Below are 57671 nucleotides of genomic sequence, written 5' to 3' on the forward strand. Positions count from 1 at the left end.
CATGAGCGATTCGGATGCGGCGTGTGCGGTGGCGCAGCAGGGCTTGGGGATTGCCCTGGTCAGCTTGCCATTCGCTGTGCCTTATCTGGAGGCGGGGCAGCTGCAGCGGGTGCTGCCGGACTGGTATGTGGATGATGGGCATATCAGCTTGTATTACGCCGAGCACAAGCTGTTGCCGGGCAAGACCCGGGCGTTCATCGATTTTGTGGTGGAGCAGTTTTCCGAACGGGGGTTGGCGGAGCGCTTTGATGCCTTGGCCTAGAAATTTGTCGCCTGGCCCGGCCTCTTCGCGGGTAAACCAGCTCCTACAGGTACGGCGCTGTGCTCAGGGGCGGTGATGAACCTGTGGGAGCGGGCTTGCCCGCGAAAGGGCCCTGTCAGGCAACATCAATGATGTAGAACAGTTGCGAGCCCAGGTTCACCTCGTCATCGACCTTCTTGCCCGCCAGTTGCTGCCCTAACGGCGAACGAGGGGTGATCACGGTCACCAACTCATCCCCCTCGCCAATCTTCAACCCCGCCGCCTCAGGCCCGAGGAACAGCAGGCGCTGCCCGCCGTGTTCATCTTCCAGGGTAACCAGGTTGCTCACCTGCACTCCTCGCGCCGGGTCGTAATCGCGCAACAGCAATTGCTGGTAAGTCAGCAGCGCCTGGCGAATTTCGGCGGTGCGCCGTGCCTGCCCGGTGGCCAGGTACGATGCCTCCAGCCCCAGTGTGTCGTACTTGTTCTCGGCGATGTTCTCTTCGGCGGTGGCTGCCTCGTAGGCGGTTTGCGCCGCACGGCGCAGCACTTCCACGTCGGTTTCGAGGGCCGCGACGATGCGCGCGAGCAAAGTGGCCTTGTCCATGGTCAGTAACAGAACTCCAGTACGTTGGCCTGGCTCTTGTCGGTAGGCGCGGTACGGTTCTGCGAAAGCCAGAACTGGCACTTGGGGCTGTTGAGGTTGCGCGGGTTGCCTTGGGCGGCTTCGGCGGCCTGCTGGGCTTCCTGTTTGCGCAGGATATCCTTGTAGCGCTCGAACATCTCGTCCTGCGCGTGCGCCGGTTGCGCGGGCGCCGTTGCAGGTGCCGGCTCGTGGAAGACAGCTGGCGGCAGTTCGGGCTCAAGCCGTTCGGGCCACAGGCCCAGGGCCAGCCACAGGCTCAGGCCAATTGCCAGGGCGCCGAGCCATAGGCCTAAGGCTATGCATAAAACCAGTTGCAGCGGTTGCAGGGTGATCTTTAGTTCACGGGGGCGGGGCATGGTGGCCTCCTGGCAGGGCGGGCGAGGGGGCCATTGTCGCATGGCGCTGGCGCTTTTTTCCGAGCGGTGCTTTTGTCGGCGACAATTTATCCGCAGAATTCGCGGTTTTGCGCAGGGCGAGGCAGGGCACATGAAAACCACCTGGGACATTTTCTGCAGCGTCGTCGACAACTATGGCGATATCGGCGTGACCTGGCGCCTGGCCCGGCAACTGGTGGCCGAGTACGACCTGGCGGTGCGCCTGTGGGTGGATGACTTGAATGCCTTCGTGCCGCTGTGCCCGGGTGCCGATGCCGCTGCCGCGCAGCAATGGCAGCAGGGTGTCGATGTGCGCGCCTGGCCTGCCGAATGGCAACCCGCGGTGCCTGCGGATGTGGTGATCGGTGCCTTTGCCTGTCAGTTGCCGGCGGCCTACGTCGAAGCAATGCGCGCACGCGCGGTGCCGGTGCTGTGGCTGAACCTTGAGTACCTCAGTGCCGAGGACTGGGTGGAAGGTTGCCATGGCTTGCCATCGCCCCAGCCCAATGGCCTGCGCAAGGTGTTTTTCTTCCCGGGGTTCACGGCCAGGACCGGCGGGCTGCTGCGCGAGGCCAGCTTGCTGCCGCGCCGGCAGGCGTTCGAGCAATCGGCCGAGGCGCGCGCGGCGTTCCTGCAGAGCCTGGGTGTGCATCCGCAGCCCGGTGCGCTGCTGATGTCGCTGTTCGCCTACGAAAACGGGCAACTGGGCCGGTGGCTCGATGCGCTGGTCGAAGATGCCGACCCGGTCCACCTGCTGGTCCCGCAAGGGCGCATTCTCGGCGACCTGGGTGCCTGGCTGGGTGAGCTGCACCTGCAAGCCGGTGATGTGCACCAGCGCGGCACGTTGACCGTGCAGATCCTACCGTTCGTCAGCCAGGACGATTATGATCGCCTGCTGTGGAGCTGCGATTTCAACGCAGTGCGGGGGGAAGATTCGTTCGTGCGCGCCCAATGGGCCGGCCGGCCGATGCTGTGGCACATCTATGTGCAGGACGAGAATGCCCACTGGGAAAAGCTCGAAGCGTTCCTCGGCCATTATCGACAGGGCCTGTCGGACCCCGCCTGCGAGGCGTTGATGGCCTTGTGGCGTGCCTGGAACATGGACCGCGACATGCACGCGGCCTGGCAAGGTGCCCGCAAACACTGGGCAGAACTGCAGCAGCACGCCGCTGATTGGGCCGCGACTCAGGCCGCTCGGCCGGACCTTGCCGCAGCGCTAGTACACTTTTACCGAAATTCGCTATGATACGCGGCCTCGATTTTTATAAATCCATCCAGATTCGGATATTTTGCAATGAAAACTGGTAAAGAAATCAAACCCGGTACCGTTCTGCGCATCGATAACGATCCGTGGTTGGTTCAGAAGGCTGAGTTCACCAAGTCGGGCCGTAACAGCGCGATCATGAAGACCAAGCTGAAGAACCTGCTGACCGGCTACAAGACCGAAACCGTCTACGGTGCAGACGACAAGCTGGACGACGTGATCCTGGATCGCAAAGAAGCGACCCTGTCGTTCATCAATGGTGACGAATACACCTTCATGGACACCACCGACTACACCATGTACGAACTGAACGCCGAGGACATCGAAGCCGTTCTGCCGTACATCGAAGAAGGCATGGAAGACGTCTGCGAAGCCGTATTCTTCGAAGGCCGTCTGGTATCGGTTGAACTGCCGACCACCATCAGCCGTAAGGTTGTCTACACCGAGAACGCTGCTCGTGGCGACACTTCCGGTAAGGTCATGAAGCCTGCCAAGCTGGCAAACGGTACCGAGATCCAGGTTGCCGACTTCATCGCTATCGACGAGTGGATCGACATCGACACTCGCGACAACAGCTTCAAAGGCCGCTCCAAGAAGTAATCCTTCTTGCGAAACGCAAAAAACCCGGCCTTGGCCGGGTTTTTTTATGCCTGTGATTGCTGCAGCTATCGGCATGCTCTTGTGGGAGCGGCCTTGTGTCGCGAAAGGACCGCAACGCGGTCCCAGCGATATTGCGACCTATGCGAGATCTTGGGGCTGCTTCGCACCCCTTTCGCGACGCAAGGCCGCTCCCACATTCAGACAGTCACGTGCAACCGGACGTCTACATTGCCGCGGGTGGCGTTGGAGTACGGGCAAACCTTGTGGGCCTTTTCCACCAGCCCTTCGGCGTCGGCCTGGGCCAGGCCCGGCAGGTTGATGTGCAGGTCGATATCCAGGCCGAAGCCACCGGGGATCTGGCCGATACCGACCTTGGCGGTGATCGAGGCATCCGCAGGTAGGGCTTTCTTTTCCTGGCCGGCGACGAATTTCAGCGCGCCGATGAAGCAGGCCGAGTAGCCGGCGGCGAACATCTGCTCAGGGTTGGTGCCGTCACCACCTGCGCCACCAAGTTCCTTGGGGGTGCTCAGCTTGACTTCCAGCTTGCCGTCGCTGGAGCGGGATTTGCCGTCGCGACCGCCGGTGGAGGTGGCTTCTGCGATGTACAGCGGAGTGACCTTTTGCATCTTGAGCCTCGCTAGTGTGCTGTGCGCCCCTGGTGATCAGGTGGCGTCGTGTGGGTGCGGGATTTAAATTAGCGCGCAATTAGTTGGTGCGCAAGATAAATCTTCGCCGCTCATCCGAACGGGCATCACACAGCGTAGCCGTCAGAGGTTTTTTTGCAGGCTGTCGCGCAGCTCCAGGAGGTCGGCCTGCAGCTGTTGCAGGCGTTCGAGGCTGCGGCCGCTGGCCTTGAGGATGCACTGCGGCACTTCCCGGGCTTGCTGCTGCAAGGCGCGGCCCTTGTCGGTCAGTTGCACCAGTACCACCCGCTCATCTTCGCGGCTGCGGTTGCGCTGTAGCAGGCCTTCGCTTTCCAGGCGCTTGAGCAGGGGCGTGAGCGAGCCAGGGTCGGTCAGCAGGTGCTGGCTGATTTCACCGACAGTAAGGCCGTCCTGCTCCCACAGTACGAGCATTGCCAGGTACTGCGGGTAAGTCAGGCCCAGCGCTTGCAGCAGCGGCTTGTAGACCTTGGTCATCAGCAACGAGGTGGAGTGCAGGGCGAAGCAGACCTGGTTGTCCAGCAGCAGCTCGTCACAGGAAGCTTGGGTGTTGGCGTTCATGCAGGTCCTTGAATGTCATCAATGGAGAAATCTAGCACGCTGAAGGTTGGTGCGCTTACTACCAGCGCAGCTCACTGCGCGGCGCCAGGCCCCAGGGTGGAACCGGGCGCAAGCGGCTCTTGAGAAATTCGAGCAGCAAACGGCTGCGAGAGTTCGTTTCATGTTCAAGGCGCAGTGCATAAATGCCACTGGTTTCAGCTTCGGGCGGGCTGTTGTCGCAGAACAGCGGTATTCGTTCGCCGCGCAGCATAGAAACTGCCAGTCTCCTGTACATCGAGGATCAGGCCTGGCGGGGCGGTCAGGGTATCGGGGCTCATGACCATTTTGCTTATGCGAAGCGCGGGTAGCCATTGTGCGTCGCGGTGAGTTTCCCTGCCAGCGCGCAATCGTTAGCATGCTCGCATTCCAAACAGGCGGGTGAGACCCTGATGATCGAGTGGTTGTTGTATATCGTGCTGGGCGCTGCCCTGGGCACCATGGGTGGGTTGTTCGGCATCGGTGGCGGGCTTATCGCCATCCCGGCATTAGGGGTGTTGTTCGGCCTCGATCAGCAACTGGCCCAGGGCACGGCGCTGGTGATGGTGGTGCCGAACGTGCTGCTGGCGCTGTGGCGCTATCACCAGCGCAACCGTATCGAGTTGCGCCACGCCTTGCCGCTGTCACTGTGCAGCTTCCTGTTCGCCTGGCTCGGGTCGATCTGGGCGGTGGGCATCGATGCGCATGCCATGCGTCTGGGTTTTGTCGGTTTTCTGGTGGCGCTGGCGGTGTGGAACGTGGCGCGGATGTTTCTCAAGGGGGCGCCGCCCACTTCCCAGCTGCGCCATGCCTGGCCGTGGCTGGGTGTGCTGGGCAGCTTTGCCGGGACCATGGGCGGCCTGTTTGGCGTGGGTGGGGCGGTGGTGGCCACGCCGATTCTGACCAGTGTGTTCGGCGCTACCCAGGTGGTGGCGCAGGGGCTGTCGCTGGCGCTGGCGGCACCGAGTACCTTGGTGACGCTGGTGACTTACGGGGTGCATCACAGTGTCGACTGGAGCGTGGGTATTCCGTTGGCGGTCGGTGGGCTGCTGAGTATCAGCTGGGGCGTGAAACTGGCCCATGCGCTGCCCGAGAAGGTACTGCGGGCGATGTTCTGTGTATTTCTGGTTGTGTGTGCCGTGATGTTGACGTTTGAACTATAAGATCGCCGGGGCCGCTTTGCGGCCCATCGCAGGCAAGCCAGCTCCCACAGGGATAGTGCAGGCTTCGAGGCCTGTGCAGTACCTCTGGGAGCTGGCTTGCCTGCGATGGGCTGCGCAGCAGCCCCAAATTATTGGAATCCTTCGACAATGTAATCGGCCATGCAGTCGGTAATCGGCGACTGGCTCTGGCTGTTGCGCAGCAGCATCACGTTGGCCACCGGCAACTGCGGTAACCCTTCGCTCTCGCCCAGAATGCGGATGTTGCCACCCACAAGGCTCTGCAACTGCGCCGTCACCGCCAGCCCCGCGGTGACGATGGCAAAGATCGCCGCCAGGCTGGGGCTGGTGTAGGCAATGCGGTAGTCGATGCCTTGGGCCTCCAGGGCATTGCAGGTCCAGGCGCGGCAGAAGCAGTCGGTGTTGAACAGCGCCAACGGCATGGGCCGTTGCTCCTGCGGGCAGAAGCCTTCGGCGGCAGCCCACACCAGGCGCTCCTGGCGCAACAGTTGGCCAACCTCGTTGCCCGGCTCGCGGGTGACGATGGTCAGGTCCAGGTCCTGGCGCAGCATCAGTTGCTTGGACGAGTCGCAATGCACCTCCACCTGTACCAGCGGGTAGGCCTGGGCGAAGCTCGAAAGGATGGTCGGCAGAAAGCGCATGGCGTAGTCATCCGGCGTGCCGATGCGCACCAGCCCGACCATGTGCGGCATGCGCAGGGTGTTGAACACTTCCCCATGCAGTTTGAGGATGCGCCGGGCATACCCAAGCAGCACCTGGCCCTCGGCGGTGAGCCTGACCTGGCGGCCTTCGCGCTCGAACAGCTGGCGCTGCAGGATGTCTTCCTCCAGGCGCTTCATCTGCATGCTTACCGCCGACTGGGTGCGGTTGACCACTTCGCCGGCGCGGGTGAAGCCGCCTTGCTCGGCGATGGCGACGAAGGTGCGCAGCACGTCGGCATCGAGGCTCTGGTACTGGGACATTGCATCAATCTCCGAGATGCATGGCATCAGAAACATTCGTTGGATTGATCTTAAGCCCGGGCAGAGACTGGAGCCATCAACACGGAGGGCTTCACGATGAAAGGTCATGTCAGCAGCATCCAGCAACCTGCCTTTTCCCTGAACCACCTGTGGCATGTGGCCCTGGACCGTCCGGCCCGGTGGCTGCAGCTGTACCGCCAGCGCCAGGAACTGGCCAGCCTGAGTGATGCGACCCTGCATGACCTGGGCTTGAGCCGGGCGGACATACAGCAAGAGGCCGAGCGGCATTTCTGGGATGACCCGTTGCGTAAATGAGCTAAGTTTGTCGGTGGGTCTACCGGCCTCTTCGCGGCTAAAGCCGCTCCTACAGGCGAAACGGTAGCCTGTGCAGGAGCGGCTTTAGCCGCGAAGAGGCCGGTAGCCCCACCACAAGGAGCCCAGGCTTGGCGCTCAAGATGTCCATCAACCAGGCCCGCCGTCTGGCCTTGTCAGCTCAGGGCTTTGGCAAGCCACCCGAAGCTACTCCGGCGCTGCCCGCACTCAAACGCATGCTGCAGCGCCTGGGCGTCGTGCAGATCGACTCGGTCAACGCCGTGGTGCGCTCCCATTACCTGCCGCTGTTCTCCCGCCTGGGCGACTACCCGCCGGCCATGCTCGACCAACTCGCCTGGGGCCGTGGCCGCCAGCGCCAGCTGTTCGAATATTGGGGCCACGAAGCCTCGCTGTTACCTCTCAGCCTCTACCCGCTGCTGCGCTGGCGCATGGCCCATGCCGCCGATGGCCGCGGCATCTACCGCCAGCTTGCGCAATTTGGCCGCGAACGCCAGGACGTGATCGCCCGCGTGCTGGCTGCAGTGCGCGAACAGGGTGCGCTGGGCGCGGGCAGCCTGTCCACCCGCCAGGAGCGGGCCGGCCCCTGGTGGGACTGGAGCGAAGAAAAACATGCGCTGGAATGGCTGTTCGCCGCCGGTGAAGTGACGGTGGCGGGGCGCCGCGGCTTCGAAAGGCTTTACGACGTACCGGAAAAGGTGCTGCCCAAGGCGATCCTCGATCAGGCGCTGCCGTGCGAAACCGAAGCCCATCAAGGCCTGATGCTGCACGCCGCCACGGCCCTGGGCGTGGCCACCGAACGCGACCTGCGCGACTACTTCCGCCTTGAGCCCGGCCAGGGCAGGGCGGCGCTGGATGAGCTGGTCGCCGATGGCCGTTTGCAGCCGGTCGAGGTGCAGGGCTGGAAGCAGTTGGCCTACTGCGCCGGCTCACCACGCATCCCCCGGCGCATCGAAGCCAGCGCACTGCTGTCGCCATTCGATTCATTGGTCTGGGAGCGCAGCCGCACCGAGCGGCTGTTCGATTTCCACTATCGCCTGGAGATCTACACCCCGGCGCACAAGCGGGTATATGGCTACTACGTGCTGCCGTTCCTCTACCGCGAGCGCATTGCCGCGCGCCTGGACCTGCGCGCCGAGCGCGCCCTGGGGCAACTGGCGGTACACGCCGTGCATACAGAGTCGATAGCGTTGGACGATGAGGGGTATCAAGCCCTGGCGGGTCATCTGTTGCGCATGGCCCGCTGGCTGGGCCTGGAGCGGGTGCAACTGAACTGCCCTCGGGCAGAGGGCAGCCGGTTGCGTCAGGCTTTGCTCAGCGCCGCACCTGCTTGAGGGTTTCGGCGATCAGGAAGGCCAGCTCCAGCGACTGATCGGCGTTCATCCGCGGGTCGCAATGGGTGTGATAGCGGTCGGACAAGGCATCCTCGGTGATCGGCCGGGCGCCGCCGATGCACTCGGTGACGTTCTGCCCGGTCATCTCGATATGGATGCCGCCGGCATGGCTGCCCTCGGCCTGGTGCACCTGGAAGAACTGCTTCACCTCGTCGAGGATCTGCGCGAAGTCGCGGGTCTTGTAGCCGCTGCTGGCCTTGATGGTGTTGCCGTGCATCGGGTCGGAGCTCCACAGCACCTTGCGCCCCTCGCGCTCGACGGTACGGATCAGGCCCGGCAGGTGCGCGCCGACCTTGCCGGCGCCCATGCGCACGATCAAGTTGAGGCGGCCGGGGTCGTTGGCCGGGTTGAGCGTGTCGATCAGACGGATCAGCTCTTCGGGGTTCATGCTGGGGCCGACCTTGACCCCGATCGGGTTGTGCACGCCGCGCAGGAACTCGACATGGGCACCATCGAGCTGGCGGGTGCGGTCGCCGATCCACAGCATGTGCGCTGAGCAGTCGTAGTAGTCGCCGGTCAGGCTGTCCTGGCGCACGAAGGCTTCTTCATAGTTGAGCAGCAGCGCTTCGTGGGCCGTGAAGAAGCTGGTCTCGCGCAGTTGTGGCGCGCTGTCCAGGCCGCAGGCGCGCATGAAGGCCAAGGTTTCGTCGATACGGTTGGCCAGTTGGTGGTACTTGTCAGCCAGCGCCGAGTTGGCGATGAAATCGAGGTTCCACTTGTGCACCTGATGCAGGTCGGCAAAGCCGCCTTGGGCGAAGGCGCGCAGCAGGTTGAGGCTGGCGGTGGCCTGGTGGTAGGCCTGCAGCAGGCGCTCCGGGTCCGGTACGCGGCTCTTTTCGTCGAAGCCGATACCGTTGACGATGTCGCCGCGGTACGCCGGCAGGGTGACGTTGCCGATGGTTTCGTCACCCGAGGAGCGCGGCTTGGCGAACTGCCCGGCCATGCGCCCGACCTTCACCACCGGGCAGCCGGCGGCGAAGGTCATGACGATGGCCATCTGCAGCAGCACCTTGAAGGTGTCGCGGATCTTCGCCGCCGAGAACTCGGCGAAGCTCTCGGCGCAGTCGCCGCCTTGCAACAGAAAGGCGCGGCCCTCGGTGACCTCGGCGAACTGCCGGCGCAGCTCACGCGCCTCGCCGGCGAACACCAGCGGCGGGTAGCTGGCCAGGGTCTGCTCGACCTTGAGCAGGTGCGCGGCGTCGGGATAGGTCGGTTGCTGCTGGATCGGCAGGGCTCGCCAGCTGTCAGGGCTCCACGGTCGGTTCATCACAGGCTCGGTATTGTCTGTTTGGGCTGCCTGCCATGGTAACAGTTGGCGCCGCGCTTGTTGCATCCGGGGCGTTGGCGGACAATGCGCGTTTTTGCGCGGGTGGGTGGCAGGTAGATGGCGACGGAGCGGGAAGAGAAGCTGTTGGCCCGGGTCGAGGATGCCTTTGGCGTGATCAGCGTGTACGAGGTGGAAGATTACCGCTTCCTCGAATTCGGCGATGCCATCGAGCAGAGCTGCGTGTTCACCGCCGACCCGAGTTGGCTGGAATATGACTACACCCGCGCCATGCTGGTTGGCGCGCTGTGCCATGAGCAGCCGGAGAGCGCGCTGTTTCTCGGCCTGGGCGCCGGCACCCTGACCCAGGCGTGCATGAAGTTCCTGCCGCTGGAAGACATCGAGGCTATCGAGCTGCGCGCGGACGTACCTCGCCTGGCCATGGAACACCTGGGGCTGGACGATGACCCGCGCCTGTACGTGCGCATAGGCGACGCCCTGGAGTTGCTGCCCACGGCCGAGCAGACCGACCTTTTGTTCGTCGACCTTTACACCGACCACGGCCCGGGTGTCGGGCACCTGGCGTGGAATTTCCTCGAGAACTGCCAGAAGAAGCTGAACCCGGGCGGTTGGCTGGTGATCAACCAGTGGGCCAACGATGATGGCAAGCCGCTGGGCGCGGCGCTGCTGCGCGGGTTGTACCACCGGCATTACTGGGAGTTGCCGGTGAAGGAGGGCAATGTGATCCTGCTGGTGCCGGCGGATCTGGAGCAGGAACTGGACCTCGACGGTCTGCGGGCGCGGGCCGAGGCCATGGCGCCGCGGTTGGGGTATAGCCTGGAAGGGCTGATTCGCGAGATCCGGCCAGCTACCTGAAGGCCCGCACGTTCACTGTGGGAGCGGCCTTGTGTCGCGAAAGGGCCGCGCAGCGGCCCCGGCAATCCGTGCGGCGAAGCTGTATCCTGGGGCGCTGCGCACCCCTTTCGCGACACAAGGCCGCTCCCACAATGAGCGCGTCAGCCATCTGAGAATTATCGATTCAGCGGATAGCAGCTGATGGCTCGGTACTGGCCGTAGGGCCAGAAAAATTTACTCACTCCCTGGCATTAATTCGGGTATAGTACGCGCCGGTCTTTTAGCGGACCTCAAAATCAGGTGGTGCAAATCCTCCGAGTCCAGCTTCGGCTGCACGTCCGCTAGGCGGACCTTCCCAAGTTTTTCTTTTTCAATCGTTTTCGCAAATCCCCGCCGACAAAGCTGCCTGGGTGACCGTCCGGTCTTTCAAGGCATGTGCAGCTTTGCAGCATGGGTCTTTGCGGATGCACTTAGAGGCAGACCCATGACCCAGGAAACCGGCGGCTTCGCCGCTCTCGATCTTAATCCGAACATTGTTGCTGCCGTTCTGGCTACCGGCTATGAAGAGCCGTCCGCCATTCAGCAACAATCGATCCCGATCATCCTCGCCGGTCACGACATGATCGGCCAGGCGCAGACTGGCACCGGCAAGACCGCTGCCTTCGCCCTGCCGATCCTCAACAAGATCGATGTGAGCAAGCGCGAACCGCAAGCCCTGATCCTGGCGCCAACCCGTGAGTTGGCGCTGCAAGTAGCCACCGCTTTCGAAACCTACGCCAAGCAGATGCCGGGCGTTAACGTGGTGGCCGTATACGGTGGTGCCCCGATGGGCCCACAGCTGCGTGCCATTCGCAACGGTGCGCAAATCGTTGTTGCCACCCCGGGCCGTCTGTGCGACCACCTGCGTCGTGACGAGAAAGTCCTGTCGACCGTGCAGTACCTGGTACTGGACGAAGCCGACGAAATGCTGAAACTGGGCTTCATGGACGACCTCGAAGTGATCTTCGATGCCATCCCGGCCAGCCGTCAGACCGTACTGTTCTCCGCAACCCTGCCGTCGTCGATCCGCTCGATCGCCGAACGCCACCTGCGCGAGCCCAAGCACGTCAAGATCCAGAGCAAGACCCAGACCGTCACCGCGATCGACCAGGCCCACCTGATGGTCCATGCCGACCAGAAGATCCCGGCTGTTCTGCGTCTGCTGGAAGTCGAAGAGTTCGACGCGCTGATCGCCTTCGTGCGTACCAAGCAAGCCACCCTGGACCTGGCCGCCGCGCTGGAAGCCAAGGGCTACAAGGCTGCCGCGCTGAACGGCGACATCGCCCAGAACCAGCGTGAGCGCGTGATCGACTCGCTGAAGGATGGCCGCCTGGACATCGTCGTCGCCACCGACGTCGCTGCCCGTGGTCTGGACGTACCGCGCATCACTCACGTGTTCAACGTCGACATGCCGTACGACCCGGAATCCTACGTGCACCGTATCGGCCGTACCGGCCGTGCCGGTCGCGATGGCCGTGCACTGCTGCTGGTCACCCCGCGTGAGCGCCGCATGCTGCAGGTGATCGAACGCGTGACCGGGCAGAAGGTTGCCGAAGCCCGTCTGCCGAACGCCCAGGCTGTACTGGACGCCCGCATCAAGAAGCTGACCTCGAGCCTGGCGCCGCTGGTTGCCGAAGCAGAAGCCACCCATGGTGAACTGTTCGACCGCCTGACCGCCGACCTCGGTTGCAGCGCACGTGCCCTGGCTTCGGCCCTGCTGCGCAAGGCCACCAATGGCCAGGCGCTGGACCTGGCCGCGGTAGAGCGCGAGCAGCCGCTGGTGCCGAGCTTCGCCCCGCGTGGTGAGCGTGCCGAGCGTGGTGAGCGCACTGAGCGCAGCGACCGTGGTGATCGTGGTGACCGCGAGCGTCGTGCTCCACTGCCGCTGGCCGAAGGCCGTGTGCGTTGCCGTACCGCCCTGGGTGCCCGTGACGGTATCGCCGCCAAGAACCTGCTGGGCGCGATCCTCAACGAAGGTGGCCTGGCCCGTGACGCCATCGGTCGCATCCAGGTGCGCGATAGCTTCAGCCTGATCGAGCTGCCGGAAGATGGCCTCGAGAAGCTGCTGACCAAGCTGAAGGACACTCGTGTAGCCGGTAAGCAACTGAAGCTGCGCCGCTACCGCGAAGATTGATCCTGAAGCAATGAAAAATCCCCGGCCTAGGTCGGGGATTTTTTTTGCCAGTACTATTTTGGGGCTGCTGCGCAGCCATTTCGCGACACAAGGCCGCTCCTACAGGGATCGCGTATCGCTTGTAGGAGCGGCCTTGTGTCGCGAAAGGGGCGCAAAGCGCCCCCGGTAATCTTCAGTCGAACCCGTAGATGTCCATTCCCAAGGCGCCCAGGGTGAAGCCCTGGTGCACAATCCCGAACCTGTCCCCAGCCCCAAGGGCAAAGAACAACGGCAGCAAATGCTCATCACTGGGATGGTTGCGCGCCGCAAATGGCGCCTGCTTCCGGTAGTCCAGCAGCGCAGCCTGGTCATCCGCCTTCAACCGCTCCACCACCCAATCCCTGAATGCCAGTGCCCACGGCTCGATCACATCCGGCCCGGCGTGCCAGTCCAGTTCGCCCAGGTTATGAGTGATGCTGCCGGAGCCGATCAGCAGGATACCTTCGCGCCGCAGCCCAGCCAGCGCCTGGCCGACCTTGATCTGCAGTGCAGGCCCCATCTGGCTTGGCAGGGAAACCTGAATCACCGGCAGGCCGGCATCCGGATACATCAGCGACAAGGGTACCCAGGCGCCATGGTCGAATGGCCGCTGTGCATCCAGGCGCGCCGGCAGGCCCGCAGCGTTCAACAACTCACTGACTTGGCTGGCAAGGGCGGGCTCACCTGGCGCCGGGTACTGCACCGCGTACAAGGCAGGCGGGAATCCGTAGAAGTCATGCCAGGTTTCTGGCTGTGCGCCACTGGTCACCAGTAGCTCGCGGCTTTCCCAGTGTGCCGACACCACCACGATCGCTTTCGGCCGTGGCAGGGCATTGGCCAGCCCGGCCAATGCCGGCCCGCTGGCGCCGGGTTGCAGGGCGAGCATGGGGGAACCGTGGGAAATGAACAGGCTGGGCAGCATGACGGGGTCCTGAGGGTTAAGATGCAATCATCTTCGATCAAGTACAGATCGAAATCCAAACCAAGTTTTACCCGCAATCCATCTAAAAATCGGGAGTGATCATGGAACCTGCGTTTTGGCAAAAGCGATGGGACGATAACCAGATCGGTTTTCACCGCACGGACGTCAACCCCTTCCTCCAGGCGCACTGGCTCAAGCTGGCACTGCCCGCGGGCAGTCGCGTACTGGTGCCTTTGTGTGGCAAGAGCCTGGACATGGCTTGGTTGAAGGAGCAAGGGCACCGGGTGCTGGGCGTGGAACTGTCCCGGCGGGCGGTGGAGGACTTTTTCCGCGAGCAGGCGTTGCCGGTGCAGGTGTCGGAGCAGGGGGCATTCGAGGTCTGGCGCAGTAACGACATAGAGGTCTGGTGTGGCGATTTCTTTGCCTTGCAGGCGCAGGACGTTGCCGATTGCATGGGGCTATACGACCGCGCTGCGGCCATCGCCCTGCCGCCCGAGATGCGGGCGCGCTACATGGCACACCTGGAGCAGGTGCTGCCGATGGGGTGCAAAGGGCTGCTGCTGACCATGGATTACGATCAGCAACTGCTGGCCGGCCCGCCTTTTTCGGTGCCGGATGATGAGGTGCGCCGAGGGTATGCGCGTGGCAAGGTCCAGGCGCTGGAAGAGCGAGAGGTCATCGAGGAAAGCCCGAAATTCCTCCAGGCCGGCGTCGAGAGCGTGGTGGAGCGGGTGTATCGAGTACAGTTCTGAGTAATGTGTTTGCTGTGCTGGCCTCTTCGCGGGTGAACCCGCTCCCATAAGTACTGTGGGAGCGGGTTCACCCGCGAAGAGGCTGGCGCAGAAAAACGAAAAAGGGCGACCGAAGTCGCCCTTTTCTTTTGCCAGGTGGATCAACCGCGGCGGCGCAGGGCCTCGATGCGGTCTTCCAGTGGCGGGTGGCTCATCAGCAGGCCGGCCAGGCCGTGCTTGAGGCCGCCGTTGATGCCGAAGGCCTTCATGGTGTCGGGCATATGCACTGGCAGGCCTTGCTCTACACGCAGGCGCTGCAAGGCGCCGATCATTGCAGCGGTGCCGGCCAGTTGTGCACCGGCTTCGTCGGCGCGGTACTCGCGGCGGCGCGAGAACCACATGACGATCATGCTGGCAAGGATGCCCAGGATCAGTTCGGCGACGATGGTCGCCACGTAGTAGGCGATACCCTGGCCTTCTTCGTTCTTGAAGATCACCTTGTCGACGAAGTTGCCGATGATGCGGGCGAAGAACATCACGAAGGTGTTCACCACGCCCTGCACCAGTGCCAGGGTGACCATGTCACCGTTGGCCACGTGGCCGATCTCGTGGGCCAGCACGGCACGCACTTCATCGGGCGAGAAGCGCTCCAGCAAGCCCTGGGAAACAGCGACCAGGGCGTCGTTGCGGTTCCAGCCGGTAGCAAAGGCATTCGCCTCGTAGGCCGGGAAGATACCCACTTCGGGCATCTTGATGCCGGCTTCGCGGGACAGCTCCTCGACCGTTTGCAGCAGCCACTGCTCGTGGCGAGTGCGCGGCTGGCTGATGATCTGGGTGCCAGTGGTCATCTTCGCCATCCACTTGGAGATGAACAGCGAGACCAGGGAGCCGGCAAAGCCGAACACGGCGCAGAACACCAGCAGGCTGCTGAGGTTGAGGTCAACCCCGTTGGCGGCCATGAACCCGTTGAAGCCGAACAGGCTCAGGGTAATGCTTGCAACCAGCACCACCGCGAGGTTGGTGGCTACAAACAACAGAATGCGCATCATGGTTGTTACGTTCTCCTGACGGATAAGTCGTTGCTTACTGCGGGGTATATAAGGTGCCGGCCGCGGCGATTCAATCGGGCGACTATTTCAAACTGTGTACGGCGCAGTATGGCAGAGGATGGCGTGGAGGCTGTGAGACAGAGCGTTGCAGGATGTAAGAAAGGTGCATGCCTTGAGATTTGCGGGGTCTTTGAGATCGAGCGCCGCCCGCGCGGCGCATCGCGGATAAATCCGCTCCTACATTTGTTGCAACGTGCCGAACCTGTAACGCCATGGTTGCCAGCCCTGGCGCATGACTTGAGCCGTGCAGGCCGGCTGCCAACCAAGGCCTGACAGACATGGCCGCGTTGCAACAAATGTAGGAGCGGATTTATCCGCGATGCGCCGCGCGGGCGGCGCTCGATCCCACAGACATCACAAATATCCCGTCAAACCTTACTGCGAATAAGTCCGCAGGAAATTGCCAATCCGCCCAATCGCCGCTTCCAGGTCATCCACCCGCGGCAAGGTCACCACACGGAAGTGGTCCGGCCACGGCCAGTTGAACGCAGTGCCCTGAACGATCAGGAGCTTTTCCGACAGCAGCAGGTCGAGGGCGAATTTCTCGTCGTTGAGGATCGGGCAGACTTTCGGGTCGATCCGCGGGAAGGCATACAGCGCGCCCATCGGTTTGACGCAGCTGACGCCCGGGATATCGTTGAGCAGTTCGTAGGTGCGGTTGCGCTGCTCCAGCAGGCGGCCCGGTGGCAGCACCAGGTCGTTGATGCTCTGGTAGCCGCCCAACGCAGTCTGGATGGCGTGCTGGGCCGGCACGTTGGCGCACAGGCGCATGTTGGCCAGCATGTCGATGCCTTCGATGTAGCTCTGGGCGTGGTGCTTGGGCCCGGAAATGATCAGCCAGCCGGAGCGGAAACCGGCCACCCGGTACGACTTGGACAGGCCGTTGAAGGTCAGGCACAGCAAGTCAGGGGCCAGCGAGGCGGTGCTGATGTGCACGGCTTCGTCGTACAGGATCTTGTCGTAGATCTCGTCGGAGAACACCACCAGGTTGTGCTGGCGCGCCAGCTCCAGCATGCCCAGCAGCAGCTCTTTCGAGTACACCGCGCCGGTCGGGTTGTTCGGGTTGATGATCACCAGGGCCTTGGTGTTCGGGGTGATCTTGGCCTTGATGTCTTCCAGGTCCGGGAACCAGTCAGCCTGCTCGTCGCACAGGTAGTGCACCGGCTTGCCGCCGGCCAGGCTCACGGCCGCAGTCCACAGCGGGTAGTCAGGCGCCGGAATCAGCACTTCGTCGCCGTTGTTGAGCAGCGCCTGCATCGACATCACGATCAGCTCGGACACACCGTTGCCCAGGTAGATGTCCTCGATGGTGACGCCTTCGATTTCCTTCTGCTGGCAGTACTGCATCACCGCCTTGCGCGCGCTGAACAGGCCCTTTGAGTCGCTGTAGCCCTGGGCGGTAGGCAGGTTGCGGATCACATCCTGGAGGATTTCGTCTGGCGCCTCGAAGCCAAACGGCGCCGGGTTGCCGATGTTCAGCTTGAGGATGCGGTGGCCTTCCTCTTCCAGGCGTTTGGCGTGCTTGAGCACTGGGCCGCGAATGTCGTAGCAGACATTGGCGAGCTTGTTCGATTTGCTGAACTGCATGATGTGATCCCGATTGAGAATACGCGGTGCGCCGCCGTCGAAAGGTTTGAAAGGGCGGGGCGCGGGTGCCAGACTTGGAGCCCGTGCACACGAAGCCAACTAATATACGTGCCACCCGCGCTACGGAAAAGACGGCGCGAGGTGAAATTCAGCCTGCCGAGGTCCCCACATGCAAAAGATCGACAAAACCCTTGAAGAATGGCGTGCGATGCTCGACCCGGAGCAATACCAGGTGTGCCGCCTCAAGGGCACCGAGCGGCCGTTCAGCGGCAAGTACAACAGCGAACGCCGCGCTGGCATCTACCATTGCATCTGCTGTGACCTGCCGCTGTTCGATTCGCAGACCAAGTTCGACTCCGGCTGCGGCTGGCCGAGCTTCTACGCGCCGATCAAAGAAAGCGCGATGATCGAGATCCGCGATACTTCCCACGGCATGATCCGTACCGAAGTCACCTGCGCCCAGTGCGATGCCCACCTGGGCCACGTATTCCCCGACGGCCCGCCGCCGACTGGCCTGCGCTACTGCATCAACTCGGTGTGCCTGGACTTCAAACCCCGCGACGGAGCCTGAAAATGGCCGGATCGATGCTGGACATCCCCTGCGTGACCCTGGGCGGCGAGCAGAAAAAGCTCGGCGACTTTGCTGGCAAGGCGCTGCTGGTGGTCAACACCGCCAGCCAGTGTGGCTTCACCCCGCAATACAAGGGCCTGGAGCAGCTGTGGCGGGACTACCGCGAGCGTGGCCTGGTGGTGCTGGGCTTCCCTTGCAACCAGTTCGGCAAGCAGGAACCGGGCGATGCACGGGAGATCGCGTTGTTCTGCGAAGCCAATTTCGGCGTGAGTTTCCCGCTGTTCCGCAAGGTCGAGGTCAATGGCCCTGGTGCTCACCCGTTGTTCGTCGAACTGAAGCAGCGCGCACCGGGTTTGCTGGGCTCGCAGAAGATCAAGTGGAACTTCACCAAGTTCCTGGTCGACCCGGCCAGCGGCAAGGTCGTGCGCTACGCACCGACCACCAAGCCCCAGGCCCTGGAAGCCGACATCGAGCGCCTGCTCAGCCGCTGAGCGGCACCCAGTGGTCGATCAGTGCCAGTAGCTCCTCGCGGCGGAAAGGCTTGGCCAGGTAGTCGTTCATGCCTGCCGCGCGGCAGCGTTCGCGTTCTTCGGGCATGGCGTTGGCAGTCAGGGCGACGATCGGCAGCTCTGGCCAACGCCCGCTCTGGCGGATGCGCCGGCTGGCCTCGTAGCCATCCATCACCGGCATGTTGCAGTCCATCAGCACCATGTCGAAGTCTTCCCGTTCCAGCCATTCCAGGGCCTCGGCGCCCTGGGTGGCGAGCTGCACCTGGCAGCCGAGCTTGGCCAGCATGCCCTTGGCGACCAGCTGGTTCACCGGGTTGTCCTCCACCAGCAAGATGCGCGCGCGGCCCTCGGTGGCCGTGAGCAGCGGGGTGGCCAGCGGGTGCTCCGGGGCATGCCCCTGCAAGGTCCGGCGCAAGGTCTGGTACAGCGCGTTACGCGACAGCGGCCGGGCCAACTGGTGCAGGGGTGCCAATTGCGCCGATTGCTCGCTGGGCAGGAAATTGCCGTATGCGGTCACCAGCAGGATTGGGGCCTTGAGTGCCGGGCGCAGCTGGAACAGGTGCTCCAGGTCGTCAGTGATCAGCAGGTCGATGCTGTTGTCGATGGCTGCACCACTATCGTGCCGTTGATAGTCGAGTCCCCAGCCGGGCAGCAGAGCCTGCAGCAGTTCGCTGAGGCCACTGCCGGCGTCGCTGAGGGCGACGACCTTGCCCTGCAGGGCTGGCGGCTTAACAGCCTCGGTATGCGTGGTCAGCGGCAGTTCGGCGCTGAAGCGGCTGCCAAAGCCTGGTTCGGATTGAATGCGCAGGTGGCCCTGCATGGCTTTGCACAGGTTGCGGGTCAGGGCCAGGCCCAGCCCGGTGCCACCGTACTGGCGGGTGATGCCGGCGCCAGCCTGGGTGAACGGCTGGAATATCCGCGCCTGGGCATCTTCGGGGATACCGATGCCGGTATCGCGTACCTCAAGGCGCACACCGCCGACGATACGTACCAGGCGCACATCGACGCGGCCGAAGCGGGTGAACTTGAGGGCGTTGGACAGCAGGTTGCTGACCACCTGGCGCACCCGCGTAGGGTCGCCGAGCACCGAGCTGGGGAAGCCGCCGGCGATCAGGCAGGTCAGCTCGACGCTTTGTGCGGCATTCTGCGACAGCAGGTTGGCGGTGTCCTCGACCATGGCGCCCATGTCGAAGGGAATGCGCTCCAGCTCCAGCTGCCCGGCGTCGAACTTGGACAGGTCGAGAATATCGTTGAGCAATTCCACCAGCACCTTGCCCGAGTCGTGGGCGATCGACAGCTGCTGGCGTTGTTCGCCGGCCAGCGGGCTGTCCAGGGCCAGGGCGATCATGCCGAGCATGCCGTTGAGCGGGGTGCGGATCTCGTGGCTCATGTTGGCCAGGAAGGCGGCGCGTGCCTGGGCCATGTCGAGGGCGCGCTGGCGGGCCTCTTCCAGCTCCTGGTTGGACTGGCTGAGGCGGCTGTTGCTGGCCTTGAGCTCTTCGGTGCGGGCCGAGACGATGTCTTCCAGCTCGTTCAGGTATTGCGTCAGGCGGTTTTCCGCGGTGCGCCGCTGCTGGATCTCGGTGGCCATGCTGACGAACTGCTGGTTGGCGACCTTGACCAGCACGCCGATCTCGTCGAGCTCGTGGCCAGGCGGGCAATCCACCCGGGTTAGCCCGGGCTGGCGAGGGTTGCGGCCAGTGAGGGCGCCGATCACCGTCACCAGCGGCTTGGTCAGCATCATGTAGAACAGCGCCAGGAGGATACCGGTGAGTACCAGGCTACGGGCGAAGCCGTTTAGCAGGGTGACCCCGGCGCGGTCGAGGAAGCGGCTGCCAAACGCGTAGGTGTCGACGTCCAGGTACAAGGTGCCGAGGTACTCCTCAGGCATGTGGGTCAGGAACAGGCGGTCTTTGAGCTGGCGCTTCTCGCCGAACAGAAAGTCGCTCAGTGGCCGGTAGCGGTCTTGCAGGCGCGGGCGCTCGACATCGGCCAGCACCGTTTCGTTGTTGTCGATCAGCCGCGCCCGGATGACCGCCGGTGACTGCAACAGGCCGCGGGTCAGCTCCAGCGCCAGCTCCGAATCGATGTTGTAGGCGATGCGCGAAGCCGGATCGTGGCTGATTTGCAGCAAAGCCTGCACTTCACGGTTGATGGATGCGTCTTCGCTGGCATAATCGATGCCGATCTGGATGAGACTGAGCAATGTTCCCAGGATGAAGCCGACCAGGACTGTCAACCGGGCTTGCTTGTATGACAGGCGATTGGTGAACTTGATATCCATGAGTCCCGAGCCGGTTTCACGTCCCTTGCGCTGCGCAAGCATAGCCGATCAACCTTGGCTACTGGCGGGTCTGTCGCACATTCAGCCTTGATTGCTCAATTGCCAGTGCCGGCCTCTTCGCGGCTAAAGCCGCTCCCACAGGTCAACGCAGGCCTCAAAGGCAGTGATATCCCTGTAGGAGCGGCTTCAGCCGCGAAGAGGCCGGTACAGCAGCCGTGAATCTGAATTTGTAGGAGTCGTCATGGACGCTCGCTTGAATAGTTTTCTGGAACGCGCCGAATCGGTGCTGGCGCGTCTCGAACCCTTGCTGCCGGCGCCGCGCCCGCACATCGACTGGGGCACCACCTTGGCCGCGCGCTGGCAGCGCGACGGCCGCAGCGGCTACCTGCTGCCGCTGGAAGTCAGCCTGGACATCCGCCTGACCGACCTGATCGGCGTCGACAAGCAGCGTGAGCAGCTGGGTCGCAACACCCACCAGTTCATCAATGGCATGCCGGCCAACCATGCCCTGCTGTGGGGCTCGCGTGGCACTGGCAAGTCGTCGCTGGTGCGCGCCTTGCTGGCCGAGCATGCTGGCGCCGGGCTGCGCCTGATCGAAATCGAGCGCGACCACCTGGCCGACCTGCCACGGGTGGTCGAGCAACTGCAAAAGCTGCCGCAACGCTTCATCCTGTTCTGCGACGACCTGTCGTTCGAAGCCGGGGAGGGCGACTACCGCGTGCTCAAGAGCGTGCTCGACGGCTCGTTGGAGCAGGCCCCGGACAACGTGCTGCTGTACGCCACCTCCAACCGGCGCCACCTGGTGCCAGAGAAAGAGAGCGACAACGAAAACTGGAAACGCGTGGACGGCGAGTTGCACCCTAGCGAAGCGGTGGAAGACAAGATTGCCTTGTCTGACCGCTTTGGCCTGTGGCTGTCGTTCTACCCGTTCACCCAGGACCACTTCCTGAATGTTGTCGAGCACTGGATCGGCCAGCTGGCACGCCCTGCGGGCCTGGCCTGGCAGCGTGACGAACAGCTCGACATCCTCGCCGTGCGCTGGGCCACCGGCCGCGGTAACCGTAATGGCCGTTGTGCCTATCAGTTCGCCCGCTATTGGGTCGGGCTGCAATTGCTGGAGCAAAAGTAAATGATCGACCTCAATGCCAGTGGTGCTGGCCTCGACGGCTACAACCTGCTGGCAGCGCAAGTGCAGGCGCTGTTTGCCGACGAGCGTGACTTCATCGCCAATGCGGCGCAGTTCTCGGCGTTTCTCTATAACCAGGTGGACGACCTGAACTGGGCGGGGTTCTACCTCAACCGCAACGAAGAGCTGGTGCTGGGCCCGTTCCAGGGGCAGGTGGCCTGTGTGCGCATTCCGTTCAGCAAGGGCGTGTGCGGGGCGGCGGCGGCAACGCGGCAGACCCAGCGGGTGGAGGACGTGCATGCGTTCCCCGGGCACATTGCTTGTGACAGTGCTTCCAACAGTGAGCTGGTGATTCCATTGGTGAAGGAGGGCAGGCTGATTGGAGTGCTGGACCTGGACAGCCCGAAGGTTGGGCGTTTCAGTGAGGCGGACCAAGTGGGGCTTGAGCGGTTGGCGGCGATTTTTCTGGAGTTGACCGACTGCTGACAGGCAATGGCCAACTTGGTGGGTTGTTGTAAGCCGCTGACAAACTGCTCAGCCCACAAAATGCTTCGACGCGTAGGCTACGAAGCATTTTCATAGGGATTACAGGGCCTCAACCTCTGTTTGCGAGCTTTAGGAAATCATCCACTGACATCAATGGAATCGGCACGATCAACACGGCCCAGAAAACGTGCTTCGGGTCGGGTTCGACGGCGAGTACTACGGCGAATCTGTTAAATGAGCTTGGGGTGAAAACACCATCAACGCTAATGCTTCCTCCACCTGCCAGTATGTTCCATTCGGTGGTGCGCGGGTCGATTTCACGCTCGAGCCCATTGGCGTCCAGATAGGTTAAAGCCAGCTTTAACTTGTCGCCGCTCTTGCTTAGCTTGAAGTCATGTGTCGGTGCTCTATTAAGTACAACATACGTGCTGTAGTGTGGAAATGTGAGATTGCCTGTTGGTACATAATCGATCCATACAGGTTCCTGCATGCTGGCTTCAGCAGGGGGGGTAAGCGTTTCTTTGTAGGGCTCGCTTGCGCTCACCATCTTGACCAGCGGCCGCACACCAGAGATTTGCAGCGTATCTGCTTCAACTGCCACTGCAGCGCGTGATCTATTCTCAAACAGGCCGCACACGACATCTTCTATTTGCTCTGCCCCTGTGCAACCATCAGTACTGCGTGGGTGGAGCAACATGCTCAAGCTGTAGAAGTCTGAGAGTCTGTAACCCTCCGCAGGTATGGAATAAATGCTGACATAGGTATTCATATAGGAGGCATTCGTTGCGTATGTTTGCATACGTTCAACAGCTCCATCCGCGCACGTCAGGGGGAGTGAGACGTGGCTACCATTACTATCTTCATCCCAGGCGATGTAGGAAATGGAGTGCGTTGGGCTTTCCGAAGCCCGAGGGTAGAACCGCAAAGGGCGTAGTAGCCACTCACTGCCGGTTAGCGGATCCACTTCATGCAGAGATACATATCGCTCGCTTGGCGGTAACGCATCGAAATGTAGCTCAAATTCATGATGGCGTTCGAGTGGCTCACGCCCAGGGTAGCCGATAGAGAAGTTTGATCGTCCTTTATCAATCTCGAACCTCACGCGCTTGCCCGGCTCATACAATCCTTTACATGCGTCAGTCTCAAACTCATGAAACAAACTCAAACTGCCATTTTTACCCGAGGCGGTGATCGCCTCGACATAGGCTGATGTGCTACCTGGCTTGCGACGAAGGGTGACGTTCTGGTAATCCAGAAAACGCCGGGTAATACAAATTGTCTGGTTACCCGATGACGTCGAAAAACTCAGCAGTGGTCGGCCTAGCGTGCACCTGACGAATTGCCATGCAAAACCCGATGACGTTGGGATTTCAAATTCGAGCGTGTTGCAATCATCGGGTCGGTCGTCTGGGCGTTGGGAATGGAATGCAAGCAGGGCATTGTTCAGGCTCGCCGTTTCGCAAACAAGATGAGCCCTCCATCCCTGCATATTATAAGAACGTGCAATTTTAGAGGCTTCCATGGGGCACCTGCAGTTAGGTCAGCTGCTGAGCACCGTACCCCCCCCTCACGTAAACTCACAACTGGCAAAAATGACAGGTGGCAAGCGGGTTACCCGGCATAGCCAATGCAGGCAAAGCATCAATCGTAGATGACCTTCTTCTTCCAGGTCTCTTCCTCGTCGGTCTTGAGCCCGTCGGTCAGTTCGTTCTGCTCATTCTCCGCCGGCTCCATCTTGTCCATCACCTGGGCATTGGCCCGCGCCAGCAGTTTTTCCAGATACGTCAACTGCTCTTCATATACCTTCGGCTCCGGCTGCTTGCGCAGGTACTGCACGCCGCGTTCGAAGGCCAGCCGCGCCTGGCCTGGCTGTTCCTGCTGCAGCGCCTGCTGGCCGAGGTTGTTGAAGAACTCGATATGCAGCAGCACCAGGATGTGGCGGATCTCCTTGACCCATTGCTTGCCCTCGTTGGTTGGCAGCACGTTCTCCTGGGTGGCCTTGACGATCTGGGTGTGCAGCGCCTCAAGCAGGAAGCGCACATCCTTGGCTTTGACTTCGGTCTGGATCGGGCAGGGCGGGTTGTTCACCGGGATCCTCTCGCCCTGGCCGATCAGCCCTTCGAGCTCGGCGATGCGCGCCTTGAAATCGGCGTTGTGCTTGTCCAGCGCCAGTTGCCGCTGGTTGAGGTTCAGCTCCAGGCGGGCCAGCAGCAGCTTCAGTGCCGGGGTCATGAACTGGCCGGGGAAGGTCTCGGTGATTTCGCCACAGCGGCGGACCCGGTCGGCGAGGTCGATCTTAAGTCGCGCACGTTCAAGCTTGCTGTTTTCGACCACGTTGTTGAGGTAGCCGATCACGATCAGCAACGCGATACCCGCCACGATGAGCAGAGTGATCAGAAGTGGTGTCACCGTTAACGCCTCATCCAGAAGTTTTGCTTAATAGAGTGTAGTGGTAGCCGTCGCTGCCGCGAAGGGACCGGCGTGGCCTCCTCAATGCACTTTGTCGGCTGACTGCCAGTTTCCTCAAGTGATGGCACTTTGCGACGACCGTGTCAGAAAATCAACGCCAATCCTTCGGCGTGCCCTGGCGGCGCCTTCTATATGGACCGAAGTCATTGATTTAAATAAATTTCTACAAAGGGGTTGACGGGTGTTCGAAGCATCCATAGAATGCGCGCCACTTGCAGCGTAAAGCACACAGCGAAACGCGGCAGGGAGTGAAAGCAGGCAGTAATGCCAGCAGCGTGTCCCCTTCGTCTAGTGGCCTAGGACACCGCCCTTTCACGGCGGTAACAGGGGTTCGAGTCCCCTAGGGGACGCCAAATTGCGGGAATAGCTCAGTTGGTAGAGCACGACCTTGCCAAGGTCGGGGTCGCGAGTTCGAGTCTCGTTTCCCGCTCCAGTTTCTCCGGCACTGCTTAACGGCGGGGCAGGAAAAGAAAGTCCAGGCTGAATCGTGAGGTTCAATACCTGGCACACTGAAAAGTGTTGTGTGTCCCCTTCGTCTAGTGGCCTAGGACACCGCCCTTTCACGGCGGTAACAGGGGTTCGAGTCCCCTAGGGGACGCCATTTGCGGGAATAGCTCAGTTGGTAGAGCACGACCTTGCCAAGGTCGGGGTCGCGAGTTCGAGTCTCGTTTCCCGCTCCAGTTTAAATACTGTGGCGTCTATGCGGTGCAGTGGTGGTGAAGGTCGTCAAGGCGCTTCACGCCGATAGCGGTAAAAGCTTCACAATGCGGGAATAGCTCAGTTGGTAGAGCACGACCTTGCCAAGGTCGGGGTCGCGAGTTCGAGTCTCGTTTCCCGCTCCAAATATAGAAACGAAGAAAGGGACGAAAGTCCCTTTCTTCGTTTTTGTCGTTCCTGAAATTATCATGTCCCCCTTGGGCACGCTCAGTGCCCAAGGGGGATCGCTTAGCGGTAGCTGATGGTGAAATCCAGCGCGCCCTCGGCCAGCCCCGCTGTCACCGTGGCGTTGGTCTGGTAATAGCGAGCCTTGAAGTCCAGGCGTGTGGTGCCGATGACCAGCGAGGTGATTGGCTCGTCCTGCTGGAGTGGCATCGGGCTACTGTCGCTGCGCAATATTTGAATGCCGACGCCGGTCGCGGTGGAGTTACTACTCAGGCCAAACACCCCCTGTGCTGGTAGCAGAGGCACCGAGCCGCGTGCGCCCTCAAGGCGTACATGGGCGCGGGCGATACTGCCGGTAGGGTCATCTTCGCAGTCGCTGAGTGTGATGTGGAAGTCCGTTGCAGGCGTGGTGCTGCCGATACCAGTGAAGTCTGCACGGTCATGGTTGCCCAGTTGCACCGGGTCGGCGCTGACCGGGTTGGATTTGAGTGTGCACTGGGCCTGGTGCACCCCACCGCTGACGTGGATATTCAGTGCGTCGCCAAGGTAGCTGATCTGGCTGCGGACCATCTGTTTGCTGAAATGTTGGGGGCCAGTGGGAATAGGCCCGGTCTTTATCAGGACGGGAGTGTAAAGCAGTGATGAGATTTGGAGTGGCGTGGCGCCCGAATCCTGGCTGTTTTCACCCAGGTAGGGAATAGCCTCGTCGTCCGTTGGGGTGAACACATTGCTGAAGCCTCCGGCGAAGGGGAAGCCAAGGCGGATGTGCAGGCCGACTCCGGGGATGCCGGTTTCCATGACCTTGCCATCGACGTTCCAGCCATTTACCGGAGGCAGTGGGCCAGGGTGCAAGGGGGCAGTTGGTGTTGCCTGGAAGGTTAACGTGCCGCTGCCGTCGTTCTCGCAGCGGATGCTACGCTGATTCTCCTCGGGCGCGTAGAGGGCGCGGACCGTGCCGATGATGCTGCCGATCGGGGCATCGCGTGCTATCCAGGGGGTGCCGAGGTCGATGCGATAGCTCAGTGGGCCGGGCGTGGACTGCCAGGTGCAGTTGATGCTTGCATGAGCGTTACCGGCGAAGGCAAGGAGGGCAAGGGCCGTACAGATGTTTCTGGTTACTGGCATGGGGAAATCCGCAGGTAAGGCGCCATTGCTGGCGCGCAGGGTTCAGAGTGGCGGGCAGGTGAGCGTCTGCAGCCGGTAGCCTTGGCGATGCTCCATTTGCAAAGGCTCGATGGGCAGCCGACACTGCTGGTCGCCTTGTTTTCCCCAGCGCACGTTCAACGTCTGTGGATGCGGGCCGGTGGCGATCAGCGCCTGGCCAGCCTGGCCGACAATAGCCAGTGAATTGCCCTGCTCGTCGCTGACCTGGGTGCCGAATGGCAGCGGCTGGCCGTTGCTTTCTTGCAAGGTGAGCACCAGGCGGGTGACCTGGCGGGCGGCGAAGGTGGCTTTGACAATGGCGCCGCGGCGAGGCACTACTGGTTGCGTGCCATTCTCCACTTCTACCTCTGGGCCCAATTGGTCGGTGAGCAAGTTCACCTGGTTGACCCGATAAGGGCGAAGGTGTGGCGCCAAGGCGTACCCCTTGGCGTTGGTGCGCGCGCCTGGGGCGTTCTCCAGGCCGACACCTGCGATGGCGGGCACCTCGACCAAGGCACTGGTTTCACCCAGGTAGGGTGCCAAGGTGATGCCGCCTTCGTGGGCCAGCAGTGCTCCGCTGGTGTTGACGGAAACATTGCGCAGGTCGCGGCTTTCGACAAGCCCGGCACCATAGCTGGCGTGTGCGCCATGGTAATTTGCCGAGAGCTCCAGGCTATTACGGCGCTGCTCGTCTTGGCTGACGCCTGCGCGATAGCCCAGGCGGTTGTCCAGGCCGCTGCCGCTCAGGCTGGCACGTTCACTGGTGTGCCCGGCGCGCTGTTGCACGTCGAAGGTGGCGCTGCTGCTGTTGCCAAGGCCCAGCGGGATCGAGACACTCAGGCCGACCATGCGATCGTTGAAATTGTCGCGGCTGAGCGACTGCGAGGCGAACAGGTTGTAGCTGATACTGTTGTGCTGGGTATTGAACTGGAACTGGTACTGACGGCGCTGACGGTTGCTGTTCCAGTAGTCGTCCTGGGTCAGGGTCAGGCTGAGTGAGCTGCTTGAACCCAGCGGCTGTTGCATCGAGGCTTCCACGCGGCTGCGGCGGTTACCCAGGTAAAAGCGGTCGGCATTGCGCTGGGCCACGGCTTCGTCGAAGTCGCGATAGCCCTCGGTGGAATAGCGGTAGCCGGCAAAGCGCAGGTTGGTGCGGGTCTGGAAGGTCTTGCCATAGCGGGCGGCGAAACTCTGCCCGGTGACACTGCCCAGCGCCTGGCCCAAGTCACTGCTGGCGTGGGTGGCGTCGAGCGATACCGCGCCATAGTGGCCGAAGTCGCGGCCAATGCCCAGCAGCCCGGCGCGGTAATAATCGCCCCCCAAAACCCCGCCGTAGAGCGTTGACTGCCAGCCGATGCCGCGTGCCAGGGTCGCCTGCCACAACTGTGGTTGGTCCTGCCCGTTGATTGCGTTATAGCGCCCGAAGGCGGCGGTGTAGCGCCATACGCCTTCGCGCAGCAGGCTGCCCAGGCTTGAATAGGGCTGGATGAAACGACGCACCTGGCCGTCGGCTTCGGTGAGGACGATTTCCAGTTCGCCACTGCCGCCGCCGATAGCCAGGTCGTCGATTTCATAGGGGCCGGCAGCGACGTAGGTGCTGTAGATCGGGTAGCCATTTTGCAGGACTTCGAGTTTGGCGCGGCTCTGGGCCACCCCGCGGATCACGGGGGCATAGCTTTGCAGCACGTCGGGCAGCATGCCCATGTCCGAAGCCAGCTGCACACCTTTGAGTGGCAGGCTGCGGAATACCTCGCCATTGCTGAAGGTCTCGCCGAGGGTGAGTGTGCCCCAGCTGCCGGGCAGGTCGGTCTGGGCGTAGGTGTTGCTGCGGGTCCAGCGCCGTTGGCCGTGTTCATCTTCGCGCAGGCTCTGGTTGCTGCGCAGGCGCCAGCCGCCGAGGTTGAGGCCGCTGTTCAGGTACAGGTCCTGCTGGCTGCGGCTTGGCCCGCCGCGCTGGCTGCTGTGCTGGGCCGAGGCCTGGTAGCTGACGAAGCCGGCATTGATGCCATGGTCCCAGCGCTCGGGGGCGACACTGCCTGCCGCGTCACGGCGCATTGCCGCCTGGGGGATCGAGATGTCGAGCTGCAGGCGGCTGCTGTCGAACTCGACCGCTGCGCCGGGCAAGCGGGCGGCCAGGTCAAGGCACTGCTCGTCTGCCGCCAGTGGTGTTTCCAGGCGTTCCAGGCGCAGCCCCAGCTCGGCCAGCAACGCAGCGCTCAGGCAGGGGGCGAGCCCTTGGTCTGGGCCGCGATACTGGAAGTCAAGGGTGTGCTCGCCGGCGTGGGCCAGGTTTACCCGCACCTGCACCGCGTAGCGCCCGGCGGCCAGCGGCTGGTGCGCGGCCAGCGCCTGCAGCGCCAGTTCGGCGCTGCCCTGGGGCTGGCCGGGGGCCTGGCGCATGAAACCGGTATGGAATTTCAGTTCGGGTTCGACGGCCTGGGCGGCTGGCAGCAGGCAGCTGCCGCCCAAAGCCAGCAAGGGGGCGAAACGAAGACGCGACGGCGGCTGCCGACGCCGTTTGGCGTTTAGCATGGGGATGTCTCGGCTGGCGAAGATTGATGGCCAGTGGAAAGCCACGCGATGTGGACTGGCCGCGAAACGCTGTGCTCCGCGCTCGGGTCGCAAGGGGTGAGCTAGAGGATGGTGGGGAGGTTAGTGGGATGAAGGAGGGCGGTATGTAGGAGGGATCTGAGGAAGGGGGGGATTAGTTCGTCTTGGGGAGAGATAGGCTCACCTCGGATGAGGTGGGCCTTGAGGTGAAACTTATCGTTTAGACCAATAATTATTATATGTTGTATGAACTCTATCCTGAGGCTGGAAACTCCAATTCGAGCTTCCAGCCTGTTTTGCCACTGGGGAGGAAGGGGGTAATCCGCTATCAAGGTCAATACCATACACAGGGTTTTTCGATATCACCTCGCCTGGAGGGCCTTGTATGCCTGGAGGGCCTTGTACGCCTGGAGGGCCTTGTACGCCTTGCGGTCCTTGCAGTCCTTGTGGCCCTTGAGCTCCGTCTTTTCCAGGGATTGGGGGTTTTTGTTCCAGGGCGTTTACTCTCGCTTCCAATTTGTTCAAACGATTATTTGCCTTGCCAAGGTTGCGTCCAATAGCTTTTTGTTTTTTGATAACTTTCGCCAGAGTTTCTTTTGTCGCATCTTTGAACTGCTCCCACCTGCCCACTCCTTTCATTTTCGCTACTACTGAGTTCAACTTGTACGCTGCAACCCCCGTCATCATCGCCCCCAGGAAGCTCAGCCCGCCGCCGATCGCCCAGAGTAGGTTGGCTTTTTCGGGGTCATCCTCGTTCGTGGCTACGCCCTGTATTGCAAGGCCAGCAACTTGCGTGGCCACGCCTGCCACGCCGACAGCCAGCCAGACTTTTGACCAAACGGACAACGCACTGAACCCGATGGTCGAGACGGCAACCGCCGCAGACTGTGCAAAGGGAATGATGGAAAGAAGGGCTGCACCAATCGAAAGCCCCAACGTAATCCACAGTGAGGTCTTGCTTGTTTTTTTCCTCTTCGTACCACCCGTCGCCGGCGGGGTAGTGGGCGCTCTGTAACTCACGTGCCCGCTGGGGTCGCGCCAGTTCACCGGGTCGCCCAGGCAGTACTGGTAGGGGTTGATACCGGCGACCTCCGGTGGCATCGAGTCCGGGCTGTGGAAGCGCATCAGCTGCGGGTTGTAGGCGCGGTAGCCACGCCCCAGCAGGTACCAGCCCAGCGTGCGTTCGCGAGCTTCACCGTTGAAGGCCAGCAAGCCTTGCAGCGCTTTGTCCGGGTCTTGCTGGTCAGTGTCGCCGTAGGCGCTGTAGCGGGCTTCGGTCAGCGCGTTCTGGGTGCTCTCGCCCAGCACACTGTTGCTCATGTTGGTCAGCAGCAGGCGGGTAGCGCCGTTGTCGTTGTTCGCTTGCAGGCCCAGCGGGCGTTCGCCGTCATACAGGTACTGCGTCAGCACATCGCCGTCGACGGTACTGTGCAGGCGTTCATTCTGATAGCGGCGCAGCACCTCCGCGCTGTTGCGGTGGCGCACGCCCACCAGGTGATCATGGCCGTCGTAGCGGTAGCTGTACAACGGCTGGCCAGTGGCATCCAGTACCTGTTCAAGGCGGCCATGGTCGTCGTACACAAGCTGGTTGCCGGCCTCGTCGTTGAGCATGTTGCCGTCATCGTCATAGCTGAAGTCGCAGCTGGCGAGGTAGTCCTCATGGGTGTGGGTCACCTTTTTCAACTGGAAGCCATCACAGGTGTAGGTGGCCGTATCCCTGCCGCCATCGGCGAACCAGGTTTTGCACTCGATCAGGTTGTCCAGCAGGTCGTACTTGAAACTCTGTTCCTCGATGGGGCGACCTTTGGCGTTGCTTGGCAGGGCTGAGGGCTCGCCCTCGCACAAATAGCTTTCCAGCCGTTTGCGCAAGTCGTACTCGAAGGTCTCCGTGAGTTCATCTTCGCCGTCACGCTGCAGCGTGCGGCTGTGCAGCAGGCCATCATCGCGCCAGACGTGAGTAATGCGCAGCACCATGCCCTTGGTCTGGTCGTTGTAGCGGGTCAGAGTGCGTTCGACTTCCTGGCCGTGGCTGTCGTAACGCTGTTCGCAGTCGATGCGGTGCAGGCTGGTCAGGTCCTGGGTGCGGGTCAGTTTCAATCGCCCGTCGTCATCGTAGGTAAAGTCTGCGCGCAGGTTGCCCTGGGTGGTCCAGCTCAGGCGGCCCAGGTTGTCGTAGCCGTGTTCGGTCGTCTGCTGGTCGCTGTCCTCGCGCAGCAGTGGGCGGCCCTGCAGCGAGGTGGTGTGGTCGCAGACATAGGTGCTGGCATTAACCTTGTCCTCCCAGGTTTCATTGAGCAGATAGCCCTGGTCGGTGTAGCTGTAGCGACGCTCGCCCTCAACATTGCTGGCGCTGTTGATTGCAGTGGTTTTGCGGTCGTAGTCGTACCTGGCGGGCTGATTACTGCCTACAGTGACTGTCTTGGGTTCCAGGGAGAGGCTTGGGTCGTAGCTGAATGTGAACACACGCTTGGCGGCAGTGGTGCGTTTGCTCATCAGCACCTGTTCGCTGTCGTTGCCGTTTTCGTCCTTGTACTCGTAGGTTTCCTGGCGCGGGCCGGCATTGAGCGTCAGCAGGCGCTCCTGGCCATCGAAGGTGCGCCTGCAGGCCAGTGTGCCGTCAACCCCTTGCTTCTGGTGCGCGTACAGCGCTTCGACCAGTTCATTGCGGCTGTGGGCGGCGAATGTCCGGCTCATCAGTGTTTTGTCAGGGCGTTCGGTCTGGGTCATGCGACCGTAGGCATCGTACGTGTACCTGTTGATGCTCAGCAGCTCGCGCCGCGGGTCCAGCGGGTCGCGGATGCGTTGCTCTTCGCGGGTGCTCTGGCCAACGCCATCGTAGAAGAAGTTCTGGCGCCCGGCTTCCTTGCCCTCGGCATCCAGCCGCTGCACCTGCCATGGTTTTTCATCGAGGTTGTCCTGGGTCAGCGTGAAATGCTGGCGCAGTGTCGGCTGGCCCGTGCCAGTCATCCAGCTGGCTGTCATGTCGCCTTGCTCGCCAAACGGTGAATAGGCACTGTGTTGCCGGGTGCCGTCGGCATTCAGGGTTTCGCACACTTCACCCCAGGCGCCATAGGTGTATTGGGTCTTGGTGGCCAGCGTAGTGCCCGTGAGCCGGGGGTGGTGGTCGTGGACAGTTTCATCGATCAATTGCCCCAGTTCGTCATGGTTCGCCTGGTAAACCAGTTGCGGCTGCTGCGCGCCCTCGGTTTTGCGCGTCTGGCTGATGGTACGGTTCAGGCCGTCGTAGTAGGTAGAAGTGACAACGTTGGTGGTATCGGTTTCGGTCATCCCGGCTTGTTGGCCTGCTGCGGCGACCAGCTGATAGGTATATGTGCGCACGGCCGCGTTCGCGCTGTTGGCAGCGATCGTCTGTTTCACCAGCCGTTGTAGCGCATCGTATTCATAGGCGGTGACTACGCCGTGAATATCCTGCTCGGTCAGCTTGTCGCCGGTCAGGCTCGACAGGGTAGTGACCAGGCTTTTCTGTTGCCCTTTGCAGGTTACGGTTTCTTTGATTTCCAGCGGTGCATTACGTTTTTTCGTGGTTGCGCCCGGGTAGTGCCAGCGGGTGGAAACTTTCTCCTGGCTGGCCAGCAGACCTTTGGCTTCGGCGTTGTACAGGGTTCGGTCTTCGGTGCTCTGGCGGCCATGCAGTGCGGGTTGATCCGGTGCACGGTGGTAACCCAGTTCGGTCAGTTCCAGTGTCACCTCTGCCTCATCAAGGCCGTGGGACAGTGTGGTGCTTTCCGCCACCAGGTACTGGTTCGGGATGCTGGCAATGCGGCTGGCGTCGGTCAGCGCGTCGAACAGGCGATAGCGGTAGCGCGTGGTGAGCACGGGTGCGCCATTCTCGACCGCTACAGGTTTGGGCAGGGTGGGTTCCATGTCGTCTGGCGGCGTCCAGGATGGCCGCGCCCCAGCCGGGTAAACGGTACGCTGCTTGAGGCTGCGCACAAAGCCGTGCGGGTCGGCTGGGCAGCCGTCACTGGCCTCTGCCGTGTAGTACTCGCTGACGGTCTGTATACCGTTGGGCTGAACCTCCAGGGTCTGATTACCATGCTCATCGTAGTCGGTGAAGGTGACTTCCTGGCGCAGCTTGTTGGTGTCGCTCTTCATCCGCCAGCGCTGTATGACGAACTTGACCATCTGGAAGTACCGCGGCTGCAGGGCGAAGCCCAGTGCCGGTTTTTCGTGGTAAAGGGTTTCGGTCTCGTGGATGTGCCAGTCCTTGACCGGCTCTGGCGGCTCTTCACCCTGCGGCGGCAGCACCTGGGCCACGGGGCCATACTGCTCGGTGCTTTGCTTTGTCATCAGGTGGTAGCGGTTGTAATGGCTGATGACCTTGCGAACGACTTCACCGCCTACCTGTTGTGTCTGGGTCGAGGTGTAGAAATAGCCAGCGCTGTTAGGGACTTTGTAGAGCGTATCTTCGCCCTCGGTCCAGGGCTGGCCGCTATTGCCACCCATGAAATTCTCTGCCGAAAAGGCAAAATGGGTAACCATTTTCGGTTGTTTGAAACCAGGGTCGATGCTGTGGCTTGCGACCTTGGGCAGCTTGGGTCTTGGTGCCCCTGTGGGCATCAAGTGGCCGCTGTCGTCGTAGCTGAGGGTTTCGACGCTGCCAGTAGGGGTATATACGGTCTTCAGGCAGGTCATGTCTTGGGTCGAGGCATTGTTGAGGTATTCAAAGCGCCAGTTGGCGTTGTCAGCACTGGGCAACATAACCTTGGTCACCTGGCGAGCGGTGAGCTCGACAGTGAAGGTGCTGGCCCTATCGTCTGGATGCAAGTGGATGTTGTAGCGGTTCAGGCTTGGGTATTCCACCCACAGCAGGCGCTTGCCCGTGGCATCGCGAACTTCGCTCAGGCAAAGGTGGCTGAGGTTGTCAGGCTTGATGTAGGACAATTCGATCCAGTGCGCAGATATTGCATAGATCCGGTGTGGCAGCGCCACCCGCTGGCCATTGCTGACGTGGGCGCGCAGGTGTTCGACCATGCCGGAGCGGTGAACGACGCGGTAGTTGTCCGCGTCATCCTTGTAAAACTCGAAACTCACCAGTTTTTGTTCACTGATGCGGGCCGGTTTGGGTTCGTCGCTGGTCACGCGATAGTTTTCACCGGTGATCAGTGACAAGGCTTTGCTGCCAAGGTCGTACTGTGTGAGGTTGATGCCCCACCCTATACCGTAGCCGCTGTCTGCATCGTTGAGCGGGCTGAAGTCCAGGCGCAGGGGGAGGTTAGGGCCGATCAGGTCATTGGCGACCAACTTTGGCAGTTCGATGCCGAGTGTGTACTGACCGGTACGCGGGTCGACCTGGCCTTGCATGAAACCGAGAAAGTTGAACGCATTGGAGTGTGTGGCGGATGTAGCGATCATGGCATAACTCCTTGGCGAGCAACTAGTTGGAGGCGGGGCTGCGCAGCCTGGCGCACAGATAGCGGGTCAAGTTGTTTTCGTCACCGCGATGAGCCCGGCCTACCATGACCTGATTCAAGGGGCATTCAGACTCACCGTTATGCTCTGGGTAGCCGTGATCGTTATTTTCCTTGCCGCTCTCGGTGTTGGGCGTGCTCCATTTGCCAGGCAGTACCGTAACGCGGGTGCTTTCTGAAGGCGCGCCCTGATAAAGTTCGGCACAGCGATAGTCGGTACGGCCATTATCGTCGCCCTTATCGTCGCCTGTATCATCTTCTGGCCAGTCGCTGGGGTTCGAATAGCCATGGCCGCGGCCGATCATTACTTGGTCGACAGGGCAGGTGAAGTAGTAATAGTCGGTATTGTTCCAGTTGTTGTCACGGACCAGTTCATTGCAGGTTTTGTAGCGGTTTTTGTCGTCGTCAAACTTGGCGTCTAACCTGACACCGCATTCGCGAAACATGGGTGACCACGCCGACGGTTTTGTGTTTACGTCTTTGATGCTTGTGCATTTGTACTGAGTGTCCGCATTCTCGTCCCCCTTGTGTTTGCGCCCGGTCATGACCTGGCCTTCCGGGCATTGCCACTTTCTGCTTGCACTTTCTTTGACGGCACTGCTCCACGCTGTGGCGGGGACACTATAATAGGTGCCTATTTTTGTTGTCTTGTTGGTCGATGTTGTAATGCGCACACACGACAGCGTGTAGGTCATGCGTTCAGTCGTACCGCTCACGCCAAAGTCTTCAACCTTTACTTCCTCGCTGACTTGGTCCCCGGACGGTGAACGGTTCGAAGCGAAGCCTTTGAAATTAAGCGCACTGATACTTTCTTCAACAAGCGTTGCACCGGCTGCTCCGGTTTTTAGTTTGACCCAAAAGTTTTTGTTGGTGGACGGGTCGCGTTCGCGTTCGAAACTGCTGCCCAAGGTGGTGTCACACAGGTAGTCGTCTGTGAGCAGCACCTGGGTGGCCGGTGGCATATTCTCCATGGAGATGGAAGCGACCCGCAGGCCATAACATTCGGAAGCAGGGTTGTTGAGCAGCACATCAACTGTACGGCTACTGCCGGCCGGCAGGACGTTGATCGTGCAGCTGGCATTACTGTCGTTCTCAGGGTCTGTAATATTGCCCTTCTTGCCGTACAGGGTAATGCTCCCGTTTTCATTGGCAGAGGGTATTGCCGCGTGTACGACGCTGCTGGGCAAGACGCCAGCAGCGCCAATGGTCAATACGATAAGGCTACGTCGGGCCAAGCGACCAAGGGGGCGGGTAAATAACATTTTATTTCCTCCAGATGAGGCTCGGTACTAATGGGGTGAAATAAGTGGCGCTGGAAGGGCCGTTGTGAATCTTGCAGTCTGCGGAGCGTGCATGCTGCAAAGCTGGAGGATAAAAGTGCAGGTGGTTTTTTGCACCTGATAGAAATACTAGGCCGGTGGGCGTGTTGGTTTATGCGTGAACATTTCAATTTAAATTATTGTCAGGGCAGGGTCACCTGGCAAAAATAACAGGTCGGTGCCGCAGGCTGCCGGCAGTGATTGACGGCGGCTACCTATTATTTTTGCCAGTAGGCAGCTGTTGAGCCACGGGGTAAAAAAGAGTGAACCTGTGGAGTTCAAAAATATGACCCTGACGAAACAAGTGGCGCGCTACCCGTTGCCCAGTATTCCCCTGTTGACGGATAAACTTGAAATCGACGTGGATGCCTTGCAAGGCGCTGACCTTCCGACGTTTGTGAATTATCCCGGTATCAAGACCGGCGACGTAATTACGGTGATCTGGCGAGGTGCCAGTGGGAGCGGAGTGCCGTTCGACGACCTGGAGTCGGGCACGCCTGTGATTGACCCGGACCCGACCGTAGGGATGCTTGTGCACATCCGAAACCAGACCCTTGTGAGTGCCAGGAGCGGCGCAGGGTTCTATTCCTATCGGGTCAATGGGGATGAGGCCACCGAGTCGTTCCGGTTGTTCTGCCTGGTGGGGCTGGTCGATAGGCCAGTCTGGGAGGAACGCCTGGGTGTGGTGCAAGTACTTGAATCCCACGATCAGGTCATCGACTACGGCGCTCTAGGTAGCGCGGGTGCCACTGTGTATATCCCTCATTACCAGGCCATGCAGGTGGGTGATGCAGTGACATTGGTGCTCAATGGCACTGACGAGGACGGCAAGCCGGTAGCGGAAACGACTTTCGACTGTTCCCCCCAGGCGGCTGACCTGGGTAATGCACTGAAGTGCCCGATCCGTCGTAGTGAATTGCGCGACCTGGTGAACGGGCGAGCCGAACTTCACTACCTGATCACATTGAAAGGGAAGACCGCCCCACTGCAGTCGCCTGGTCAGAAATTTGCGGTAATGGAGAAGCCTGTTCACAGGCATCCGTACTTGCCGGCTCTGAGCATCGAAGGTTTCTCCGGCGATGTGTTGAACCCGGACGCTTTCCTCGATGGGCTGATCATCCAGGCGCGATGCCCAGCGCTGGCCAGGGCGGGTGACTGGGTGCTGTGCCACTGGAGCGGTGGGAGGGTGGAGAACCGCCACATCCTGGCACTGCGTCTGGATGCGAGCAACCTGCCAGATGGGCTGCTTCAGTTCAGCCTGGGCCCCGAGGCGCTGATCGATAGTGTCGGCGATGAAATTGAACTGTTCTTCCAGATCGCGCGTGAGGGGTGGGCGCTGAGTTCGTTGCTCCTGTCGTTCAAAGTCGAGCGTGCGCGAGGGCCTCGCCTGGCACCGACCATTGAGAAGACCACCCCCGAAGCAGACGCCGCTGTTGGGTCGGCCATTGAGTTCAGAGGCGGGGCTTGGGTCAATGTGCCTCCTGATGCAGTACAGGCCTCGGACAAAGTAAAGGTGCACTGGGAGGGCGACCCCTATGCCGGCTGCGTTACGGTCGAAACACCGGATGATCCGAATGCCCCATTGCGGTTCAAGATTCCTGCCGAGTACATCGCCGCCAACATGGAGCAGAGCAATGACGCCTCTGCCAAGCGCTTCCCGGTGTCCTACACCCTTGTCACCGATACCGGCGAACTGCCCTCGGAAGCGTTGCGGCTGAGAATCCAGCCAGTGCCACGAGGCAACTACCAGCAGGTGATCTGCGACGAAGCAGATGGGCTGGGCAACCTGAGTATAGGCGCTCTCAAAGCGGACCCCTCCCTGGTGCTTCGTAGCTGGCCATTCATGGCCGTCGGCAATCGGGTGACGATCTCGGTGACCGGCGTGCTGGCCGTTGGTGGTGAGTACAAGAAGACTTTGCGCGATGCGCAAAAGGTCGATGCCGGCGAAGTTGCTAAAGGCATGGTGGTGGCGACGGTGCCCTTGCAGGACCTGAAGGGGCTGGCAATCGACTCGCGCATGAGCATGAAGGCAGAGATCAGCTTCGATGATGGTCAGTCCACTCACGCAGTACCGGACAGCAACGTTGCGATCCGGTCTTGATGCCATTAAGGCAATCACACTCATGTGAGCAATACGCTCGAGGATACTAAATGAAAAAGCAATCTTTGGCCGATTTCCTGAAGGAAATGGCAAAAAAACCGCAAACACTTGACTGGGATGTGGTGGCGGCATTTGACCGTGACAAGACCAACTATCTGCTGCTGCAGGATTACATTTCCCGTTTTGGCAAAGACTCATTGTTTGATCCTGTGGATGGTTCGGAGTCCACGGGTGGGACCACGCATACAATGGACGGCCTGCAACTGGACAAGCCGCGGCTATCGTTCGATAACGCTGTCATCACCGAGTCGCGGGCCCGCTGCGTGATGCGAACGGTGGGCGGCAAAATCTACGAGACCACGACCCCGCAAGGCACCACGCGTAAAGAAATAAAACGTTTTGGCATCTCGGACGGCCTGGTGGGGCCAATCTTGACGATGACCATTAACTTGAGAAATACGCCGGGAACTGTAACGAGTGCGGGCGCCGTGGAGCTTGATCTGGCAGGCAACGGTGCAGCGAACTTTGAGTTCACGGGGGTGGATACTGCTTACGAGTCTGTAAAATTGGGCACTTATCTGAAAAGCACGATCGAAAAATGGGGCGATGATAAGAAAAAATTCCAACTTGGTGAGCTACGAAAGAACCCTGAAGACCCTTTGCAACCGGGAGAGTTTAGAGTATTGACGCGTCCTGCGCCTGGTGCGACTGCGCGACATGCCGATAACTTTGGTGACGGTGAAGTGCTGTTGATGATCGGGCTGGATGACCGCGAAGGTAAGTTGCCGCCGTCCGACACGTCAATTCCCTACTTGTTGCCGGATGGGTATTCGAGCAATTTGGTGATCAGTTTTGAACAAATCCTCAAACGTATGATGTATGAGACGTTGATCAAGCGTCCAGAGCTGAGTGGGGCCAAGTTTGATGAGGTTAGTGTCGGCAATTTCAAGCGCTACGTCGCCGTAGGTGGTGGTTACTCAACCCATCTCGTTCTAAGAACTTGGGATGGTTGGAGCCTCGGATTTCCATTGACTGAACTGCCATTCAAAAGTGCGACGCCATTTACACTCGAACTTGGCAGTGGCGCCATGATCGTAAAATGGGCGGGGAGCAATGAGATAGTCGGGAAAGCCAGTACATGGGTCGTAAATCCTCCATACCCTCCCACTGAGATCAAGTATGAAGGAAAGATTCGCGTTGACTGGGACATAAAGTATACGTTCAAGGCCAAGCTGGGAAAGGACGCTAGTGGCCGCGCCATCATCGTGATCGAAGGCGTAGTCGATACGTTCGATTTCCGTACTGCATTCGTTAGCGGGAGTGGGGACGGTACTGCGAAAAAATGCTTCATGGATGGGTATGGTCAGGCCGGCCCTGAGCTTGCAGCGCGTTTCGAGAGGTTGCGCGACTTATCCGAAACACTTGGGTTCAGCCTCGACGCGTTCCGCTTTAACGGCCTGCTGTTCCCTGATGAGTCAGTGGTCGTGCCCAGAACGATCGAGCTGCCCGGTGACCTGACGGCATTGGGCGATCTAGCGCGTGCATTGACAGGCAACCGGCTCTCGCACAATGAAGTGACAGTAACGGCCGCAAGCAATCATACATTCACAGTCACCCCCGCACTTGAAGGTGTGGAATGGTCAGTCAGCCCGCTGCCAGGTGACCCCACTGGCGACGAGAACACGGGGACAATCGGTAAAAGCACTGGTGTGTATACCGCCCCTGCTGCTGACAGCTTCGGTTATGCCTTCAGGCGGGTCATCGTAACGGCAAAAAAAGGCGACTGGTCTGCCAATGCCTTGGTGCATTTGGTGGCGGCACCGGTTTCGGTGTTCCCTCTGGTTAACACGGTCAACCTGACTACCAAGGACGATGAGGGCAACGACCTCGGAGGTTATGTGGTCTGGGCAGGCTCCACCAATGGAGGGGCGCTGGACTGGAAGATCTCGGGTAATGCCGGCGGCTCACTGAAAGTTGTGGATGATCCCAATGTTCAGGATGCGCGGCAGTACTGGGCCGCTACAGACTTTCCGACAGATGGCGAGGGGCTTGAAAAAGTTCTGCGCGTGGACAAAGTGGAAGTCTCACAAGGAAGCGGCCCCGTTACAACGTGTGAAATGCTTCTCACGAAAACACCAAAGTCGGAGTACTTCTTTGATTTTAAAGCGGTAGGGGGTGGCACGCAATTCGAGTTTTGGGTAACGGATGATGACGGGGAGAAAGTTCAACTGCCGGATACGGAGATTGAATGGCACCTTGTGAGTGGTAAGGGCACGTTGGATGAAAAAGGGGTATATAAGTTTGCTGACAATGCGGCTGATCATTATATCATCGTTGCTGCTATCGATTTAGAGGGGGGTAGCCGTAACCTGCAATGGAATTACAGAATTCTGACGCGGGCGATGCTCGACGCTTCTCAGGTGGCTACCCAACGGTCAGGAGTTAAGTAGATGTCTAAAAAACTCTCTAAATCGGAGCAATTGCAGCAGCTACGCGATGAAAACCTGCTGTACGGCTGGGGTGCAGCAATGTCCATCGGCCGCAAGGCGTTGAACATCTTGCTTCAGGATGCCTTTCTGGGGTCGCTGGGTAACATGACCTATCTGGAGCCCTTCGCCGACTACTTCCCAATCAACGAGGGCAATTCCCAGGTCATTGAGATCGAGGGGCTGGTGATCGGGCCTGCGCAGGTATCGTTCGAGAGTGCCGTGGCGACCGACCGCTTGGTCACTGTGCGCATGAACCTGCTGGCCGGGGAATACCGCTACCGGCTTCACCTGCCCGGAGAGCCGCCCCGGTTCCACCGCAGTTTCACCATTCGTGAGCAGATGGGGTTCTACCTGGAGGCGCGTTGCAGGCTGGCTTTGGTAATGGACCCGGTTGCCCTGAAGCGGCAGATCGTGCTCGATCTGAGCGAGGCTACGCATTTCACCTGCAACCTTGGCGAGCGCCCCTACGAGCGCACCAAGATTGGTGAGCGCCTGCAGGCATGGCTCGCAGAGCAGCCCGAAGAGCGGCGCCTGCTGCGCCTGGGCGAGTTCGACATGCGCAACTACCAGCCGTTGAGCCTCACCAATGGCAGCCTGATCACGCACCCGGCACCGTGGGCGGGCGAGCCTGGCAAGCAAGGCGACGGTGCACTTGTGGTGTTCATGCAGACGGGCGTGGATTGGGAACCGGGTAACTTGCCGGCGGGCAATTATGCTTACTCGTTACCTGAAGACGGCAGTGCCGACATAGCGCTGGCAACCCAGACGGATCTGCGCGACCTTAAGCTGGGTGAGCCTGCGGATGTGCTGAAGTCGTTGACGTTGGGTAATCGCCGCCAGATAACCCTGACAGAAACTCATCAGCTGGATGCTGTGCTGAGTTTCGGCAAGCTGGCGCGCGGCACGCTCAACCGCGAGCTGCAGCCAGCTTTCACCACGCTGGGCGCCACTCAATCATGCCAGTTCATGATGTCCGGTGGCACCGGCGCCACTGAATGGCGGGCGCGCAACATGTTCCGACCACTGGCAACGGGGAGCATGGATGCTGGCCTCTACCGTGCGCGCGCCAGCCAGGACTTCGTCAAGAAGACCCAGATGGTGCTGGTGACTGGCCACGCTGCAGGTGATGACGAGCGCACTAGTGCCTCAGCCCTGGTGGTGGAAACCGATCAACCTTTGACGATTGCGCCTCAAACTGTCAACTGGTCCATCGATGATCCAACCATCGAGTTCGTAGCGGCGGGAGGGGCAGCCGTAACCTGGACGTTGGAGGGCGATAAAGTGGGTAGTCTGGTGAGCGAAGGCCACCGGGCCACTTTCACACCTGCAGCCCCACCGGACCCATCCCCCCCTGTGCAACGCCAACGCGTGCGGGTGAAGTACAACGACAATGGGCTCGAGTACGCTACCGAGGCTTGCGTGATCATCGTAAATCGGCCCTCTTCATTGGGCGTCGAGCCATTTTACGTGGCGCGTGAGGACTCGTTCACACCTATCACGTTCTCGCTGGCGGAGGATTGGCGCGAGGCCTTGGCGAAAGCCGGTATCAGGCCGCCAGATGCCCTGCAGCAGAGCGATATCGTCTGGTCGGTCGTTGGCGAGGGTTCAATTACGCCTGAGGGCCTGTATACACCACCGGACAGTGCGGTTTCCTCGGCCAGCGTAGTACGGGCGGTTGTGAGAAACAGGTTGTCCGGCTACGCCATCATCGAACACGGCCAACGCCAAGGCACACGCTCGGCATCAGTGGCCAATTGGAACAAGTTGTCACATTTCTACGTCAAGGCATCCACGACACCAGAATGCTACGCCAATGGCATGCAGCAGATACAGATTCAGGTTGACATTCAAACGGATCAAGAGGACGGCTTTGTCGACCCGATCAGCGATGACGAGTTGCAGACGCTCAAGTTCTACACCGTGAATGGCAGTGAGCTGAAGGTGGTGGACGTGGGGATCGAGCCTCCGGCAGCGGGTACGCCAGGCACCTGGGTGATGCGTCGCAGCCATAACCCGCTACTGGAGATGAGGGGTACCAGTGGCGCCAGCCCGGCCCCCGTGCCTGCTGCTGCGGGCCAAACCCTTTGGGACTATTGGTTGCAGACCACCTCCACGGTGCCGGTCGAGGTCTACGCCATGTTCAAGCAGTCCGGGCTAGGTGGCAGGTGGTTCAGCTCGGTTGAGCAAAGCAAGGATAACGGCAAGGTGAGAGTACAGGGCCTTACGCTGCCGACCTACGACCCAGCCACGGATTACCCATGGTCGGCAGAGGAGAAGCGGGTCAAGCAAGAGGGCAAGGCTGTGGGCAACGATACATTCAACTACATGACGCTGACGGTGGATTACTGGAAGCTGACCCACGTTCAGGCCCCCGGTAAACGTATCCCGTTTGTGGCAATCGATATCGATTGGTTTGGCAACAAGTCGGTCATGCGTTGGGCCTCTGATGAGTACGAAGATGAGCTTTGCAGTTACAGCGGCTTCATGGTCGGCGGGCTTGATGAAGAGATGATCTACGACGGCGCCCTGGCACGCATGGCCGGCAAGCGTGGGTTGACGTTGGAGAAACTGGAACCCACCCGCGCGCCGGCCAGTGGAGAGTTGCTGTTCAGCCTGAACCGTGTGACCAACTTCCGCCAACGGTACGAAACGCCAGACGATCCGGACATTCTGACGGATGAAGAGGCGCCCCAACGCGAACACCTGTTACGTACGTTCAAGTTCCGCTTGCTCGACCAGCAAGGCAATCGCCACGACTTGCAGATCGGTTACCCGGGGAGCGGGCGAGACGGGCGCAATACCTTCCTCCTTTCAAGACAACCCAAGCGCACCTGAAAAAGGCGGCGGTGCCTCGTCGCGACGAGGTACCGCCAGCCGCATTCCCACAGAGAGATCAAAGCGATGACAGCAGAATCTGTTGTGCATTCCAACGCCTTCAATTTCATGAGTTTCATCAATAACAGTGTCGACCCACGTACAGGCCAGTACACGCTTGCCATTCAGTTGCCCAGTGTTCCGGCCAATCAATTGCAGGGGCCCGACCTGCCCCTGCAACTGGCCTACAACCCTTTGAACACCGAAGACAGTGGTTTTGGCAAAGGGTGGAACATCAACCTCAGCCAGTACGTACCCAGTACCCGGGCATTGTCACTGCACACCGGCGAGCAGTTCGTGGTCACCAGTACCGAAACCCAGCCAGCGCGCATTCGGGAAAAGAAACTCGAGAGTTTCAAGTTCTATCGGGACGATGCCAGCAACTACCGGGTGGTGCACAAGTCCGGCCTGGTGGAACACCTGCGCACGATGACCAGCAACGGCGTCACGCTGGCCCTACCTTACCGGGTCCATGCACCCTCCGGGCATTGGATCGAACTGGCCTATACCCGGCCATCAGGCAGCAGCCACCAATGCCTTGCGAGTATTCAGGATGCGACAGGCAAGCGCCTGTTGCAGGTGGAGTATGCCAGTAGTGGGCGTTACAACTTGCACCTGCACCCTGATGCAGGCACAGAGGGTAAGCCACTGGCTACTTATGCTGTACACCTGACGGGGAGGCTGGTCGACAAGGTGGTACTGCCGACCAAGGATCAAGGCAGTTGGCGCTTTACCTACCTGACCAACGCCAGCACCCAGAACATGACCTGCCTGGCGACCGTGGGCACGCCGACCGGCAGTGTAGAAACCATTACATACGATGACGCGGGCCATCTGCTGCCAACGGGAGCACCGCGTGAGCGGCTGCCGCGGGTCAAGAGCCACCAGCTCAACCCAGGCGCCGGTCAGCCCGTCATGGTAACGGACTACACCTACAGTCCCGAGAACTTCATGGCCGGCAACAGTACGATCACCTGGTCGGAGGGGGAGGACAACCTCTACAAGGCCGGTGCGAGCTATGTATTCAACAGCACCGAACAGCTGCTTTTGCAGGGCGAGGTGGTGCGCAAGATCGTACGGACTTATGACCGCCATCACCTGATGATCCAGCAGGTGACCGAACAGTTGGGGGACACGTTCGATTACGACACGGCCGATAAACCTCGACAGCAATGGCATGTCACCCAGACCGACACGACCTATCACGGCAACGCCAGCGTAGGGTTCGATCTGCAGCCGCCTTACTTCCAGTTGCCCAAACTGGTAGCCGAGCAGTGGCGGATGCGCGATGACCCGACGCGTGTGCGTACCGAGGTGAGCGAATACGGCTATGACGATTTTGGCAACCAGACGCTCGAGGTCCAACCTAACGGTGTGCGTACGGTCAGTGAGTATTACCTGGCTGCCGGCAGCGGCGACGATTGCCCGCCAGACCCGCAGGGTTTTGTGCGCAACTTGAAGAGCCGTACGGTCCATCCGTCGACCCTGTTCGAGCCTGTACCGGCGGCACCTGTGCTGCGCACGGAGTACCGCTATGGCCAATACGATTCGATCCTGTCGTCACGTCTGCGTGCGGTGCGCCGACGGGTGGGTAGCTACTGGTTGCAGGTGAAGCAGGAACAATTGCTCGAGCTGACAGGCACTTCCAATGAGCCCGTGCAGACTACCCTGCGTGATACCGCGTTCGTCTACATCTCGAACAAGTCCGACTTGTTGCGTCATGGCCGCCTGCAAACCCAGACAGTGACAATGCACGACAAACCAGAAACTGAGACCCTGACCGAGTTCGAGTATGAGTCCCAGACCAACGACACCGTGCTGCAAACACTGCAGACGGTGATCGGCTTTGATGATGGTGAGCCGGTCGATGGCGAGGATGAGCCCCGCAACTCGACCAAGCAGATCACCCTGCGCCAAAGCATGCTCATCGACCTGCCGTTGCTCAATCGCGACGAAAACGATGTGGAGATCGCTTACGAGTACGACGAACTGCGCCGGGTCACCAAGGAAACCGTGTCACCTAACGACGACGACTTCCGCGCTTCGCGGCAGTATACCTATGAGCTAGTGGCAACCCAGGGGCAGCAGGCCCGGCAGACAGAGACCAACGTCAAGGGTGTGGCCACACGGGCCTTCGTCGATGGCCTGAATCGGTTGGTCAGGACTGAGCGCCATGACGCCGATGCCCAGGACGCCAGGCGTGCGGCCGAATTCCGGCTCAATTACACCGCCGAGTACGACGTGTTCGGCAATCAGGTCAAGGAAGTGGAGCATGACTGGCTGGATGAGGTCGATCCGCAAAAGCCGGAAGGCCCTTTGATAAAAGTTACGCTGGAGCTGCCCAAAGCTCTCAAGTACGACGGTTGGAACCAGCAGTACGCCGAGATCGGCGCCGATGGCGTCATGCATGTGGAGCGCACCGACCTGATTGGCTCGGTACCTGGGGCGCAAGCGCTGGCCGTCGACAGCCAGCGCAGGTTACCGCGGCACGCCAGAGTGGCTGAACCTGGCAAGACGTTGGCAGACGACCGGCGCCCTGTGCAGACCAACTGGTCACAAACCCCTGATGGCACCATCAAAGGGGGCAAGACGACGCAGTGGCTGAATGCTTTCGACCAACCGATCGAAGTGCAACGGGTGGATACCAAGGGTACACGGATTAGCCGCCACCAGTACTTCTACGATGGCCTGGGCCGAACCGTGCGCGAGATCGATGCTCGTCAGGCTACGGTCAGCTCCGTCTACGACGTGTTCGACCGCTTGGCCGAGCAGACCTTGGCCGATGGCAGCAAGGTGCAGCGCCACTACGCTGAGCACAGTAGCGAAGACCTGCCGATCAGCATTTCGGTTGATGGCAAGTTGCTGGGTGAACAACGCTTTGACGGCCTGGGCCGTATGATCGAGGCCACCACAGGGGGGCGCAAACGGGAGTTGCATTACTTGCCGGGCCAACGCCAGCCGAGCTGGGTGATTACCCCACGAGGGGTCAGGATCGACTACACCTACCAGCCGCAGTTGAATGAGGAGCCGCTCAAGCGTGTAATCCCCACTGCCTCCCTCGATTATGAATATGACCCACAGGATGCGCGCCTGAAGACATGCCTGGAAAATGGCAAGAAAGTGCTGGAGCGTGATTACTTCAGTACCGGCCAGGTGAAGTCGGAAACACGCACCGTCGAAGACGGCGGCAGCGTCATCTACACCATGCGCTACCGCTCCAGCCTGCGCAGTCGCGAGTTGACTTATGAGGACGTGCTGGGTAATACGCAATTCTACAGGTATGACGACAAGGGACGGTTGAGCAGCACCGAGCTTGGAACCACCAAGGCGCAGTTTGACTATGACGAGCTCGGGCGCATGAAAAGCTATGTAACCACCGACGGTTCTCAGCGCTTGGGCACCTTCCTCTCCTACGATGACTTCGATCGCGAGATTGAGCGTCGCTTCGAGCTGCAGGACGAGGTCCAGTTACTCAAACAGACCTACGACGGCGCTGATGCACTGACCGAGCGCCACCTCATGACCGAGGACGAGCGGACGCTGCGTCTGGAAACCTATTGGTATGACAAGCGTGGGCATCTGGAGGATTACGAGTGTGAAGGTGAACTTTCGCCGGTCGATCCGTACGGCAAGACCATCACTGCTCAAGCCTTTTATTTTGATGCGCTGGACAACATCACAAGAGTCGATACTTGGTTCCCCAATGCTGAGGGGCGTGAAGAGAAAAATACGGCGAACTACACGTTTGACAACCCCCTGGACCCGGCGCAGTTGACCGGTATTAGCAATACTCACGACGACTACCCCGGCAGTATTGCACTGTTATACGACGGTGACGGCAACCTGATCCAGGACGAGCAGGGACGAACACTTGTCTATAACGCCTTGGGGCAGTTGGAGCGCGTCGATCTGCCTGATGGTGGGCAGGCGGTATATGGTTACGATCCGCTAGACCGCCTGGCTAGCCAGGGCGGCAGTGCATTGGCGGCATTGACGGAGCAAGACGAAGCTTAGTTATCTAACTGAGTGGTTGCTGGCCTGTACAGCGGCTGATATCCGTCAGCCACTTACAGGCCTTTTGGCGTTTTTTCACGGTTACAAGTGCGCACGCTCTACGTTGTCAAACTGTTAAAAATGCCAGTTGTGGTCAAACCTTGCAGCGCGCTCAATTGCGTTCATCGGCAAGTTTACTGGTGGCTTGTTCTGGCCCCTGACAACGGAGATGCTCGCAATGAATAGCCCGAAAGAAGCATTCGAGAAAGCCCATCGTGCTCGCCTGGAGGCGCGCAAAGTTCGTGGCAAGGGCGCGGTGATCATGATTGAGCCCATTATTGAGAACCCGGACGATGTGCTGGCGGATAAGGCAGACAACACAGTTAAAGCGTCGGTGTTGAATGACCCGAATGCGGAGCTGGCGATCTTCATTCCCAAATGGATAAACCTCCCGGACCCAATCGATGGGCAAGACAACTTGAATGTATTCCACACGATTGGCGCGTTCGTAGAGGAGATCTATGCGGGTACCTTTGACCAGTCCAATGCGGATGAACTGCCACTTCGTCTGATGTTGGACAAGGCAGCAGAGGAATACGGTGCTGATGGGGCGCACCACTTTTACTATGAAATTACCTCGTTCTACGATGGGGCAACCTACACCTCCGATCCGGTGACGCTGATTTTTGACCGTATCGCTCCCAACCATGGCAGGGCTCCGGAAGCCGTGCCGGCTGTTGCTGAAGTGATCGATGGCAACGTCGCGTCCGTCGGCATTCTGCTCCCGGATTATCCGGACCGTGCCGAGAAGGATGTCGTCTACTACTACTGGCTCGACAGCGTTCCCGATGATGTTGAAGGCATTACTCCGGCAGGGCAGGCCGAGGTCACTGCGGCCGGTCAGAGGCTGACCGTTCCTGAAGCTTTGATCAAGTCAGGAGGGGATGGTGAGTGGTTTGTTGTGTATGTGCTGGTGGATAAGGCCGGCAACATCGGCCATGTGTCCAAACCCACGGGCGTTACGGTGGCGCTGGGCGCAATGCCGGCAAACCTCAAGGACCCGCTGGTGCCGCTTGCTGCCGATGGCCTGGTCGATCGGCTGGATGCGGCGCAGGGTGTTCAGGTGCATGTGCCGCAATACGATAACTGGAAAGCGACCGATGAGGTCAGTGTTTCATGGGCGGGCTCGCCGCTTGGCCGACGGACGATTGGCGAAGGGCAAACGTTTCCACTGGTCTTCAGCGTAAGCCTTGAGGTATTGCGGCGCGAATATGGCACACCCGCCCAAGGTACCAAGGAAATGGCTGTCGGTTATGAGGTGTTGCGAGGTGGCAAGCCCCGCGGTAACAAGAGCATTGCCGTTGATGTGAACTTCGAGACATTCGGGCCGGTGGACCCCGGCCCCGACCCGGACCCGCAATGGCCTGACCCGGTCAACCCACAGCTGCCGCTATGCGATGTGTTCGGCGATGGGTCGAGTCAGCCGAATATGCTGCTCCCTGCGCACGATGGTAAGGATGCCACGCTCAAGGTCGAACTCTATGAGGGCCTTGCCAAGGACGATCTCGTAGAGTTCTTCTGGGGCGGCACCCTCATCACGGAAGCCAGCTACACGGTAAAGGCTGCCGATAAAGCGGGCGATCCGCTCGTGCGGCCGATTCCCTGGCCTTACATCCACCAGACGGGTAACGGTGCAGTGGCCGTGCATTACCAGCTAACCCGCGTCGGCGTTCCGAACAAGCCCACGTCGGCTGACCAACAGGTGGCGGTGAGTGCAATTGTGGTGCATCCAGACGAGCCCGAGTTCCAAGGTGTCGGAGCAAACGGGTGGCTGAGCTGTCAAGCGCTTAAAGATCCGGACGATCTCCTATTGCCCGCGGCGATACGGATCAAGGTCGGAGACCTCAGCCAGTATGGCCTGAAGGATGACGACCAGGTGACCATGCACTGGAAGCTGCTGCATGCGCAAACCGGCGATGAAGAGGTTCTGACCTGGGAGCAGGAGATCACACTGGGTACAGCGTACCCGGTAAGTGGCTTCACTTGGCGGGTCGAACCGTACGACGACTACATTCTGCCGCTGTACGAGTTCGATGTAGATGAACACAAAGGGCGGGCTTTCTGCTGGTACACATTCCAGGACCCTGCCCGCCGTAATCAAGGTCTGGATGCCTTGATCATTTCGGACATCGCTGAGCAGAAGATTGCGATGGAGAACCCCTTCGGCCCGTGTCCAGTGTTCTTCAATCGCTGAAAAATATCGGCTAACGCCCCCATCGCGACTGCTTAATCAGACTTTTCCGACATAACTAGTCGGCTGGTTTGTATAGCTTTGCCGTCTTTTCTGGCGACCTGTGTCCAGGTCGCTGGCTTCGAACCAGAAGAGGTGTTGCCTGATGTATCCATGTAGTTATCGCCCTGTTTCCCATGCGACCCGGGTTTTGGCCTGGGGCGTGATGGCCCCTTTGGCACTTGCGATGAGCCCAATGGCAGCGGCTACGACGCCCGTCACGGGAGAGCGAGTGATCGGCCCTTCGACCCCGGTCGATGACTACAGGCTGAACGACGGCGCATCATTGATCTCCAGGGGCGCTACCATCGACTACGTGGTGGCGCGGTCCAGTTCCACCTTCAGCATGAGTGGCGGCACGATCAATGCCACCGGTAGCCACGACGGTGTACAACTGATGGCTGGCAGCAGCACGGTGGTGGAGGGGGGCGCATCAATCAAGGCTGACCTTTATGGCATTCGCCTCGGCCGCGCCGGCGATACCGGGGCATCGGCGACGGTCAGCGACAGCCATGTACAAGGGGGTAGAGGTGCAGCCTATGTATCCTCAGCTTCCACCCTGACAGTGCTGCGCAGCACGTTTGTTGGCGAAGGCAGCAGTGCGGCGGTGGACCTGTTCGGCAGTGGCAAGCTCAATGCCCAGGACAGTGTGTTCACTGGCGGCGGCGCGGGGATGCGATTGTTTGGTGACACCACGGGTGGCGCAGCCGAAGTGAACCTGGTGGGTAGCCGAGTGGAAGGCTTGACTGGCCCGGCGATTGTCGTGGGCAGTGCGTCAGTGCCGGCCCTCACGGCCAACATCGTGGTAGGCCCGGGCTCCAGTCTGGTGGGCGGGAATGACGTGTTGATGCAGGTCGTGGGCGGGTCGACGGCCAACCTGCGCGTCGATGCTAGCCAATTGGTGGGTGATGTAGTCGCCGAGGCGGGTTCCACCGCTAATCTGACACTTGAGAACCAAGCCAGCCTGACCGGCCGCCTGGAGAACGTCGCCGGGCTTACGCTCAACAGCCAGGCACGCTGGAACATGGTGGAAGACAGCCAGGTGGGAGCCTGGCAATGAACGGTGGCTCGGTGCGCTTTGGTGAGCCAGGGCAGTACCAGCGCCTCACCCTGGGCACCCTGAGCGGCAACGGTACCTTCATCATGGACGCCGATTTTGCCAATGGTCAGACCGACTTCCTGGAGGTGGGCACGGCAACTGGCAGCCACACACTGCAAGTGGGCAGTAGCGGCAGCGAGCCTAGCGAGCAGAACTCGCTGCATCTGGTACATGCAGGCGCAGGTGATGCGAGCTTCTCGTTGCTCAATGGGCCGGTTGACCTGGGTGCCTTCTCCTACGAGCTTGTGCAGCGCGGTAACGACTGGTTCCTCGATGGTTCGCGCAAGGTCATCAGCCCAGGTACGGCGGCTGGCCTGGCCTTGTTCAACACTGCACCCACCGTCTGGTATGGCGAGTTGAGCACCCTGCGCACGCGCATGGGCGAGCTGCGGCTGGATGAGCGCAAGTCGGGTGGCTGGATACGTACCTATGGCAACAAGCTCAACGCCACACCTGCCTCTGGGGCCTCGTATTCGCAAGTACAGCAGGGCGTATCGCTGGGCGCGGATGCACCACTGCCCATCGGGGACGGGCAATGGCTGGCCGGTGTGCTGGCAGGCTACAGCAGCTCTGACCTGGATGTGGCGCGAGGGGCCTCGGCGCAGGTCAAAAGCTACTACTTTGGCCTGTACACAACCTGGCTGGATGCCGTCAGCGGTTACTACGTCGATGGTGTGGTCAAACTCAATCGCTTCGATAACAGCACGGAAGTCAACCTCAGCGATGGCAAGCGCAGTGATGGTGATTTCAACAATCACGGGATCGGTGCCTCGTTGGAGTTCGGTCGTAACATCCCGCTGAGCGATGGTTACTTCATCGAGCCTTACACGCAGTGGTCTGCAGTGAGCATTCAGGGCGCAAGTTACAGCCTGGACAATGGCCTGCGCGTCAAGGGTGGCGATACCCGCTCACTGCTCGGCAAGGCGGGTGCGACAGTCGGGCGTAACTTCGACCTGGGTGATGGGCAGTTCGCACAACCTTATGTGCGCATGGCCTATGCCCATGAGTTTGCTACCAACAATAATGCCAAGGTCAACGAACATAAGTTCGACAGCGACTTGTCCGGTTCCCGAGGCGAACTGGGTGTTGGTGTCGCCGTGTCGTTGGCGGAGCGCTGGCAGCTCCACGCCGACTTTGATTACAGCAATGGTGAAAGGATCGAGCAGCCCTGGGGGGCCAACGTGGGTCTGCATTACAGCTGGTGATTCTGAGCGAGGGAAAGCATTGGCTTTCCCTTTTTATGGTTCGTTGGAGTGCAGCTTCATGGTCATCAGCGCCAAGGGTTTGTTCGCAACGTTACGCAACAGGTTGAAGTCTTTCTTCACGTCATCAGGTGGCAATGCGGTGCTGTTGGGTGACAACACGCCACGCGTGCCGCTGATGCTGGAAAACGTGCCCGGTGGTCAGGCAAACCTGCTACCCGTCAGCGCGCTGACGCAACCGCTACGCGTCGATGTGCCGATGTGGCTGAATTCCGACCCTTCTGAGGAAGACCCGGAGTCACTTACATTGTTCTGGAACGGGGATGTCGTCATCCAGAAAACCTGGACTGCGCCGATCCCTGAAGTTGACCTCACGCTTTACGTCCCTGTGGAAAAGCTTGGAGAAGGCACCCCTGTTCTGAGCTATCGGGTTGTCATTTTCAATGGGGAAGTTGGAGACTCCAATCCGCTGACGTTGACGATTGATCGGCAAGCTCCCCTGTTGCCGAATGAAAACCTGTTGCCGCTCCCGCCCGAGGTTATTGCCAATGGTGTGACTGTCGAGTATCTGGAGCAGAACGGCGATGAGTTGTGGGCAACGTTGCCTGCCTACGATGCCCCCGAGGTGGGCGACCGTATCAGCTACTACTGGGACCAGCAGCCAGGTAGTAACGAACTGGTTGACCAGCGTGTGCTCCACCAGGCAGATCTGGAGGCTGGGGGGGACCTCAAGCTGAAGTATACCGGTGAGATGATTCGTGAGCGTGGTGATGGCCCCCGTCACCTGCACTATAAAATCGAAGACCGTGCCGGTAACCAGGGGGCTGCATCGGGTATCAGAACGCTACAGGTGGCGGCGACGATTCCTCCGCGTGTGCTGTCCTGGCCAGAACTGCCGAAGGCAGCGGGCGCGGGAGAGACTGTCGTGCTTGAGACCGACTCTGTAAGGGGGGAGCTGGAGGCACTGGTTCCGGACGATGCGGGTGTAGGTAGCCAGGAGCCTGTCCAGATGCAGTGGGGCGAGCCCGGCAAAGTGGGCGCGGTGACCATTGAGGGTGCGCCGGGTACCCGTCGCTTTCTCGTGCCGCTTGAACATTTGGCCGCACACAGCGGCAAGACCATACCGCTGTATTACGTCGCCTCCAGCGATGAGTCGGCCAGGCGTCAAGTCAGGCTGACGGTGTTCAGGCCTTCTGCGCCGCCGCCGCAGGTCAGGCAGGCGGATACCAGTACATTGAGCCTGCGCGCCGTGCCGACCGTCGCTCACGTTACCCAGGAGCCCTGGTCGCTCATCAGCACCGACCAACGGGTCACGATCAAGGCTGTCGGTCGCAACTCAGCTGGCCAGTCGCAAGCCCATATCGTGGTGGAGCGGCACCCGGTAACCATGGCGGAGATGTCAGCGGGGCTGGGTGCAGGAAGTACGCTTACCATCCCTCGAAGTTTTTTGCTGACGTTGGCCTTGAACAGCAGGCTGACAGTCGAGACGACAGTCAGCCTGGACGGGGGCGAGACCTGGCCCAGCTCGGCAAATTTCGTGCTGCAACTGACGCTGGTCGCTTGATGTGAGTACTAATGGATTTTGCTGGTGTGCTCTTTCGATGTTGCACCGTAATCGTTGAGGATCGAAAACGTCACCTTGGCATTGGGCGTCAGTCGCTTATCAGGTAATGCATAGGTTTGTTCAGCGAAAGGCGCCACCATCGCGGTGGCATGCAGGCTTTGTTCATGCCCGCCGGCATGAATGCGCAGGCGGTTGAACGTGAGATGGTAGGGCGAAGGGTTGTCGACTGCCAGGTGTGGTTTGCCGTTAAGCATTTTCACCGACCATTTCAGCGCCTTGAGGTGATCTTCCGGGCGGCTTTCGAGTTCGCTGGGGCGGTAGAACAGCTTGATGCGGGTGCGCAGCGCGATGTTGAGGATGTTCGCGCCGGTTTTTTCCTGCTGGGGGATCTCCTGTAAATTGAAATAGAACAGTGACTCACGGTCTTTCGGCAAGTCGTTAGGCAGCCGGTTTATCTGAACCATCTGCTCCTTGCCCGGGTCAAGGCGGAACAGTGCGGGTGCTGCAATCATGGGTACGGGGGTGACTGTATCGTCCTGTTCTGTATTGACCCAGGCCTGTGCGGCGAAGGTGCGGTCGCTGGGGTTGGCGACAATCACCGACGAGCTGCGCGAATCGGTGCCGTGGACGATGCGTGTGGTACTGATTGTCAATGCAGCTTGTGCCGCAGGTAGCGTGGATGCCAGGCAGGCCGCAAGCGCGAGATGACGCAAATTCGAGAATCGCTGAATGATGGACATCGAGAGGGTGAACCTTGGTTCGAGGCTTCGTGCATCGGCAGGACCCCAGGTGCTGAGTTGCAGCAGCTGGGGCGATGATCAGTTGATCGCGACTACGTAGGTGATGGTGGTTGCGACCTGACCTTCATCCACCGATGCTGCTGTTGTCTGCAGGCGGGTAGAGAACACCATCTCGGTTGGATCGGAGTCACTCAGCGGGTAATCCATGGACGCCGTGTCTGGATCAAGCTGTGCACCGGTCCGGTCAGAAATCTTCAGGGCCAGGCCACTGGTGTAGCCGAGGCCACTCTGCAGGGCGTAGAGTTTGCCGGTACCGGCCTGGCCGTAAGACGGGGTGAATGTGATGTTGGCCACTGAACCCGTGGGGATGGTGCAGGTAGAGTCAGGGGTGATCCGCAGTGCAAACCCGATTTGCGGGGTTTCCTGACCGGTAGCGGTGAAATCCTTTTTCCTGAAATCACCCAGGTTCACCAGAGGCAGGGGAGTGCCGGTGCCGGGGGTTACGACATCAATAGGGCAAGTACCGCCAGCGCTCACAGTGCCGGTGAAATTCATCGTGCCGGTATTGGCCATGGCCGCGCCGCTGGTCAAACTGATTGCAAGTATGGAGAGTATTTTTTTCATGTGCTTTCCTTGATTAAAACTGCGCCTGAATAAATCTGTGGCATGGGTGACCCGTCGAAGGGCAACCCGCATGCAACGTGAGGCAGAGTAAGGAAGGCACAAGGCGAGGTCTGTAAGGGAAAGTGTGCGTACTGCTGAGATTAAAGGACAGTGTGCCTGAAGGTAGTTGTCAGCGTGGAACGCTGCCCAGAAGCCTGGGCAGCCGTAATCAGGGTTAGTGGCTGGAGCCCCGGTTTGAGAGGTTCAGCAGTTGCTTTTCCTGGTTCCAGTCAAAGGGTTCATCGTTCTGCTCCGCTTCGAAGCGCCGCTCTTCCAATTGCTGGTAAAGGTCCAGCTCCTCGTCAGGCATGAAGTGCAGGCAATCACCACCAAAGAACCACAGCAGGTCGCGCGGCACCAGGTGGGCGATCTGCGGGTAGCGCTGGATCACCTGGCAGATCAGGTCCTGGCCCAGGTACTGGCTTTCCAGCGGGTCTTGCGGCAGCAGGGTCAGCAGTTCGTCGAAGCGTTCGAGGAACAGGGCGTGGCTTTCCTCTGGTACCTGTTCGGCTTCACCCAGGGCTGCCAGGATGGTGCGCAGGTGGTGGAGCAGTTGCAGGTGGTATTCCAGGTGGGGGTTGGCCATGGTGACGGACCTCGGGTGTTGAAACGGGGGGCGGAGTATACGCCGGTTGCGGTAGGGCGTGTAGGCTCGGCGCCCGCCTGATCCGCGTAGGGCCGCAGAGCGGCCCCACAAGCGGATAGCTCAGCGCACTTTGCCCGGCTCGGGCAGCAAGTGCTCTTTGTCGAAGGCATCCACATCGATCACCGCCCGTCGTGCGTTCTCTGCATGTTGCAGCCGCTCCCCCTCCGCAGGCTGCAGTACGCCGCTCTGAACCGCAGCATCAATTGCTGATTGCCCCGGCAGAGGTTGGAGCTTGCCCTCCTTGACGGCCTGATGCAGCGCCTTGTGCAGCGGTGCCGCTTCGCCCAGCAGATCGCTGGCCCGTTGCAAGGCCGCCACCGGGTCGCCTTCGGCCTGCGGCCTGAAGCAGCCCGCGAGCAACTCCTCCAGTGCCGGGTCGCCTTTGGTGCGGCCGATCAGCTCAGCCACTTCGGCATCCAGTTCGTCACTCGGCCCGGTGTGACGGCGCCCGAAGGGGAACACCAGCACCCGCAGCGCACAGCCGACGAAACGGTTGGGGAAGTTGTCGAGCAGGCGGTCCAGGGCTTTTTCCGCCTGGCCGAGACTTTCTTCCATGGCCCAGCGCAGCAGCGGTTGCATGTGCTCAGGTGAGCCCAGATCGTGGTAGCGCTTCAGTGCGGCAGACGACAGGTACAGGTAGCTAAGTACATCACCCAGGCGTGCACTCAGGCGCTCTCGGCGCTTGAGCGCGCCGCCCAGCAGCATCATCGACAGGTCAGCCAGCAGGGCAAAGGCGGCAGCCTGGCGATTGAGCGCATGGAAGTAGCCTTGGCTCAGGGCATCACCCGGCACACTCTCCAGGCGACCCAGCCCCAGGTTGAGCACCAGCGTACTGGCAGCGTTGCCCGCGGCGAACATGATGTGCTTCATCAGCAGGTCGTCGAACTCGCGCAGTGCCTGGTCGCGGTCTTCGCGACCGGCCAGGGCCATCTCCTTGAGTACGAACGGGTGGCAGCGAATGGCGCCCTGGCCAAAGATCATCAGGTTGCGCGAGAGAATGTTGGCCCCCTCGACAGTGATGAAGATCGGTGCCCCTTGCCAGTTGCGGCCCAGGTAATTGTTCGGGCCCATGATGATGCCCTTGCCCCCGTGCACGTCCATGGCGTGCTGGATGCATTCGCGGCCACGCTCGGTCAGGTGGTACTTGAGAATCGCCGACAACACCGAAGGTTTTTCACCGAGGTCCACGGCCTTGGCGGTCAGCAGGCGTGCGCTGTCCATCAGCCAGGCGTTGCCGCCGATGCGTGCCAGCGATTCCTGTATACCCTCGAAAGCAGCCAGCGGTACGTTGAACTGCTCGCGGATGTTGGCGTATTGGCCAGTGACCAGGCTGGTGTACTTGGCGGCACCGGTGCCCACGGCTGGCAGTGAGATGGAGCGGCCCACTGACAGGCAGTTCATCAGCATCATCCAGCCCTTGCCGAGCATGGCCTGGCCACCGATGAGGAAGTCCAGCGGCACGAACACATCCTTGCCGCTGTTGGGGCCGTTCATGAAGGCGGCGCCCAGCGGCATATGGCGTTTGCCGATCTCAACCCCGGGGGTGTCGGTGGGGATCAGCGCCAGGCTGATGCCCAGTTCTTCTTCCTCGCCCAGCAGGTGGTCCGGGTCGTAGGCCTTGAACGCCAGGCCCAGCAGTGTAGCGACCGGCCCGAGCGTGATGTAGCGTTTCTCCCAGTTCAGGCGCAGGCCGATGACTTCTTCACCGTTCCACTGGCCTTTGCAGATGACCCCGGTGTCGGGCATTGCACCTGCGTCGGAGCCGGCCAGCGGGCCGGTGAGGGCGAAGCAGGGAATATCATCGCCACGGGCCAGGCGCGGCAGGTAGTGGTTACGTTGTTCGTCGGTACCATAGTGCAGCAGCAGTTCGGCCGGGCCGAGTGAGTTGGGCACCATTACCGTGGACGCCAGGTCGCCGCTGCGCGTGGCCAGTTTCATCGCCACCTGGGAGTGGGCATGGGCAGAGAAGCCCTTGCCGCCGTATTCCTTGGGAATGATCAGGGCGAAGAAGCCGTGGGACTTGATGTGCTGCCAGGCTGTGGGTGGCAGGTCCATGTCCTGGCCGATCTGCCAGTCGCTGACCATCGCGCACAGCTCTTCTGTTGGCCCGTCGATGAAGGCCTGTTCTTCCTCGGTGAGCTTGGGCGCCGGGTAGTCGAGCAGGGTGCGCCAGTCGGGGCGGCCGCTGAACAGCTCACCATCCCACCACACGGTACCGGCGTCGATGGCCTCGCGCTCGGTCTGCGACATGGGCGGCAGGGTGCGCTGGCACCACTTGAACACCGGGCCGGTGAACACCTTGCGGCGCCAGTCCGGCAGTGCCACCAGGGCGATTTTCAGGGCCAGCACA

40 protein-coding genes, 5 tRNA genes and 2 pseudogenes (2 of these 47 cut by a window edge) are annotated in these 57671 nt (G+C 60.6%); 26 read left to right on the forward strand and 21 right to left on the reverse strand.

Annotated elements, in window-relative coordinates; genetic code table 11:
* A protein-coding gene (locus BUQ73_RS05640; RefSeq protein ID WP_079227010.1) for a LysR family transcriptional regulator crosses the window boundary here: on the forward strand, positions 1-262 show its 3' portion. Its footprint begins 671 nt before the window's first position; only the last 262 of its 933 coding nucleotides appear in the window; the start codon falls outside the window, past its left edge; it ends in the stop codon at positions 260-262.
* A gap of 115 nt (positions 263-377) precedes the next feature.
* Here BUQ73_RS05640 and BUQ73_RS05645 read toward each other — a convergent pair whose 3' ends face one another.
* Together BUQ73_RS05645 and BUQ73_RS05650 are read right to left on the reverse strand one after the other, a co-directional pair.
* Complete coding sequence (locus tag BUQ73_RS05645; RefSeq protein WP_079227011.1) at positions 378-848, reverse strand: GreA/GreB family elongation factor; 471 nt, start codon at positions 846-848, stop codon at positions 378-380.
* 2 nt (positions 849-850) lie between these two features.
* The gene (locus BUQ73_RS05650) at positions 851-1243 is read right to left on the reverse strand and encodes a hypothetical protein (RefSeq protein WP_079227012.1); all 393 of its coding nucleotides are present in this window, start codon (positions 1241-1243) and stop codon (positions 851-853) included.
* 130 nt (positions 1244-1373) lie between these two features.
* On the opposite strand from BUQ73_RS05650, the gene earP reads away from it, so the two are divergent.
* Positions 1374-2507 carry an elongation factor P maturation arginine rhamnosyltransferase EarP gene (gene earP, locus BUQ73_RS05655; RefSeq protein ID WP_079227013.1) on the forward strand — a complete coding sequence of 378 codons (1134 nt, stop codon included), beginning with the start codon at positions 1374-1376 and terminating at the stop codon, positions 2505-2507.
* A 48-nt stretch (positions 2508-2555) separates the two neighbouring features.
* Positions 2556-3125: an elongation factor P gene (efp, locus tag BUQ73_RS05660; protein ID WP_027919495.1), complete on the forward strand. Its 570-nt coding sequence runs from the start codon at positions 2556-2558 to the stop codon at positions 3123-3125.
* A gap of 197 nt (positions 3126-3322) precedes the next feature.
* Here efp and BUQ73_RS05665 read toward each other — a convergent pair whose 3' ends face one another.
* From BUQ73_RS05665 to BUQ73_RS05675, 3 genes and pseudogenes are all read right to left on the reverse strand, one after another.
* Entirely contained in the window at positions 3323-3751 is a 429-nt protein-coding gene (locus BUQ73_RS05665) for an organic hydroperoxide resistance protein (RefSeq protein ID WP_023632623.1), read from the reverse strand.
* Positions 3752-3892: 141 nt separating this feature from the next.
* The gene (locus BUQ73_RS05670) at positions 3893-4348 is read right to left on the reverse strand and encodes a MarR family winged helix-turn-helix transcriptional regulator (protein ID WP_027919493.1); all 456 of its coding nucleotides are present in this window, start codon (positions 4346-4348) and stop codon (positions 3893-3895) included.
* A 58-nt stretch (positions 4349-4406) separates the two neighbouring features.
* A pseudogene (locus BUQ73_RS05675) lies at positions 4407-4598 on the reverse strand (LysR family transcriptional regulator); the annotation flags it as partial.
* A gap of 178 nt (positions 4599-4776) precedes the next feature.
* Between BUQ73_RS05675 and BUQ73_RS05680 the strand changes: the two are divergent.
* The gene (locus BUQ73_RS05680) at positions 4777-5526 is read left to right on the forward strand and encodes a sulfite exporter TauE/SafE family protein (protein WP_079227014.1); all 750 of its coding nucleotides are present in this window, start codon (positions 4777-4779) and stop codon (positions 5524-5526) included.
* A gap of 128 nt (positions 5527-5654) precedes the next feature.
* Here BUQ73_RS05680 and BUQ73_RS05685 read toward each other — a convergent pair whose 3' ends face one another.
* The gene (locus tag BUQ73_RS05685) at positions 5655-6506 is read right to left on the reverse strand and encodes a LysR substrate-binding domain-containing protein (RefSeq protein WP_079230488.1); all 852 of its coding nucleotides are present in this window, start codon (positions 6504-6506) and stop codon (positions 5655-5657) included.
* 96 nt (positions 6507-6602) lie between these two features.
* On the opposite strand from BUQ73_RS05685, the gene BUQ73_RS05690 reads away from it, so the two are divergent.
* Positions 6603-6821, forward strand: a complete 219-nt coding sequence (locus tag BUQ73_RS05690; protein ID WP_027919490.1) for a DUF1127 domain-containing protein — start codon at positions 6603-6605, stop codon at positions 6819-6821.
* Positions 6822-6949: 128 nt separating this feature from the next.
* Positions 6950-8170, forward strand: coding sequence for a winged helix-turn-helix domain-containing protein (locus BUQ73_RS05695; RefSeq protein WP_079227015.1), 1221 nt, complete (start codon positions 6950-6952; stop codon positions 8168-8170).
* Here the strand turns inward: BUQ73_RS05695 and BUQ73_RS05700 are convergent.
* Positions 8151-9497: a class II 3-deoxy-7-phosphoheptulonate synthase gene (locus tag BUQ73_RS05700; RefSeq protein WP_079227016.1), complete on the reverse strand. Its 1347-nt coding sequence runs from the start codon at positions 9495-9497 to the stop codon at positions 8151-8153. The two genes, BUQ73_RS05695 and BUQ73_RS05700, sit on opposite strands and share 20 nt — an antisense overlap.
* A gap of 117 nt (positions 9498-9614) precedes the next feature.
* Between BUQ73_RS05700 and BUQ73_RS05705 the strand changes: the two genes are divergently transcribed.
* Together BUQ73_RS05705 and BUQ73_RS05710 are read left to right on the forward strand one after the other, a co-directional pair.
* A complete protein-coding gene (locus BUQ73_RS05705) occupies positions 9615-10370 on the forward strand; it encodes a spermidine synthase (protein WP_079227017.1) in 756 nt (251 codons plus the stop codon).
* Between the two features lie 429 nt (positions 10371-10799).
* Positions 10800-12522: pseudogene (locus BUQ73_RS05710) on the forward strand (DEAD/DEAH box helicase).
* Positions 12523-12694: 172 nt separating this feature from the next.
* Here the strand turns inward: BUQ73_RS05710 and BUQ73_RS05715 are convergent.
* Complete coding sequence (locus BUQ73_RS05715; protein ID WP_079227019.1) at positions 12695-13462, reverse strand: DODA-type extradiol aromatic ring-opening family dioxygenase; 768 nt, start codon at positions 13460-13462, stop codon at positions 12695-12697.
* 101 nt (positions 13463-13563) lie between these two features.
* Between BUQ73_RS05715 and BUQ73_RS05720 the strand changes: the two genes are divergently transcribed.
* Positions 13564-14214, forward strand: a complete 651-nt coding sequence (locus BUQ73_RS05720) for a thiopurine S-methyltransferase (RefSeq protein WP_079227020.1) — start codon at positions 13564-13566, stop codon at positions 14212-14214.
* 140 nt (positions 14215-14354) lie between these two features.
* On the opposite strand, the gene htpX is transcribed toward BUQ73_RS05720, so the two are convergent.
* The gene (gene htpX, locus BUQ73_RS05725) at positions 14355-15242 is read right to left on the reverse strand and encodes a protease HtpX (RefSeq protein WP_003259721.1); all 888 of its coding nucleotides are present in this window, start codon (positions 15240-15242) and stop codon (positions 14355-14357) included.
* Positions 15243-15677: 435 nt separating this feature from the next.
* Complete coding sequence (locus BUQ73_RS05730; RefSeq protein WP_012313392.1) at positions 15678-16889, reverse strand: pyridoxal phosphate-dependent aminotransferase; 1212 nt, start codon at positions 16887-16889, stop codon at positions 15678-15680.
* A gap of 169 nt (positions 16890-17058) precedes the next feature.
* Here BUQ73_RS05730 and msrB point away from each other — a divergent pair, with 169 nt between their 5' ends.
* A complete protein-coding gene (gene msrB, locus BUQ73_RS05735; RefSeq protein WP_079227021.1) occupies positions 17059-17460 on the forward strand; it encodes a peptide-methionine (R)-S-oxide reductase MsrB in 402 nt (133 codons plus the stop codon).
* Between the two features lie 2 nt (positions 17461-17462).
* A complete protein-coding gene (locus tag BUQ73_RS05740; protein ID WP_079227022.1) occupies positions 17463-17951 on the forward strand; it encodes a glutathione peroxidase in 489 nt (162 codons plus the stop codon).
* Here BUQ73_RS05740 and BUQ73_RS05745 read toward each other — a convergent pair.
* Complete coding sequence (locus BUQ73_RS05745; protein WP_079227023.1) at positions 17941-20295, reverse strand: hybrid sensor histidine kinase/response regulator; 2355 nt, start codon at positions 20293-20295, stop codon at positions 17941-17943. The genes BUQ73_RS05740 and BUQ73_RS05745 overlap by 11 nt on opposite strands.
* 199 nt (positions 20296-20494) lie before the next feature.
* Between BUQ73_RS05745 and BUQ73_RS05750 the strand changes: the two genes are divergently transcribed.
* Together BUQ73_RS05750 and BUQ73_RS05755 are read left to right on the forward strand one after the other, a co-directional pair.
* Entirely contained in the window at positions 20495-21382 is an 888-nt protein-coding gene (locus BUQ73_RS05750; RefSeq protein ID WP_079227024.1) for an ATP-binding protein, read from the forward strand.
* A complete protein-coding gene (locus BUQ73_RS05755; protein ID WP_079227025.1) occupies positions 21383-21865 on the forward strand; it encodes a GAF domain-containing protein in 483 nt (160 codons plus the stop codon).
* Positions 21866-21974: 109 nt separating this feature from the next.
* Here the strand turns inward: BUQ73_RS05755 and BUQ73_RS05760 are convergent, their stop codons facing one another.
* Both BUQ73_RS05760 and BUQ73_RS05765 read right to left on the reverse strand, forming a co-directional pair.
* Entirely contained in the window at positions 21975-23387 is a 1413-nt protein-coding gene (locus BUQ73_RS05760) for a hypothetical protein (RefSeq protein WP_192858686.1), read from the reverse strand.
* A 119-nt stretch (positions 23388-23506) separates the two neighbouring features.
* Positions 23507-24274: a hypothetical protein gene (locus BUQ73_RS05765; protein WP_079227026.1), complete on the reverse strand. Its 768-nt coding sequence runs from the start codon at positions 24272-24274 to the stop codon at positions 23507-23509.
* A 337-nt stretch (positions 24275-24611) separates the two neighbouring features.
* On the opposite strand from BUQ73_RS05765, the gene BUQ73_RS05770 reads away from it, so the two are divergent.
* The 5 genes from BUQ73_RS05770 (at position 24612) to BUQ73_RS05790 (ending at position 25176) form a co-directional block, all read left to right on the forward strand.
* A tRNA-Glu gene (locus BUQ73_RS05770) sits at positions 24612-24687 on the forward strand.
* Between the two features lie 4 nt (positions 24688-24691).
* Positions 24692-24767: transfer RNA gene (locus BUQ73_RS05775), tRNA-Gly, on the forward strand.
* Positions 24768-24859: 92 nt separating this feature from the next.
* Positions 24860-24935 (forward strand) — tRNA-Glu (locus BUQ73_RS05780).
* Positions 24936-24938: 3 nt separating this feature from the next.
* Positions 24939-25014 (forward strand) — tRNA-Gly (locus BUQ73_RS05785).
* Positions 25015-25100: 86 nt separating this feature from the next.
* Positions 25101-25176 (forward strand) — tRNA-Gly (locus tag BUQ73_RS05790).
* Between the two features lie 103 nt (positions 25177-25279).
* On the opposite strand, the gene BUQ73_RS05795 is transcribed toward BUQ73_RS05790, so the two are convergent.
* The 4 genes from BUQ73_RS05795 to BUQ73_RS05810 all read right to left on the reverse strand — a co-directional run bounded on the left by BUQ73_RS05795 (position 25280) and on the right by BUQ73_RS05810 (position 35603).
* Complete coding sequence (locus tag BUQ73_RS05795; RefSeq protein WP_079227027.1) at positions 25280-26341, reverse strand: fimbrial protein; 1062 nt, start codon at positions 26339-26341, stop codon at positions 25280-25282.
* Positions 26342-26383: 42 nt separating this feature from the next.
* Positions 26384-28891 carry a fimbria/pilus outer membrane usher protein gene (locus tag BUQ73_RS05800; RefSeq protein ID WP_079227028.1) on the reverse strand — a complete coding sequence of 836 codons (2508 nt, stop codon included), beginning with the start codon at positions 28889-28891 and terminating at the stop codon, positions 26384-26386.
* Positions 28892-29122: 231 nt separating this feature from the next.
* On the reverse strand, positions 29123-34285 hold the full coding sequence (locus BUQ73_RS05805) for an RHS repeat domain-containing protein (RefSeq protein WP_079227029.1): 5163 nt from the start codon (positions 34283-34285) through the stop codon (positions 29123-29125).
* A 22-nt stretch (positions 34286-34307) separates the two neighbouring features.
* Positions 34308-35603, reverse strand: coding sequence for a hypothetical protein (locus BUQ73_RS05810; protein ID WP_079227030.1), 1296 nt, complete (start codon positions 35601-35603; stop codon positions 34308-34310).
* Between the two features lie 343 nt (positions 35604-35946).
* Here BUQ73_RS05810 and BUQ73_RS05815 point away from each other — a divergent pair, with 343 nt between their 5' ends.
* From BUQ73_RS05815 to BUQ73_RS05845, 8 genes are all read left to right on the forward strand, one after another.
* The gene (locus BUQ73_RS05815) at positions 35947-37761 is read left to right on the forward strand and encodes a hypothetical protein (RefSeq protein WP_152031510.1); all 1815 of its coding nucleotides are present in this window, start codon (positions 35947-35949) and stop codon (positions 37759-37761) included.
* Between the two features lie 50 nt (positions 37762-37811).
* Positions 37812-40211 carry a hypothetical protein gene (locus BUQ73_RS05820; RefSeq protein WP_079227032.1) on the forward strand — a complete coding sequence of 800 codons (2400 nt, stop codon included), beginning with the start codon at positions 37812-37814 and terminating at the stop codon, positions 40209-40211.
* Complete coding sequence (locus BUQ73_RS05825) at positions 40212-43085, forward strand: hypothetical protein (protein ID WP_079227033.1); 2874 nt, start codon at positions 40212-40214, stop codon at positions 43083-43085.
* 108 nt (positions 43086-43193) lie between these two features.
* On the forward strand, positions 43194-47138 hold the full coding sequence (locus BUQ73_RS05830) for an RHS repeat domain-containing protein (protein WP_161492831.1): 3945 nt from the start codon (positions 43194-43196) through the stop codon (positions 47136-47138).
* A gap of 217 nt (positions 47139-47355) precedes the next feature.
* Positions 47356-49371, forward strand: coding sequence for a hypothetical protein (locus tag BUQ73_RS05835; RefSeq protein ID WP_079227035.1), 2016 nt, complete (start codon positions 47356-47358; stop codon positions 49369-49371).
* A gap of 268 nt (positions 49372-49639) precedes the next feature.
* The gene (locus BUQ73_RS28555; protein WP_237772744.1) at positions 49640-50467 is read left to right on the forward strand and encodes a hypothetical protein; all 828 of its coding nucleotides are present in this window, start codon (positions 49640-49642) and stop codon (positions 50465-50467) included.
* Positions 50464-51711: an autotransporter outer membrane beta-barrel domain-containing protein gene (locus BUQ73_RS28560; protein ID WP_237772745.1), complete on the forward strand. Its 1248-nt coding sequence runs from the start codon at positions 50464-50466 to the stop codon at positions 51709-51711. The genes BUQ73_RS28555 and BUQ73_RS28560 overlap by 4 nt, the downstream gene beginning before the upstream one ends.
* 58 nt (positions 51712-51769) lie before the next feature.
* Positions 51770-53272 (forward strand): hypothetical protein, encoded by a 1503-nt coding sequence (locus BUQ73_RS05845; protein ID WP_079227036.1) that lies wholly within the window; start codon positions 51770-51772, stop codon positions 53270-53272.
* Positions 53273-53280: 8 nt separating this feature from the next.
* Here the strand turns inward: BUQ73_RS05845 and BUQ73_RS05850 are convergent, their stop codons facing one another.
* The 4 genes from BUQ73_RS05850 to BUQ73_RS05865 form a co-directional block, all read right to left on the reverse strand.
* Positions 53281-53925 carry a molecular chaperone gene (locus tag BUQ73_RS05850; protein ID WP_079227037.1) on the reverse strand — a complete coding sequence of 215 codons (645 nt, stop codon included), beginning with the start codon at positions 53923-53925 and terminating at the stop codon, positions 53281-53283.
* 165 nt (positions 53926-54090) lie between these two features.
* Positions 54091-54636, reverse strand: coding sequence for a fimbrial protein (locus tag BUQ73_RS05855; RefSeq protein ID WP_152031511.1), 546 nt, complete (start codon positions 54634-54636; stop codon positions 54091-54093).
* 214 nt (positions 54637-54850) lie between these two features.
* Positions 54851-55261 (reverse strand): PA2817 family protein, encoded by a 411-nt coding sequence (locus BUQ73_RS05860; RefSeq protein WP_079227038.1) that lies wholly within the window; start codon positions 55259-55261, stop codon positions 54851-54853.
* Between the two features lie 120 nt (positions 55262-55381).
* Positions 55382-57671, reverse strand: the 3' portion of a protein-coding gene (locus tag BUQ73_RS05865) for an acyl-CoA dehydrogenase (RefSeq protein ID WP_079227039.1). It continues 158 nt past the right edge of the window; the window shows 2290 of its 2448 coding nt (coding positions 159-2448); its start codon lies beyond the right edge, outside the window; it ends in the stop codon at positions 55382-55384.

This window comes from Pseudomonas putida (assembly GCF_002025705.1).
In the GTDB taxonomy this organism is placed as follows: domain Bacteria; phylum Pseudomonadota; class Gammaproteobacteria; order Pseudomonadales; family Pseudomonadaceae; genus Aquipseudomonas; species Aquipseudomonas putida_J.

Excerpts from the sequence above, each read along its gene's own strand:
- BUQ73_RS05740 (WP_079227022.1), top strand. The coding sequence starts at position 17,463 with ATGGCCGGATCGATGCTGGACATCCCCTGCGTGACCCTGGGCGGCGAG.
- BUQ73_RS05800 (WP_079227028.1), bottom strand. The coding sequence starts at position 28,891 with ATGCTAAACGCCAAACGGCGTCGGCAGCCGCCGTCGCGTCTTCGTTTC.
- BUQ73_RS05815 (WP_152031510.1), top strand. The coding sequence starts at position 35,947 with ATGACCCTGACGAAACAAGTGGCGCGCTACCCGTTGCCCAGTATTCCC.
- BUQ73_RS05820 (WP_079227032.1), top strand. The coding sequence starts at position 37,812 with ATGAAAAAGCAATCTTTGGCCGATTTCCTGAAGGAAATGGCAAAAAAA.
- BUQ73_RS05810 (WP_079227030.1), bottom strand. The coding sequence starts at position 35,603 with ATGTTATTTACCCGCCCCCTTGGTCGCTTGGCCCGACGTAGCCTTATC.
- BUQ73_RS05745 (WP_079227023.1), bottom strand. The coding sequence starts at position 20,295 with ATGCTTGCGCAGCGCAAGGGACGTGAAACCGGCTCGGGACTCATGGAT.
- BUQ73_RS05665 (WP_023632623.1), bottom strand. The coding sequence starts at position 3,751 with ATGCAAAAGGTCACTCCGCTGTACATCGCAGAAGCCACCTCCACCGGC.
- htpX (WP_003259721.1), bottom strand. The coding sequence starts at position 15,242 with ATGATGCGCATTCTGTTGTTTGTAGCCACCAACCTCGCGGTGGTGCTG.
- BUQ73_RS05705 (WP_079227017.1), top strand. The coding sequence starts at position 9,615 with ATGGCGACGGAGCGGGAAGAGAAGCTGTTGGCCCGGGTCGAGGATGCC.
- BUQ73_RS05670 (WP_027919493.1), bottom strand. The coding sequence starts at position 4,348 with ATGAACGCCAACACCCAAGCTTCCTGTGACGAGCTGCTGCTGGACAAC.
- BUQ73_RS05685 (WP_079230488.1), bottom strand. The coding sequence starts at position 6,506 with ATGTCCCAGTACCAGAGCCTCGATGCCGACGTGCTGCGCACCTTCGTC.
- BUQ73_RS05715 (WP_079227019.1), bottom strand. The coding sequence starts at position 13,462 with ATGCTGCCCAGCCTGTTCATTTCCCACGGTTCCCCCATGCTCGCCCTG.
- BUQ73_RS05825 (WP_079227033.1), top strand. The coding sequence starts at position 40,212 with ATGTCTAAAAAACTCTCTAAATCGGAGCAATTGCAGCAGCTACGCGAT.
- BUQ73_RS05855 (WP_152031511.1), bottom strand. The coding sequence starts at position 54,636 with ATGAAAAAAATACTCTCCATACTTGCAATCAGTTTGACCAGCGGCGCG.
- BUQ73_RS05645 (WP_079227011.1), bottom strand. The coding sequence starts at position 848 with ATGGACAAGGCCACTTTGCTCGCGCGCATCGTCGCGGCCCTCGAAACC.
- BUQ73_RS05845 (WP_079227036.1), top strand. The coding sequence starts at position 51,770 with ATGGTCATCAGCGCCAAGGGTTTGTTCGCAACGTTACGCAACAGGTTG.
- BUQ73_RS05830 (WP_161492831.1), top strand. The coding sequence starts at position 43,194 with ATGAGTTTCATCAATAACAGTGTCGACCCACGTACAGGCCAGTACACG.
- earP (WP_079227013.1), top strand. The coding sequence starts at position 1,374 with ATGAAAACCACCTGGGACATTTTCTGCAGCGTCGTCGACAACTATGGC.
- efp (WP_027919495.1), top strand. The coding sequence starts at position 2,556 with ATGAAAACTGGTAAAGAAATCAAACCCGGTACCGTTCTGCGCATCGAT.
- BUQ73_RS05795 (WP_079227027.1), bottom strand. The coding sequence starts at position 26,341 with ATGCCAGTAACCAGAAACATCTGTACGGCCCTTGCCCTCCTTGCCTTC.
- BUQ73_RS05690 (WP_027919490.1), top strand. The coding sequence starts at position 6,603 with ATGAAAGGTCATGTCAGCAGCATCCAGCAACCTGCCTTTTCCCTGAAC.
- BUQ73_RS05680 (WP_079227014.1), top strand. The coding sequence starts at position 4,777 with ATGATCGAGTGGTTGTTGTATATCGTGCTGGGCGCTGCCCTGGGCACC.
- BUQ73_RS05760 (WP_192858686.1), bottom strand. The coding sequence starts at position 23,387 with ATGGAAGCCTCTAAAATTGCACGTTCTTATAATATGCAGGGATGGAGG.
- BUQ73_RS05750 (WP_079227024.1), top strand. The coding sequence starts at position 20,495 with ATGGACGCTCGCTTGAATAGTTTTCTGGAACGCGCCGAATCGGTGCTG.
- BUQ73_RS05860 (WP_079227038.1), bottom strand. The coding sequence starts at position 55,261 with ATGGCCAACCCCCACCTGGAATACCACCTGCAACTGCTCCACCACCTG.
- BUQ73_RS05700 (WP_079227016.1), bottom strand. The coding sequence starts at position 9,497 with ATGAACCGACCGTGGAGCCCTGACAGCTGGCGAGCCCTGCCGATCCAG.
- msrB (WP_079227021.1), top strand. The coding sequence starts at position 17,059 with ATGCAAAAGATCGACAAAACCCTTGAAGAATGGCGTGCGATGCTCGAC.
- BUQ73_RS05720 (WP_079227020.1), top strand. The coding sequence starts at position 13,564 with ATGGAACCTGCGTTTTGGCAAAAGCGATGGGACGATAACCAGATCGGT.
- BUQ73_RS05805 (WP_079227029.1), bottom strand. The coding sequence starts at position 34,285 with ATGATCGCTACATCCGCCACACACTCCAATGCGTTCAACTTTCTCGGT.
- BUQ73_RS05650 (WP_079227012.1), bottom strand. The coding sequence starts at position 1,243 with ATGCCCCGCCCCCGTGAACTAAAGATCACCCTGCAACCGCTGCAACTG.
- BUQ73_RS05835 (WP_079227035.1), top strand. The coding sequence starts at position 47,356 with ATGAATAGCCCGAAAGAAGCATTCGAGAAAGCCCATCGTGCTCGCCTG.
- BUQ73_RS28560 (WP_237772745.1), top strand. The coding sequence starts at position 50,464 with ATGAACGGTGGCTCGGTGCGCTTTGGTGAGCCAGGGCAGTACCAGCGC.
- BUQ73_RS05755 (WP_079227025.1), top strand. The coding sequence starts at position 21,383 with ATGATCGACCTCAATGCCAGTGGTGCTGGCCTCGACGGCTACAACCTG.
- BUQ73_RS05730 (WP_012313392.1), bottom strand. The coding sequence starts at position 16,889 with ATGCAGTTCAGCAAATCGAACAAGCTCGCCAATGTCTGCTACGACATT.